The organism is Bradyrhizobium australiense, assembly GCF_013114825.1.
Taxonomy (GTDB): domain Bacteria; phylum Pseudomonadota; class Alphaproteobacteria; order Rhizobiales; family Xanthobacteraceae; genus Bradyrhizobium; species Bradyrhizobium australiense.
The window spans coordinates 443,919-498,406 of sequence record NZ_JAAVLX010000004.1 but is presented as its reverse complement, the minus strand read 5'-3'; the positions used below and the strand labels follow the sequence as shown (position 1 = coordinate 498,406).

Here is a 54,488-nt window from a genome sequence, read left to right as displayed (position 1 = left end):
CAAATATTACGGGCTGATGTTTCACCCCGAAGTGGTGCATACGCCCGACGGCGCCAAGCTGATCCGCAACTTCGTCCGCAAGGTGGCTGGGCTGACCGGCGATTGGACCATGCGCGCCTTCCGCGAGGAAGCGATCGAAAAGATCCGCACTCAGGTGGGTAAGGGAAGGGTGATCTGCGGGCTCTCCGGCGGCGTCGATTCCGCCGTCGCGGCGGTGCTGATCCACGAAGCGATCGGCGACCAGCTCACCTGCGTGTTCGTCGACCACGGAATGCTGCGGCTTGACGAGGCGAAGACCGTCGTCGACCTGTTCCGGCATCACTACAACATCCCCTTGGTGCACGTTGACGCGTCGAAGCAATTCCTCGGCGAGCTCGCAGGGGTCACTGACCCCGAGGTGAAGCGCAAGACCATTGGCCGCCTGTTCATCGACGTGTTCGATGCGGAGGCGAAGAAGCTCGGCGGCGCCGATTTCCTGGCTCAGGGCACGCTCTATCCCGACGTGATCGAGAGCGTCTCCTTCACCGGCGGCCCGTCAGTGACCATCAAGTCGCACCACAATGTCGGCGGCTTGCCGGCGCGCATGAACATGAAGCTGGTCGAGCCGTTGCGCGAACTGTTCAAGGACGAGGTCCGCGTGTTGGGGCGCGAACTCGGCCTGCCCGAAATCTTCGTCGGCCGTCACCCGTTCCCGGGCCCCGGCCTCGCCATCCGCTGCCCTGGCGACATCACCAAGGAAAAGCTCGACATCCTCCGCAACGCCGACGCGGTCTATATCGACCAGATCCGCAAAGCCGGCCTCTACGACAAGATCTGGCAGGCTTTTGCCGTGCTGCTGCCGGTAAAGACGGTCGGCGTGATGGGCGACGGCCGCACGTATGAATACGTCGTGGGCCTGCGCGCGGTGACCTCCACCGATGGCATGACCGCCGACTTCTATCCCTTCGACATGAGCTTCCTCGGCGCCACCGCGACGCGGATCATCAACGAGGTGAAGGGCGTGAATAGGGTGGTGTACGACGTGACAAGCAAGCCGCCGGGGACGATTGAGTGGGAGTAGGGGGCCAAGTACCCGCGGCCAACAGCGGTCCTAATGTTTGAGTTTGGAGAATTGGCTAGAGGCTGAAATGCCGTGCCGAGAATGCAATGGGATTTGGGGTATTCATTCATCGCTCAGACTCGATCTACGACGACAGTCCGGCTGAGCAATATCAATTTCCCAGTCAGTATCTGCGTCGTGTGGAGGCCTGCGTCGGTGACTGGATAATCTATTATGAACCGCGCAAGGTCGCGGAGACGCGCGGCTACTTGCAATTGCAAAAGTTCGGCAAGTTATTCCTGATCCCGGCGTTCCCGGGATGTATCTCGCGTTAATTGAGCCGGGAAGCTATCTCGATTTTGCCCATCCGATCGCTTTCAACGGAGCGACGGGACCCATAGAGCAAGGCGTTCTCAATGCACAGGGACGGATTTCCGGACGCGCTCAAGCAGCGGTCCGTCCAATCTCTCCCGAAGATTTCAAAAGAATAGTCGAACTCGGATTCGAGGAAAGGGCGCCTTTGTTGCCTCGACTCGACAACGAAATGCTGTCGCCGGGCTTTGATGAGGAGCAGGCCCCCTTCAGGTTTGAGCAACAGCGCGACCGCATTAGCGTCACGGTATCGAGGATCCTGCGCGACCGAATCTTCCGTCGCGTTGTGCTGCGCGCCTATGACGAGCGCTGCGCTATCACGGGGCTAAAGCTCATCAATGGAAGGGGTCGGGCGGAAGTCGCGGCCGCACATATCCGGCCGGTGGAAGCGAGCGGGCCAGATATTGTCAGCAACGGGATCGCTCTTTCGGGCACCGCGCATTGGATGTTTGATCGTGGCCTTATTAGCTTGGCCGATGACTTGGAGATATTAATCTCTCGACAGACGAACGATCCACAGGGAATAGGATCAATCATCAACAAATCCGGTCGTGCGCTTGCGCCTCGTCGAATGTCTGACCGTCCGCATCCGCATTTCCTAAAATGGCACCGCGAGCATTGTTTCAAGCAATAGCCTCGTAGGGCGATTAGCCGTAGGCGTAATCCACTGCATTATCTCATCGGGATGAACTAGCCTAGCGGCGGATTACTATTTTGCTAACGAAATGCGGCTCGATATCCGACAGCCAAACATATCCGGCTAGTGATCGGCGGGCAGCGCGATCGAGTGGCTACAGGGTGACACCTCCGTTAGCCGCTTCGGGATTCCCTTCTGGTCGAAATCGCGTATGATCTTGTGATGGCACAGAATCGATCTCACGCCGTCATGGCGCAGCGTACCGAGGCGCCGGATAGCCGGGACGATTTTCCGACCCCGCCTTGGGCAACACGCGCACTCGTTGCTCACGTTCTCAAAGACTTCGGCCCCTTTGATCTCCAGTCCGTTTTGGAGCCTGCATGCGGAGCCGGCTACATGGCTCGGCCGCTGGCTGAAAGTTTTGGTCAGGTGTTGACGTCAGACATCTACCCCTATGGATTTGGGTCAGTCAGGGATTACTTGGCCGTCCCCTACGAAGCCAACGCAGTGGACTGGGTCATAACAAATCCACCGTTTCGACTTGCGGAGGAATTCGTCCTACGGTCCCTAATCGTGGCACGAAGGGGCGTCGCCATTCTCGCTCGGACGGTCTTCATCGAGAGTGTCGGTCGCTACCGCAATCTCTTTCTTCAGCACCGGCCATGCCGATTTGCGCAGTTCACGGAAAGGGTGCCCATGATCAAGGGTCGAGTTGACCGAACCGCGACGACGGCCACGGGATACGCTTGGCTGGTTTGGTCGAAGGAGATTAAGACGCAAAATCCAGAGCTATTCTGGATACCGCCATGCCGTAAGGCGCTGGAGCGCGATAGCGATTATTCTGATCGATTGTAGCGATCAACGCCATCGCTCAGCCTCTGAAGAGCGGATGCAGCATCGCCATCCTCGAGCGCCTTGATCGCCTTTTCAACAAACGCATAAAGCCGGCGTCCCTTGATGCCCGGCGGCCCTTTAGGCGGTAGTTCGGCGGCCGGTGCCGCTTCTGTTGTGCCAAATTTTCCTTGAGATGCCTCTACGATGCGCGCCTGGTTTTCCCCAAACCAAGCCGCGGCGTCATGCTGGTTGTCTCCGCGCGCCAACATCCCGATCGCGATTTTCGCGTCGTGAACGGTCATCGCCATGAGTGTCTTTCCTGTTCAATCCCAGGACGACCTTAACCGCAACCGGAAGGCGAGGGCAAGCGTCAACTGCTCGTACTAACAGGGAACGGGGCTTGTTTCCCGCTACAGGGTCGCCGAATATCCTGGGATACCGGAAGGATGGGACCCATGAGCTTCAAGGTCATCGACGGAGGAGGGCCGGACAAGGAAGAGAGAGACCGCGAACGGGAGCGCGATTGGGCGAAACACGAGCTCTCCGGCGCTCTCCGAGAAGTCGCTGCCAATATGGTTAGGATTGTCCGCGGTGCCGGCAAGCCCCACGAATTACTGATCCAGATGAAGGCAGTGATCGATAGTGCGATCAAATTCCGTGATCTTCATGGCTATTGGCCGAACGACGTAATCGCCAACGCGCTCCAACTGACCGACGAGATGCAGGATTGTTTAGATCGCGGTCGCGCCGGCACGCTCGATCAAGCCCACATCGATCGCTGGTGGAAAGATGGAACGTTCGACAAGATGATGGCGGAGCACACGATGTATAAGGGCGTTCTACAAATTGTCGCGTCCGGCCTCATCGGACAGAACACGCAGCAAAGAGCGGGCGAAAGCGAGTTTCACGATGGTCTCCGCCGTTTCGAAAGGATCAGAGAAGAGCAGCTAAGAAGGTTTACGGAGAATCGGTCTACTAGCCGCCCCACGCCAAAGAGGCGCAAGCTGCGTCCACGTAAGCCGCCCGAGGACGTTGTGCTTTAGGGCAATTTGCTCTTTGTCTACAGTCCGAGTTCACAGGCCGACGAATCGCTTCAAGGGCATGGGGCTGCGTGCTGACTTGCCTCCCGTGAAAGCGCGATCTCGTGGCGAGCTGCGGCAAAACTGGCATAGCTGTAAACCACTTCTGATTTTCAGCGAGTAGGGTGGATTAGAAGGCGTAATCCACCGCATTCGACGTCTCCGGGCGGATTGAATGGCGGTTTCCTATCGCGAACTCACTCTACGTGCTGCTTCCACAACTGCTTGCAGTGACGGTTACCCCGGCGCAAAGGCGGGATGTGCGGTGGGTGACCGCATGGTACGACATCGGGATCGCCGCTCGGAGCAGACTTCATGTCCGTCGCGACCGCCTCCAGCCAGACCGCCACCCCGACCGATCCGCAAACGCTGGAATGGATGCAGGGCTTTCCCCCGCCGCCGGATAAAACTATCACTTTCCATAGCGGATCGTTCCGCAGTTTCCCCGAATTGCGTTGGGCGTGGAGCAATATCCGCCAGCTGGTGCCGACGGTGAATGTCTGGCGCGGCGCAGGGCCTGCGTCCGTGTTGCCGCGGGAAGAGCATGATATCGGCGCATCCAGTTCGGTCACCATGGACGGCCGGCCGATGACGTTCGCGCGCATGCTCGAGGAGACCTATGCCGACGGCATCGCTGTGCTGCACCGGGGCAAATTGATCTACGAGCGCTATTTCGGCGCGCTTAAGCCGCACAAGCCGCACATCGCGATGTCGGTGACAAAATCGTTCACCGGCACGCTCGCTGGCATCCTAGTGGCGGAAGGCAAGATCGATCCGCAGGCGCCGATCACGGAATATGTGCCGGAGTTGAAGACCAGCGCATTCGCTGATGCGCGCGTGCACGAGGCGATGGATATGACCACGGGCCTCGAATACACGGAAGTTTATGCCGACAAGAATTCCGGCGTGTTTGGGCTGCGGCGGGCGAACGGCATGGCTCCGATCGAGCCGGGCTACGAGGGTGCGACCAATATTTTCGATTTCCTGTGCGCGCAGAAGAAGCAGGGCGAGCACGGCAAGGCCTTCGCCTACAAGACTGTCAATTCAGACGTGCTGGCCTGGATTTGCCGGCGGGCGAGCGGATTGAGCCTGTCCGATCTGCTATCTGAGCGGATCTGGATTCCGATCGGCGCGGAGGAGGACGCGCATTATCACGTCGACCGCATAGGCACCGAAAGCGGCGGTGGCGGGCTTTCGACGACACTGCGCGATCTGGCCCGCTTCGGCGAGACGATCCGCAATCACGGCCGGTTCAATGGCCGCCAGATCGTGCCGTCTCAAGTGGTCGAGGACATCGCGCGCGGCGGCGATCCCGAGAAGTTCAAGCCCGCCGGCTACACCACATTATCAGGCGCCTCATACCGGAACCAGTGGTGGGTGACGCACAATGCGCACGGCGCCTTCATGGCGCGTGGCGTTCACGGGCAAGGCATCTATATCGATCCGAAGGCCGAGATGGTGATCGCGCGCTATGCCTCACACCCGGCCGCCGGCAACGCCGCCAATGATCCCGTGACGCTGCCGGCCTACATGGCGCTGGCGAAGGACTTAATGGCGGGCGGTTAACGCCCGCCCTACGGGTCGCCGCGCACTGCCGCCTCGATCTTCGCCACGTCGATCTTCCCCATCGGCATCATCGCTTCGAACGCGCGCTTGGCGACATCGCCGCCCTTGGCCATCGCGTCGGTCAGCACGCGCGGCGTGATCTGCCATGACAGGCCCCATTTGTCCTTGCACCAGCCGCAGGCGCTTTCCGTGCCGCCATTGCCGATGATCGCGTTCCAGTAGCGGTCGGTCTCTTCCTGGTTGTCGGTGGCGATCTGGAACGAAAAGGCTTCGCTGTGCTTGAAGATGTCGCCGCCGTTGAGGCCGATGCATGGCACGCCGCACACCGTGAACTGCACGGTCAGGACGTCGCCGGCCCTGCCGCCCGGAAAGTTGGAAGGCGCTTTACACACCGCGCCGACGCTGCTGTCGGGAAAGGTTTTGGCGTAAAACAGCGCGGCCTCTTCGGCGTCATAGTTGTACCACAGGCAGATCGTGTTCTTGTTCATCGTTGTTCTCCTTACATTTTTCCGCAGGCGCGAGGCTTGCCCGCGCCGGTACCGGCAAAGGACGATCGAACAAGTCGCGTTCCGACATCGCTGAACTCTTTTTTCAACGGTGGCTCAAGCCCGCGTCACAAATCGTCATGACGGCAAATCAATTCGGATTTTCAGAAATCGTGTCAAGCCCAGGAAGCAAAAATATTCCGCTTTCGTTCTCACCCAAATCAGCCGCATAACTCCGCCCATCTCACGGCGGATGAGGGGCGTTGGCCATCGTCACGAACGTGCGGTGAGATGCGGTGGACGCTGAATGCGCGCTAGACGATGCGCGAGGTAAGCGTACGGCGAAGTCGTGTGGTTCGGGCGCCGCGGTGCTGGCGCTAAGTTGGCGGGAAGTGTCCCGCCGATGACGGAGGCAAAAGAGCCGTTCTCCGGGAAGAGCACGAAGTAAGCCGTAAAGCCACTGCGCAGGGAAGGCCGGGATGCCCCCGCTGTACCTGTATGCTCGTGTGCGCGTTCTTAGTGCGCAATTGCACACGAGACCTCGGGTGCAGCAAGCACCCGGTCTTCCCTGCGCCCTCTGATGATGCAGAGGGTCTTTAGATGACGCAAAAGCTCGGGCGCTTCTCGCCGCGAGAACGCGGAGCCATACCCTCATGCTGTTTGAAACGTAGATCAGTCAAAGGCGGAACAGGCCTCCCGCCAGGTCGAATGTCGCCGTCGTTAAATAACTGCGCTATTGCGCCTACGCGTTCACAAAACTACTGCCGAGGCGTATTAAACTGCGGGCATCGATGGACGTAATCCCAGGGAATATCGTACACGCACGTGAAGCGGATATCGTCCGATGTTTTGAGTGGCGGAGTCTCCACGACGAGCGGTCGGTCGACATCACTCGGCAGACCGTAGACGACGCCGCCGGCCGGCCAGAAACCGCTTACTCCCCGGTGATGGTGATGATGCCCCGATTTGGGGAATGCCGGGAAAGCCGGACGCGCCGGCGCGACGCCCGGATCGGCAGATGCCGCGCTAGCGGCAAGGACAAGCGCGACTGCACTGAGAGACGCGATAAACGTCGTTCTATAGGTCATGGCACTCACCCAATCCTAGGTTACTGACCAGCGTTCCTAACGCTATGCCGTGCGTTTCGTGCCAGCAAAGACATAATTAACTATTGGTTAAAGCGTAATCTTAATGGAGGGACGCTCGCTTCGCCCGGGGGGCGATGGCGTGGACGCCCGGGCGCTACCCTGGAAAGCCAGTCGGCGGCGCGCGTTTTTGAAAGGAGATTGCGATGGCAGAGCTTGTAACATGCCTGTGGTTCGATCAGGGCAGAGCGCGTGAGGCGGCGAAGTTTTACGCCGCGACCTTTCCTGACAGCCGTGTCGTTGCAGGCCATGCATCCCCTAAGCCGGCCGTGGGGCAGGGCGAGGAACTGACGGTCGAGTTCACCGTGCTCGGCCGGCGCTTCGTGGGGCTGAACGGCGGACCCAACTACACGCCGAACGAGGCGGTGAGCTTCATGGTCCAGACCGATAGCCAGGAGGATACCGACCGCTATTGGAATGCCATCATCGCCAATGGAGGCGAGGAAGGGCCTTGCGGATGGTGCAAGGACCGTTGGGGCTTTTCCTGGCAGATCACGCCCAAGCGGTTGCTCGAGATTATCAACGGATCCGATCGTGATGCCGCCAGGCGCGCGATGGACAAAATGATGACGATGAAGAAGATCGACATAGCCGAGATCGAACGAGCGGCGACGGGATGATGGCGGGTTAGCTGCTCAAAACCCTCATCCTGAGGAGCCCGCAGAGCGGGCGTCTCGAAGGATGTAGGCCACAGACGGGCCTCATGGTTCGAGGCGCGCTTCGCGTTCCTAGCCATGAGGAACTTGTGACGCAGTAGAACTAACTCGCCCACGGTCTAATTCCGCGACATCTTTTCAAACCGCTTGATCAGCCGCTCGCGCTTGAGGCGGGACAGCCGCTTGATCCAGAACACGCCGTTCAACTGGTCGATCTCATGCTGGTGGCAGACGGCGCGCAGCCCCTCCGATTCCTCGGTCTGCAGGTTGCCGTCGACGTCTTGATAGCTGATCCGGACGCGCGCGTGGCGGCTCACCTCGTCGTTGACCCCCGGCATCGAGACGCTGCCTTCCCGATGCAGGATCATCTCAGGCGATGCCCAGATGATCTCCGGATTGACATAGGTTCGCGCGCCCTCGACGGGGTCCAGATCGAGCACCACGACCCGCAGGGAGACGCCGATATGCGGGGCGGTGATCCCGATACCGGGTGCGGCATGTATCGTCTCGAGCAGATCGGCGGCGAGAGCGCGCAGCGCGTAGTCAAATACGGTCACCGGCTGCGCCGGGAGCACAAGCCGAGGGTCGGGATAGCGGACGATCGGGCGGATGGTCACGATCTGGTGAATTCTGCAAAACAGTTGCCGGTGATCGGAAGACGCAAGTTGGAAACCGTAGCCTATTCCGCCGATCGAGTAAGCCCACGTGGCCTCGCAATTGCGCTGAGCAACCTAACAACTGATTCATGGACCGCACCGAAAAAATGATCAGGTGTGTCCCCGAACCTGTCGGTTCCGGCCCGTCCCATTCGTCTTCCAGACAAAGGGAACTGTAGGGAGACCAGGAATGACCAATTCTCACTACCGCTGGGTAATCGTCGCCGCCGGCGGCTTGCTTGGCTGTGTCGCGATCGGGGGCATGTTTTCGCTGCCGGTGTTTTTGCAGCCGATCGCGCGGGATACCGGTTGGTCGGTGACCGGCGTATCCAGCGCGATGACGATCGGCTTTCTCGCGATGGCCTTCACCAGCATGATCTGGGGCACCTTGTCCGACCGGCTGGGGCCGCTGCCGGTGGTGCTGACCGGCTCGGCCGTGCTCGCGGCCAGCCTGGGGCTTGCGAGCCTCGCGACCTCGTTGGTCGTCTTTCAGTTTGTCTTCGGGCTGATGGTCGGCGGCGCTTGCGCCGCGATCTTCGCGCCGATGATGGCCTGTGTTACCGGCTGGTTCGATACCCATCGCAGCCTGGCGGTGTCGCTGGTTTCAGCCGGCATGGGGATGGCGCCGATGACGATGTCGCCGCTGGCCGCCTGGCTGGTCTCGAACCATGACTGGCGGACTTCAATGCAGATCGTGGCGCTCGTCGTCGCCGCGATCATGATCCCGGTTTCGCTCCTAGTGCGCCGCGCGCCGGCGCTCGAGAGTGGCACTGCCGCTGCAACGAACGCGCCGGCGGAACCGGAGATGTCACTCGCGCAGGCGCTGCGCTCCCCGCAATTCATCATCCTGTTGCTGACGAATTTCTTCTGTTGCGCCACGCATTCGGGCCCGATCATCCATACCGTGAGCTACGCCATCAGTTGCGGCATTCCGATGATTGCCGCGGTCACCATCTACAGCGTCGAGGGCTTCGCGGGGATGGGCGGCCGTATCGCCTTCGGCCTGCTCGGCGATCGTTTTGGCGCCAAGCGCGTGCTGGTCTTCGGCTTGCTGGCGCAGGCGTTCGGCGCGCTCGGCTACGTCTTCGTGCGCGAACTCGCCGCGTTCTATGCCGTCGCCGCGCTGTTCGGCTTTCTCTATGCAGGTACGATGCCGCTCTATGCCGTCCTCGTACGCGAAAACTTTCCGCTGCGCATGATGGGCACCGTAATCGGCGGCACCGCCATGGCCGGCAGCCTCGGCATGGCGACCGGTCCGCTCGCCGGAGGTTTGATCTACGACACCTTTGCGAACTACGCCTGGCTCTATGTTGGCTCGTGGATCATGGGACTCGGCGCGTTCCTGATCATGATGACGTTCCGGCCGATGATGGTGGCGCGGCCCGCGCCGATGCCGGCATGATCTCGCCGTCATTCCAGGGCGCGCGAAGCGCGAGCTATCGCGCGCCCTGTCTTCCCTGTGCCCTCTCCGATATGAGGGTGACAAATGACGCAAACTCGGGCGCGCTTCCGCCGAGAAAATGCGAAGCCATGCCTTCACGCCCAGACCCGAACCATTGTCGTATTCGCGGGTTTTATGACCGGACCAGGGGGCCGATCTCTCGGGAGGAACAGATGGAGCTCGTCACCCACAAGAAGATGAAGAGCGGCAAATTGATGCCATGGGGAAAAGGCACGGTCGTCACCGGCGCAAAGGGCTATTTCTTTCTGGCCGGCAACACGGCCAGGACCCAAAATTATGATCCCAACAACGTCAAGGGTGGCGCGGCCGGTGACGCCGCAATGCAGTGGCGCTCCATTCTCACCAATATCAAAGCGGATCTGGAAGAGCTCGGCAACTCGCTCGATCACCTCGTCAAGATCACCCAGTACGTCAAAGGACCGTTTCCGAACGGCGGCGTCCTCAGCTCCCCGAATTTCCGCCTCGACGTCATGGATGAATTCTTCGCCGAGCATTGTCCGAAACATTGCAGTTATAACAACCCGCCGCCGTCGGAGGTGATCGGAGTCGCGGCGCTGGCGCATCCCGATCTCGTCGTCGAGATCGTGGCCATCGCCGCGCTGCCGGACTGAGCGTGCGATGTTCGAGGGTTTTCAATCCGTCGAGATCGACACGGGTGCGACGCAGATTTTCGCGCGCCGGGCGGGGTCCGGGCCGCCGGTTCTTCTGCTGCACGGCTTTCCCGAGACGCATCTGATGTGGCGCGACGTCGCTCCGCGTCTGGCCGAGACATATACGGTCGTCTGTGCCGACCTGCGCGGCTATGGGCGAAGCGGCTGTCCAGAAAGCACGCCGGACCATGCACCTTATTCGAAGCGCGCGCTCGCGGCGGACATGCTGGCGCTGATGGACCGGTTCGGCTTCCCGCACTTTTCGGTCGCGGGTCATGACAGGGGAGGCCGGGTTGCGCAGCGCATGGCGCTCGACGCGCCCGATCAAGTCGATGCGCTGGCCGTGCTCGACGTCATCCCGGTCTCCGAGGCGTGGGATCGCGCCGATGACCGGCTCGCGCTGGCGTTCTGGCCATGGTCACTGCTGGCGCAGCCGTTGCCGCTTCCGGAGACGATCCTCACCCGTTGCGGCGATGCCATTGTCGCGGACGCTGCTGCTAACTGGGGTTCCGGGCGGGCCATCGCAGAGGAGGTGCAGCGGGAATATGCCGACATGTTGCAGGACGCGGCGCGCGCACACGCCATTTGCGAGGAGTACCGCGCCGCCGCCGCAATCGATCGCGATCACGACCGGCAGGATCGAGAGGCCGGGCGGAAAATTGTCTGTCCGACGCTTGCGCTATGGAGCGAGGCGGGACCGCTGTCGGCGTGGTACGAAGCCGAGGGAGGACCACTCGCAATCTGGCGGAGCTGGTGTGAGAACGTACACGGGCGGCCGGTCGACGGCGGCCACTTCTTTCCGGAAGAAAGACCGTCCGAGACGGCCAAGGCGCTGTCCTTCTTTCTTGGTGAGGCAGACGGATGAGCTGCGGTCAAGGCACAACCGGATGTTCTACCATGTGGTGCGCAGGCCGCTTCGCAGACGATTGGCTCGGAGCAGGGCGAGGCTGCGCGTCCGGCAACCCCGGCCCATCCCTGCCTCAATGTGCAGTCTTATCGGCGTGCTGCTTCACGAACGAGACCAGTGGTTTGCCTTTTTCGACGATGTAGGTGGCGAGCTCGCTGCCGGTGACGCTGCCAGGATTCCTGGCCGAATGGGGTGTGCCGGCTGGAATGAAGAGAACGTCGCCGGCTTTGAGTGTGAGCGGCGGTTTGTCCCCGACCTGGTACTCGAGCTGGCCCTCGAGGACATAGATGATCTCTTCGCCGGGATGCGTGTGCTTGCCGAACGCCACGCCGGGGGCGAGATCGACGCGGACCTGAATGGCCTCGCGTCCGGGCGCGCTGAGATCGTGCCGCTGCAGGTCGGTTCGGGTATCTCCGCTCTGCTGCGCCTGCGCGTCAAACGGCGCCAGAACGGCTCCGGCGACGATCGCCACCGTCGCCATGATTTGCATCTGCTTCATGATGGTCATGTTGATCTCCTTGATTTTGAGAATTTCATCGAAGTTCCGCGTAGCCGGTGCCGAAAGCTTCAGATCGATTTGCGCAAGGCGCGGAAGCCTGCACGAACCTCTTCTGAAAAGAGTTGTGGCGCTTCACGCTGCAAATCACGCGTGACCGCCATGGCCGGATAAGCAAGAAAAAAAGACCAGCGACCGCCGCCGCGGCTACCCCCATCGCCGCGGTGCTCAAGAGTTGGCGCCGGTCCGGGATGACTTCGGAAGCTGATGGGGTACGCATGGTGAATCTCCCTGGTCGGGCAGGTGTCGGTCACCGGCAGCGGGCTCGCGATCCGCTGCCGCCGATGATCACTTCGCCTGCTCATGCCGCCTGCTGCTGGCCGGCCTGTTCGCGGACGATGTATTCGGCGTACCAGTCCGGCCAGTCCGCATCATGCTGACCGCCGTTGCGCTTCTCGTACTCGCCATGCGCGGCAGCCGCACGGCGCAGCGCACTAGCGAGATCAGCCGACGAGCTGAAGGTGGTGGCGTCAGCGTCGACGCGGCCGGGCAATCGCGCGGTGACTTCCTGCAGCAGCCAGCCATTGCCGTCGGGATCGCTGAACGAGGCATAGGAGCGATAGCTGCCGCGTTCCGGATCCGGGCCGCTCAGCCGGAGACGCCCGAACAGATAGGGCTCATCCGAACCGACATGCACGTTGCCGCCGGCATGAAAAGCTTCACTGATCTGCACGCCGCGGCCGAGCAACTCGTTGCGGGCAGCCTCGATATCCGAGACGACCAAATAAAGACCCTGCGCGGAGCCGGGCGCAGCAGGGGTGACGTTCTTGCCGAAGATGACCGAGGCCTTGGAGCCGGGCGGGGTGAACTGGATCACGCGGTAATCGTCGGGGCCGGCAAAGTCGGCGTCGAGCCGCCAGCCGAGCTTGGCATAAAACTGCTTGGCACGTTCGACGTCGGAGACTGGGATGACGATGACTTCGAGCTTCAGGTCGACCCCAAGCGCGGTCTTGGTTTCAGTGGACGTGGTGCTGGTGGGTTCCTTGAGGTCTGACATGGCTCTCTCCTTGATGTTGTGGTGGCAGGGATGTCTCCCGCGCACCGTGTTTCTCGTCTTTGACGGGTGGAGAGGTAGATTGCTTCGACCTCCGCGCGAATACCCGCTGTTCGGCAGACACTCTTCCGCCGCGCGAGTGAATGCCGGTGAAATCTTGGGGCGGGGTGGCTATGGCGGCCATCGTTCTATTCTCTATATACATCGTGTACGATCTAATCGGATACGACGTATATGCGGCTTAGCCGGCAGTGTCGATCCTTCCGATTAAATCGGATACGATATGTAGGGATGCGAAGCTTCACATGTTCGTGTCGGAAAGGACGCCCTCCATGAAACTGAACGACGGGCCCCAGACCGGTTCCAGGGTCACTTCGAGAGGCAATTCAAAGGCCAGCCAGAAGCCGAAGCCGTCCGCAGGCGAACGGCGGCTTGGCGATTTCCTGTGCTTTGCGATCTATTCGGCCAATCTCGCCTTCGGGCGGGCTTACAAAAAGGGCCTCGATGAACTCGGCCTGACCTACCCGCAATGGATCGCGATCGTGGCATTGTGGGAGCAGGATGGCCAGACCGTGAGTGAGCTTGGCCAGAAGATGTTCCTGGAATCCAACACGTTGACGCCGATCCTGAAAAAGCTCGAGCAGATGGGCTATCTGCGTCGCCAGCGCGATCCCGCAGACGAACGGCAGGTGCGTATCAGCCTGACCGAGGCCGGCCGTCGGCTGCGCGAGAAGGGCATGCACATGAATCTCATGGCCTCCACCGGACTGAAGCCGGACGAGTTCGCGCGGCTGCAGCAAAACGTCGTCGCGCTCCGTGACAATCTGATCAAGGCGACAGCAGAGAAAGCGAAATGATGGCGCAGTCGGCGCTTCGATCCGATCGGACGGCAGTGGCGCGTGAAGGTGAGGATAGTTCTACTGCGTCAGTAGCTGCCCGAACCTCTCATCCCTGAGGAGCCTGCAACTCTAGTTTTGTCGTGCTATGGAGTGAGAACGAAAGTAATCTGATGTCCGTTCACGACAGCTCCAGCCACCCTCTCGATGACCCGATCTGGACGGCGCTCACGACCACGCAGCGGGCGTTGGCGGAAGGCGCTGCCCGCGCGCGGCGCTATCCGACTGAGATCACGCCCTTCGCAGCGTTAGCGGACACGTCGCCCGAAAGCTTTGCTGCGCTTGCCGGGCTGATGTCGCCGCAGGATATCGCCGTGCTGTTTACGCCCGATGCCGTGAGGCCGCCTGCCGAATTCAGAATCGCGCTGGCGGACACCGGCGAGCAGATGATTGTTGGAACGCAGGTTGAAACACCAGCGCAAGGCGTCGATATCGTCACCCTCGGTGTCAACGACGTTCCAGCGATGATCGAACTGACCGCGCTTACCAAGCCGGGACCGTTCAACGCGCGGACCCATGAGCTCGGCACCTTTCTCGGCATCCGCATCGACGGCCAGCTTGTTGCGATGGCGGGCGAGCGGATGAAGCCCGCTCAATACACCGAGATCACCGCCGTCTGCGTGCATCCATCCCATCGCGGCCGCCGCTACGGGCAGATGCTGCTGTCAGCCATCTCGCGCCAGATTGTATCGCGCGGTGAGATTCCGTTCCTGCACGTCTTCACCAACAATCACTCGGCGATCGCGCTCTACCGCAGGCAGGGAATGGAAATCCGTCGCCGTCTTCACGTGACGGTGTTGAAGAAACAGGACTGATCGTCCAGCAATAGATGCCTTGACGGGATTCTTACGCGTTGCGCGTGCCCCTCGGGCCCCGGTCCGGTCCGGGGTCCTGGCCGGCGGCTACCTTGGTCAACCTATCGAGATAATGCGCCCAGCCTGTGTTGTGGCTGTCGCGGGTTGCCTCGGTGGGGAGGCCGCTATGGGTCATACGCAACAGCGTGCCACCATCCTGCTCGATCAGATCGATCTCGATCAGGCCCGATCCCGGCGGCACCTCCTCGTTGCCTTCCCAGCCAAAGCTGTAGGCGAGGCGATGTACCGGCACGACCTCGCGGAATGCCCCGCGTCCCGTGGCGCTGCCGACGCCTTTCAGGAGGTACATGCCGCCCGGATGCATCTCCGTCACTGCCTCGCTGCCCATCCATTGCACGATCTTCTGAGGGTCCGTCAGGAAGGCGAACACGCTGGCGCGGGGTGCGGCGATGTGGGTCTCGCGCTGGAGCACAAACGATTTAGTCATCGAAAACCTCGTGGGTGTGGTGAGGGCGCGCTGATACAACCAGCGAGTGCCTAAGTTAGGTGTGATGGGTGACAATGCAACATCGCTGTCGCATGATCGATCCCATGCAACTGAGTTCGACCCTGACATGGCTGGTCGATGCGGCCAGCGCTTCGCCGGGCGCCGACCGGTTCCTGGCCGAATTCGGCACGCGCCTGATCGCCGACGGCATTCCGCTTGCCGGCGGGGCGCTGACGCTCGCCGTGCCGCATCCGATCGTCGCCCGCCGGACCTGGCTATGGCGGGCCGAAAACGGCGAGGTGATCGAGGCGGTGGGATTCGCTCCGGCGGGATTCGGCGGCGCAGGGGATTCGTCGGGCGATGCCGGGCGGCGCTGGTTGAGCGGGCTCGCGGGTGGCGCGGTGCATGAAGACACCGTCGGTGCGGTAGAAGGCGGGCCAGTGCTCGGCTGGATCGGGCCACGCCGGTTCACGGAAACGGAAGCAAATCGATTGCGCGAAGCCGCCCGCTTTGCCGCTGCACCACTCGCCGCACTTTCGGCGCGCGCGACGCTGTCGGCCGCGCTCGAGGCTTATCTCGGCAGGCGCAGCGCCGCGCGCGTGCTGGCAGGGCCGCTGCGGCGCGAAGTCGGCGAGACCATTCGAGCGGTGTTGCTCTATGCCGATCTGCGCGGCTTCACCGCGCTGTCCGAGGCCGAGCCTCCCGCTGCCGTCATCGACGCCCTTGGCGGCTGGTTCGACTGCATCGGCGGCGCTGTCCACGCTTTTGGCGGCGAGGTGTTGAAATTCATCGGCGACGGCGTGCTCGCAATCTTTCCGGTTGGCGAGAAGCCTCGCGAAGCCTGCGACGCGGCGCTGCGCGCCGTCGCTTCCGCGAAGGCCGGAATGGCGCATCTCGATGCGACACGGCGGGAGCAGGGATTGCCGCCGCTGTCGTTTGGCGTGGCCTTGCACCTTGGCGAGGTTCTGTGGGGCAATGTCGGCGCGGCCGACCGGCTGGATTTCACCGCGATTGGGCCCGCGGTGAATCTGGTCAGCCGGCTGGAAGGGCTCTGCCGGCCGCTCGGCCGAACGGTCCTGATCTCCGGCGCGGTCGCTGCCGAAACAAGCGCGACGCTGATCCCGCTGGGAACGCATGCGCTCCGCGGCATTGAATCCGCCTGCGCCGTTCACACCGTGCCTGACGGCTAAGGGCAATTCGGAACCCGTCGGCTCATCACGAAAACGTTAAACCGATCGGTTGACTATCGGCGTCGTGCGACTATAGTAAACCACATGGTTGAACGATCCGCCCATCTCGACGCCGTTTTTCATGCCCTCGCGGACCCGACGCGCCGGGCGATGCTTGGACAATTGGCGGAACGCGAACTCACGATCGGGGAACTGGCGACGCCGTTTCACATGAGCTTCGCCGGCGCCTCGAAGCACGTGCGGGTGCTGGAGAATGCCGGGCTGGTGAAGCGCACGATCCGCGGCCGCACCCATCTGTGCCGCCTCGAGGCGGCGCGGCTCGCGGAAGCCGATGCATGGCTGAAACGTTACGAGCGCTTTTGGAACACCAATCTCGACAGATTGGAAGCGCTGTTGCGTGCGGAAGACGAGGCAAAGGCAAGGAAGTGAAGGGAGTAGAAGCATGAATTCAACGACGAAGCCTGAAGCCTATGGCGAATTGCCCGAGCCTATGACGCTGAAAATCCAGCGCCTGCTGCCCGGCCCGATCGAGCGCATCTGGGCCTATCTCACCGACAGCGAGTTGCGCCGCAAATGGCTGGCGGCAGGCGACATGGACGCGAAGGCCGGCGCCTCCTTCGAGCTCGTCTGGCGCAACGATGAACTGACGGACCCGCCCGGCGAGCCCCCGGCCGGCTTCGGTGGCGAGCATCGCATGCAGAGCCGGATTACCGAATTCGATCCGCCCCGAAAATTGTCGATCACCTGGAACAGCACCGGTGACGTGACGTTCGAACTGGAGCCCAAAGGCAAGGGCGTGCTGCTCACGATCATCCATCGGCGCTTCCCCGACCGCGCCACGCTGCTCAAGCACATGGCCGGCTGGCACATGCATCTCGATGTCCTGGTCGCCCGTGCGAACGGCGAAGAGCCGGCGCCGTTCTGGGATGGCTGGAGCGGCCTCATGAAGGAATACGACGCGCGTCTGCCGGCCTGACGCTGCAAGTCGAGGCACCCGAGTAACAAACGTCCCAACAACAGGAGATTAGCCATGCAGATTCACACCGTTTCGGCACAGGAATGGGAAGCGGCCCGCCAGCAATTGCTCGTGAAGGAAAAGGCGATGACCCGCGCCCGTGATGCGCTCGCCGCCGAGCGTCGTCGGATGCCGTGGCTGGCCGTGGAGAAGGAGTACAGGTTCGAGGGGCCCAACGGCGAGGCGAGCTTGCGCGACTTGTTCGAAGGCCGTCACCAGTTGATCCTCTACCGCGCCTTCTTCGAGCCCGGCGTATTCGGCTGGCCCGACCATGCCTGCCGCGGCTGCTCGATGGTGGCCGACCAGGTCGCCCACGTCGCCCATCTCAACGCCCGCGATACAACTCTCGTGTTCGCCTCGCGCGCACCGCAGCCGGACATCGCGCGCCTGAAGAAGCGAATGGGATGGGAGCTGATCCCCTGGTACACCATCACGGACAGCTTCGACGCCGATTTCGACGTCAGCGAATGGCACGGCACCAACGTGTTCTTCCGCGACAGCAACAAGATCTACCGCACCTACTTCATCAACAACCGCGGCGACGAGCAGATGGGAGGCACCTGGAATTACCTCGATATCACGCCGCTCGGCCGCCAGGAGGTCTGGGAGGATTCGCCCGAGGGCTACCCGCAGACTCCGACCTACAAGTGGTGGAATTGGCACGACAGCTATGTCGAAGGCGCAGCGCCCGACAAGAGGTGGGTCGAGGTGTCGGACGCCGGCGAGGCCGCGTTCCGCCAGCAGAGCGCGAGTGCGAAGTCGTGAGCCAGGCTCGTCACAGCAACTCGATCGGCGGTGCGAGCTGTGATGACGAGGGCGGTACGGCCGCGATCGGCATAGCCAGATGGCTATCGCTCGCGGCCGCGCCAACTTTTGCGATCATGGCGCTGCTCACCGCTGTCGTTGGCGGCGGCCCGCTGGATGCGCTTTGCTCGGCTGCAAACGCATCTCCGGTCGGCGGCATGGTCCCGATGTACTTGCTGATGACCGCGTTCCATTCGGCGCCGTGGCTGAAGCTGATCGTGCGCCGATGAAGCCTGGCGCCGCGACCTGATCCGGCGTTCCAAATTCCTGCGAGCCCTAACATTCCATTGAAAGCGATCCGCCAAGATGCTGCCGGGTTGAACCCCCGGAGCGCAAATATTCAACTTGGCTGGACTTGCCGTCCGCGTGTACCACGCCGATGTTAGCGGACAGTATCTGTCACTAACGAACGCGTAATGCCGGAAGTCAGGTTGATTCAATCCATCGAGCGCGCGGCTGCAATCCTCGAGATTATCGCAGAGGAGGGCGGTGCCGCACGGCTGCAGCACATTGCCGAGCAGGCGAAGCTCGGCAAGACGACCGCGCACAATCTTCTTAAGACGTTGGACGAGCTTGGTTACGTGCACCGCCGTGTCGGGGATTCGCGCTATCATCTCGGCGGCCGCATTCTCAATCTGGCGCGGATCGCCGGAGACGATGGCGCGCTTCGCGGCCGACTGCGCCCTGTGCTCGAATCGGTGGCAAAGCGCACGGGCGAGATGGTTTATCTGGCCGTGCCGAGCGGAGATGAAGTCTATTATCTCGACGCGATCGAACCGTCCCACGCCTTGAAGGCGGGCGCATGTCCCATCGGCGTGCGCGAGCCCCTGGAAGGATCGGCGGTCGGGCTCGTATTCCTCGCCTTCATGCCTGGGCTGGGCAAGCGCGTCCTCGCCAGCCGTGCCGACGCGCTCGGTCCTCATATTCTGTCCGAGATCAAAACGGTCGCCACGCGGGGCTTCGCGCTCGATCTGGAGAATTACCAGCCGGGCGTCCACTGCGTCGCAATTCCCTGGCGCGAAGGTGGCGAGGTTCGTGCGAGCATCGGGCTGAGTGGGCCGGCGACTCGTTTGCCGCCGCAAAAGTTGACGGACATGGCCTGGATGATGATGAAGGAGGTCCAGCGCGCCTGAGTTCAGCATTGCTGAACATGTTTCGTTTCCAGGGTTCGATCATTCGCTTTTGTGATTTTGCCCACCATGTTGAGACGCGTCGCGCTACGCGCGCGCCGAGGCATCAACAGGAGAACGTCTTTGAGTAACGTCCTTATTGTTCACGCGCATCCGGAACCGAAATCGCTCACTAGCGCTCTGAAGGATCTCGCGGTCGAAACTCTCATCGCGCAGGGCCATGCGGTGCAAGTTTCCGATCTCTATGCGGCCAACTGGAAGGCAGTCGCCGACCGCGGGGATTTCCTCGAGCAGGCGCAGCCCGGCCGCCTCAGCTACGTCGCGGAGTCGCGTCACGCTTTCGCCAGCGGCACCCAATCACCCGACGTAGCGGCCGAACAGCAGAAGCTGCTGTGGGCTGACGCCGTTCTCCTGAGTTTTCCGATGTGGTGGTTCGGCATGCCGGCCATTTTGAAGGGCTGGGTCGACCGCGTCTTCGCCTATGGATTTGCATATGGCGTCGGCGCCCATGGGGGCGAAAGATGGGGCGACCGCTACGGCGAAGGTAAGTTAAGCGGGCGTCGCGCGATGCTGTCCGTCACCATCGGCGGCCGCGCGCCGCATTATAGCGAGCGCGGCGTGAATGGGCGGCTCGATGACCTGCTCTGGCCGATCCAGCACGGGATACTCTTCTACCCAGGCATGCAGATCGTGCCGCCCTTCGCCGTCTATCAGAGCGACCGGCTGACCGAGGCCGAGTGGCCCGCCATGGCCGAGGCCTATCGGCATCGTATCAGGGGCCTCTTCATCGACCGGCCGATCGCGTACCGCACTCAGAACGGCGGGCATTATGACGGTCAGCAGGTCTTGAAACCGGGCTTGGGCGCAGGCGAGCGCGGCACGCGCATCCACCTCGTCGAGCCGGGCGATCCGAAGGAAGTGCTCGATCGGAATGGCGCGGATAGCATTGCCGCTGCAGCGCGCGAAATGGAGGCCTGCTCGGGCCAATGACAGCGCGTCGCCGGTCGGTCAGTTCGGCAGGGTGCGCTTGTCGATCGGCGCAACGTGGTGGGGGTGCTCCGGGCACCCGGCGTTCTCTGGGCCCGCTATGCTCTGAGAGGCAGCGATCCGAACACCTCGGACGAAATCCGCGCCGCGCATGTCTGCAGCGCACTTTGCGCCGTGACTTGACGAAGCGGACGCAAGCGACGATTGAGAGAGCGTGCCCCTTGCCGATTGATTTCCAGTGCGCCAATGACAAGAGAGAGCTCCATCGCACGCTGCATCGGCAACCGAGAGATGAGATGCGTCTGAAAAACTGCCACAATTTCCACGATTTTCGCCGGATGGCCAAGCAGCGCCTTCCTGGACCGATCTTCAACTACATCGACGGTGCAGCCGACGACGAAGTCACGCATCGCCGCAATACCCGAGCCTTCGAAGATTGCGATCTGGTACCGAACGTGCTGCGCGGCGTTTCCGAAGTGGACATGTCGGTAACGATCATGGGGCAGAAGCTGGCCATGCCGGTCTATTGCTCGCCGACGGCGTTGCAGCGATTGTTCCATCCCCAAGGCGAGCGCGCGGTCGCGGCAGCCGCCGGCAAATATGGCACCATGTTCGGTGTTTCCTCGCTTGGCACCGTGAGCCTCGAAGAAGCGCGCAAAATCAGCAGCGGTCCACAAGTCTATCAGTTCTATTTCCACAGGGATCGCGGCCTGAACCGCGAGATGATGAATCGCGCAAAGCAGGCCGGTGTAGAGGTAATGATGCTGACCGTCGACAGCATCACGGGTGGCAACAGGGAGCGCGACAAGCGCACCGGCTTCGCCATCCCGTTCAAGCTGAATCTAGCGGGCATCGCGCAGTTCGCGATCAAACCGGCTTGGGCGGTCAACTATTTCATGCATGAAAGCTTCAAGCTGCCGCAGTTGGACACCCATGTCGAAATGGGCACTGGCACCATGTCCATCAGTCGCTACTTCACCGAGATGCTCGATCCGTCGATGAATTGGGACGACGTGGCCGAGATGGTGCAGCACTGGGGCGGGCAGTTCTGTCTCAAGGGTGTCATGTCGGCAGCAGATGCCAGACACGCAGTGGAGATCGGCTGCACGGGCATCGTGCTTTCCAACCACGGCGGTCGGCAGCTTGATGGTTCGCGCAGCGCCTTTGACCAACTGGCGGAGATTGTCGACGCGGTAGGCGACAGGATTGACGTCATCATGGACGGCGGGGTGCAGCGTGGCAACCATGTGCTCAAGGCACTATCGCTCGGCGCCAAGGCAGTAGGTCTCGGCCGCTATTATCTCTTTCCGCTGGCTGCTGCCGGCCAGGCCGGCGTGGAACGTGCGCTCGAGCAGATGCGGCTCGAGATCGAACGCGGCATGAAGCTGATGGGCGCTACATCTGTCCATCAGCTATCGCGCGACAATCTGCGCTTCCATGGTGGCAGCTTCACTTCTTCGCGCTACTCGTCGTAAATTGACGATCTGAGGCCAACGCCTCGTTGGTCGTTCGCGTGAGTTGCGAGCGGCTGAAGCCTCTCACCAACGATAAGGAAACCAATGGCACGCGTTCGCTGTATTACCGAAATGGGCATGGGCGTCGACGTTCACGGACGCGACGCCACTAAGGCCGCCAAGCGTGCGGTGTCGGACGCCATCCGTCACTCCAGCCTCGGCTTCTTCCGCATGCTGGGCAAAACCGCAAACGACATGTTCGTGGAGGTTACCGTCGCAGTGCCGGACCCGAGCGGGGTAGATACGGCCGCGGTCGCGAAGGAGCTACCGTACGGCACGGTGAAGGTGACGGCGGTCAATGGCGGGCTGGAGATTCCTGCCGAGAGCGGAAACGACTCCATCATCATTGCCAACGCTGCCGTGATTGTCAGTTTTGACGACGGCAAGACGGGCTAAATTCGTTTCAGTGCCAATCAGGCCGGACCCTGACGTCCGTGCGATCAATCAGAAGACCTGGAGCACCCGATGACAGCGCAAGACAGCAGCACCTATTGGAAGCAGTCTCGTGTCGAACTGCGCGCCGCCGGATTCGATCCGGATCGCGCCGCGGAGACCAGCGCGGTGGTGACCATCGCCAGCGCCTGGACCAACGCCCATCGCTGCAATAACCGCGTGCGCACCATCACCGATCTGCTGGTGGAAATCCTTGCCGAGCGCGGTGGGCAGGGGCTGGTCGTCGGCGCGCCGGCAGTGTCGGATGCGCTGACGCAGGGCACGCCAACGGCGGGCTATAGCCTCGTCTCCCGCGACGTCGTCGCTGACTGTTTCGAGGTCGGCCACTACGCGCATCATGGCGACGCCATGATCGTGATCTCCGGCTGCGACAAGACGGGAGCTGCCGCGCTGATGCCGCTGGCGCGGACGAATGCCTTCGGCCTCGTGCTCTATCCCGGCACCAGCACGCCCGGCCGTGTCTCGTTCGGGGCATGGGCGGGGAAGGGCAACAATCTGACGATCATGGATTACGCCGAGGCGCGAGCCGCGAATGAGTCTGGCCGGTTGTCCAGCGAGGAGCTGTTGGAAGTCGAGCGCAATGTCATGCCCGGCAGCGGCACCTGCGGCGCCATGTTCACGGCCAACACCATGAGTACGATCGCGGAATCAATCGGCATGATGCTGCCGCGGGGTGCCTCGCATCCCGCTGACTACAACGCCGGCAGCGATATTCATGCCGATGTCCGCGCGCAGGCCCGCGCGTCGGTCGACGCGCTGTATCGACTGATGCAAGCCGGGATCCGGCCACACGATATCATGACCGAACGTGCGTTCGAAAATGCGATTACCACCGTCTATGCGATGGGCGGCTCGACCAACATGTATCTGCATCTGCTCGCGATCGCGCGCGAGGCGCAGGTGCCGATCACGATCGAAAGCATCCAGCGGGTCGGCGAGCGCGTCCCGCTGCTCGCCAATCTGCAGCCGCACGGCCCGTTCGCGATGGGTAGCCTGCATGCGATCGGCGGCGTGCCCGTAGTCATGAAGGAACTGCTGCGCGCCGGACTGCTGCATGGCGATGTCATGACGGTGACGGGCAAGACGCTGGCAGAAAATCTCGCCGATGTTCCGACGCTGGAGCAGAAGCCGCCGCAGGAGATTGTTTTCCCGGTGTCGAAACCGATCGCGCCGGCAAACAATCACATCAGCGTCTTGAAGGGCAACCTCGCGCCAGAAAGCTGCTTGCTCAAATTATCGGGCAAGACGCTCGAGAAGGGTCAGTTTCGCGGCACTGCGCGCGTATTCGAGTCGGAAGCCGATACGATGGCCGCGATCCGAGCCGGCGAGATCGTGCCGGGCAACGTCATTGTCGTGCGCAATGTCGGTCCGGTCGGCGGTCCCGGCATGCCCGAAATGGTGATGCTGACGATCCAGTTGCAGGGGCGCGGGCTCGGCGAGGATGTCGCGCTGATCACCGACGGCCGCTTCTCCGGCGTCTCGCACGGTATCCTGATCGGCCACGTCTCGCCGGAGGCCGCGCGCGGCGGTCCGATCGCCGCGGTGCGCGACGGCGACACTATCGTCATCGATCCAGGCGCCCGCACCGTGCAGCTGGCCGTTTCAGCGGAAGAGATCGCGCGGCGTATGGCCGACTGGCGTGTGCCGGCATCAGTCGCCAAGGTGCGGCCAGGCTCGGTCCACGACAAGTACATCCGTCTGGTCTCGTCAGCGCACTATGGGTGCGTGCTGTGAGGCTGCGGGAGCGGCAAACGATAGTTGTATTCAGGCCTTGCTACAATCTTATGTTCATGGTCTGTTCTGCGCTATTATGGACAGGTTTGCAAGCTTTGGTAGTGCCCGATTATTCCTCGCGACCGTTCCTGACGCGGCCACAGCGGAACGAATTTACCGGCTGGCAAGTGTGCTCAAGCGCGCCCATTGCTTCAACGGCAAGCTCATAGCGCCGGAACGGTTGCACGTTTCGCTTTTTTCGCTGGGTGGGTTGCCGGATCGCCAGCTTTGCGCCGCTTGCGAGGCGGCCACGGAGTTGCGTACCCAGCCGTTCGAAGTCTCGTTCGATCGCACGGCAAGTTTTCGCGGGCAGCCGGGCAATCGTCCGTTTGTCCTGATTGGCGAGAAGGGATTGCGTTGGTTGCAGTCGTTTCGGCAAATGCTTGGTGTTGCGATGGCGCGCAGAGGATTAAGGCGGCTCGCCAACACGAATTTCACGCCGCACGTGACGCTGCTCTATGATGCGCGCGGCGTGGACGAGTATCCGATCGAACCGGTTGGCTGGACCGTGACCGAGTTCGTGCTCGTGCACAGCCAGAGGGGCCATCAGCATCTCGCGCGATGGTGCCTGCGCGGATGACAGCCCACCGGCGGCGAAAACAGCAGAAGCTCTCAGCGGCGTTATTTCGCCGCAGCAAGCCTCTGCGTCATCTCCTCGATCGAGTTAAAGAAATGCGTTGGCCCTGCCGCTTGCAGCGCGGCGGGCAGGGCATAGCCCCATGCCACCGCACCCGAATCCATCCCGGCGGCTTGCGCGGCTTCGATGTCGCGGATCTCGTCACCGATGCAGATCGTCTCCGAAGGCGTTACGCTGAGCCTTCGTGCGACACGTCGAAATTTCCAGTGCTTGCCGAACATCGCGGCGCCGCAGTCGAAGCGGGTGATCAGGGTCGTGGCGGCTCCGAGCACTTTCCGGACGGATGCTTCGCTGTCGGAACTGACGATAGCGACCTTGATACCAAGGTGTTGCAATTCGGTCAGCATGGCTGGGATGTCGTTGAACAGCGAAATTTCGCTCGCGGCGGCGAGCTTGCGCTTTCGCATGTCGCTGACGATGTCCGGCAGTTGCCACTTGGATACGTTGAGCCGCGCCATGATTTCGCGTGCGGACAGGCCGCGCAGTCCCTCCATTTCCTCGGCGGGAACGGGAGTAAGATTGAACCGCGCGACCATGTCGTCAAAGGACGAGCGAAACCAGGGAAGCGAGTCGGCCAGCGTGCCGTCGAAATCGAAGATGGCGAGGCGATAGCGCGTGGCGGGCAGGCGTGTCATGGACAATCGGCTTTCAGCGTATCACTTGTCGTCGCCGCCAAAGTAGGCGGGTTTGCCGGTCGTCCAGGTTTCGCCCCAGAGCTGACCGCCGCCGTCTACGGTCAGCGTTTCGCCGGTCACGAATTTCGCGGTTGGTCCGGCGAGGAAAACGGTGGCTTCGGCGACGTCCCAGGGTGAGCCGACGCGCATCATCGGGTTCGAGCGCGGGTAGGCGGCGCGGGCCTCCGGCGTGTAGACGTTCCAGCCTTCGGTCTCGATCGCGCCGGGCGCCACGCAGTTCACTCGGATGTTCAGCGGCGCCCATTCGACCGCGACGGCGCGCGATAGCCCGATGACGCCACTCCGTGCCGCAATCGTGTGCGCGATGCCGTAGAGGCCGTGCGTCGTCACGACCACGATGTTGACGATGCTGCCGGGATGCCTGTGGTCGCGCCAGCGCTGCGCGGCGGCCTGCATCATGTACCAGGTGCCGTTCAAATTGGTGTTGATGACGGCATTCCAGCCCTTTGCAGAAAAATCGATCGCGGCTTGCGGAAATTGCCCGCCGGCACTGTTGATGAGGCAGTCGAGGCGGCCTTGCGCGGCCCAGATCGCGTCGAACAGGGCGTGGACCGCGTCGGGCTCTCTGATGTCGGCGACATGCGCGGATGCCTTGAGGCCTCGGCCCGTCAATTGGGCGACGAGCGCATCGAGCTTGCCTCCGTCGCGCCCGACCACGGCGACATGCGCGCCCAGCCGCGCGAACAGCCAGGCGATCGCCCGGCCGATGCCGCCGGCGCCGCCCGTTACGATAGCGGCCTGATCCTTCAGTGCATCGGCCGCGAACATGGTCGGATGAGCCGCAAGCTCCTCATCAGTGAGGCCGAGCTTCGCCGGAGACGGTTGATCGGTCATGAACGGTGCGGACCCTTGTTATACGCGGCATCGGCCGTACATTAGCCACGCAACAACAGCCATGCAAAACGAGTTTTGATGTCCGATCTTTCCGCCTTCCCGATCACCAAACGCTGGCCCGCCAAACATCCTGATCGCCTTCAGCTCTATTCGCTGCCGACGCCAAACGGCGTCAAGGTCTCGATCATGCTCGAAGAGATCGGATTGCCCTACGAGGTGCATCTGGTCGACTTTAACAAGGACGACCAGAAGACGCCGGAATTCCTGTCGCTGAATCCGAACGGCAAGATTCCCGCAATTCTCGATCCCGATGGGCCGGGAGGAAAACCGCTGCCGCTGTTCGAATCCGGGGCGATCCTGCAATACCTCGCCGACAAAACCGGAAAGCTTCTGCCGGCCGATCCGGCGCGGCGATACCAGACCATCCAGTGGCTTCATTTCCAGAAGGGTGGGATCGGACCGATGTTCGGGCAGGTCGGCTTTTTCCACAAATTCGCCGGCAAGGATTTTGCCGACAAGCGGCCGCTCGAGCGTTATGTCGCCGAGTCGAAGCGCCTGCTGGATGTGGTGGAGGCGCATCTCGCCGGACGGCAATGGATCATGGACGACGAATATACCATCGCCGACATTTCCATGCTCGGCTGGGTGCGCAACCTGATCGGCTTCTACGGTGCGCGCGATCTCGTTGCGTTCGATACACTGAAGCAGGTGCCGGCATGGCTGCAACGCGGGCTCGCCCGGCCGGCGGTGCAGCGCGGGCTGGACATACCCAAGCGGCCTTAGGCGGCGTGCTTGAGCAGTTCGTACCCAACAGGATTATCGGCGCAGGCGCCGAAGCCGCATTCGAGCAGCGTGGTTACCACATTGGCCGCCGTGAGCGCGATCACGAGCCATACCGCGATTTGCGCGAAGGCGCCGCCGGTGGCCGGCAGCACGACGCCGTCTTCCTCGAACTGGCGGTCCAACAGCAGGATCGCCGCAAGCAGGACGATGGCCGTCATGAAGCCGATGAGCGCCCAGGTATAGTAGTGATAGCCGAGCAGCGCCGAACCGTAGCCGGCGTCGCCGGGCAGGATATGCAGCAGCACCTGCCGGGTCGACGCGACGGCGCCTGCGACCGCCGCCAGCAGCGACATCGCATAATGGCTGGGGCAGGGACCAAAGCGGACATTGAGGATCGGCCCGACGGCCAGTGCCGCGAACAGGATGCGCTGCAGCAGGCAAAGCGGGCAGGGCAGCTCGTGAAGAATAAACTGCGCCGCATAGGCCGCCGCCAGTACTAGCGCCACCGCATAGAGGCTGAGTGCATTCAGCGTAATGGCACGCGCCTGGGTCATGCGTCCCTCAGAACGACAGCGTATCGGTCGCGTGATGCAGATAGGTGGCGATGCACGCGATCAGCACGACCCCGAACAGGCCGAGCGCCAGCGGACGCCGGCCGCGCCAGGCGATCAGCATCACGATGGCTGTGGCCAGAAACAATACGGTGAATTCCATCGGCTGGTCCCGGCACGGAATGATGCGTCACTCTATGATAGATTCGCCGATCTGCTTAACTCTAATCCGGTCCAGCAGGACCAATAACGAATCCCGGAATGCACCGACCATGCCCATCACCATCTACGGCATCAAGAACTGCGACACCATGAAGAAGGCACGCGCCTGGCTTGACGATCATGGCGTGGCTTACGACTTTCACGATTACAAGCTTGCCGGAATCGGCAAGGACAAGCTCAAGCAATGGTCCGACGAACTCGGCTGGGAGACGCTGCTCAATCGCGCCGGCACGACGTTCAAGAAGCTGCCGGACAGCGACAGGGAAGGCCTGAACGAACGCAAGGCGTTGGCCCTGATGCTGGCGCAGCCCTCGATGATCAAGCGGCCGGTGCTCGATCTCGGCGGCAAATTGCTGGTCGGGTTCAAGCCGGATATCTACGCGAAGGAAGTGACGTCGAAATCGCGCGGCCGCAAAGTCTAACCGAATTCAAGTCCATCGCCAGACGGAATACGGCCGGGGGCGCGATGAAATAGATCGCGGTCGATAATGGTGCGCAGCTTCGACACCGGCAGCTTGTCGTTTCCGCGCATCAGATTCTTGATCTCGAAACTGCCATCCTCGCTGATGGTTTTCAGCGAAGCGATAATGTGAGTCACGCTGCCGTCATCCGAGAACGGCAGCAACAGCCGCTCATAGGCGACGACTCGCCCGTAGATGTCATCGATATTGGCGATGGTGTAGGCAGGAAGGCGGCGTGCGATGCATTCATGGTAGACCGGCATCACGATCGGAGCGAGCCTTGCGCCGAGATACTCGTCGAGATAGCGGCCCTTGCCGGTATTCCCATAAGCAGTCGACATCCGCGTGCCGTCGCTCTGGATGATCAGACGCGGCGGCTGCGTGCTGGTATCGACGGTGTAGAGTACCAGGTCGGGAAGTTCGTCCTCGATCCGCGCCGGCTGGTACTCCGACATGCGCGGTATCGATCGGTCGCGGGCGTATAGCCGCAGCCAGGTGTTCAGCAGGTCGCGCTGCTTAATAGATTTGACGACCGACGGTCCGGTGCTTTCAAATTCCAAGGCGGCAATTCCTACGCGATCTAAATCGCGAGATGATGCGCCCGAGAGGAAAATATTGTGTAAAAGCGCACCCGATTGCAGCAAAACACCATCAATCATGACTTGCTGGCGCGAGAGTCGCGGTTGAGCGTACCTCGTAGGCCGGCCAGACCGGCCAGCGGCGCATTCGACTTATTGCGCATCCGGAACCGACACCCGCCTTTGTCCGCGGCAGCATTCCACCTTGCCTAATCCATCGCGTTGACGGCATATTCCGGCCCGGAGGCGGCGGGCTCGGGACGGTTTCCAAGGACGTCCAGGCGAGCCTGCCCGAACAGGGAAAATTGGCCGCGCGCGAGCGACTTCGTGGAGACGGCTGACGGGGGAAATTTGTTTGGCTGATGAGTTCATTCTCGAAACCCACGGATTGACCAAGGAATTCGCGGGTTTCTTCGCCGTTCGCGATGTCGCCCTCAAGGTACGCCGCGGCAGCATTCATGCGTTGATCGGGCCGAACGGCGCCGGCAAGACGACCTGCTTCAACTTGTTGACCAAGTTTCTGAGGCCGTCTGCAGGGCAGATCCTGTACAAGGGGCAGGACATCACCGCGATGGCGCCGGCCGATGTGGCCCGTCTCGGGCTGGTGCGTTCGTTCCAGATTTCGGCGGTGTTTCCGCACCTGACCGCGCTGGAAAACGTTCGCGTCGCGTTACAGCGCCAGCATGGAAGCTCGTTCGATTTCTGGCGCTCCAAGCGTGTGCTCGATCGATTCAACGGCCGCGCCCTCGAACTGCTGAATGACGTGGGCTTGAGCGAGTTCGCCAACACGCCGGCGGTCGAGATGCCCTATGGACGCAAGCGCGCGCTGGAGATCGCGACGACGCTGGCGCTCGACCCGGAAATGATGCTGCTCGACGAGCCTATGGCAGGCATGGGTCATGAAGACATCGACAAGATCGCAGCCCTGATCAAGCGCATCTCGGCGAAGTACACCATCCTGATGGTCGAACATAATCTCTCGGTGGTCGCCAACCTGTCCGACATCATCACGGTGCTGACGCGCGGTCAGGTGCTGGCGCAGGGCAATTATGCCGAATTGTCCAAGGACGAGCGCGTCAAGGAAGCCTATCTGGGGGCCGGTCATGCCTGAGTTGAAAATGGCCGAAGCCGCCGCCAGACCGGCGGGCGCGGAAATTCTTTCCGTTTCCGACCTGCAGGCCTGGTACGGCGAATCCCATATCCTTCACGGCATCAACTTCAATGTGAAGGCGGGCGAGGTGGTCACGCTGCTCGGCCGCAACGGCGCCGGCAAGACCACGACGCTGAAGTCGGTGATGGGAATTATCGGCAAGCGTACCGGTTCGATCCGTTTCAACGGTCAGGACATTACGCGCGCCTCGTCCGACAGGATCGCGCGCCTGGGCATCGCATTCTGTCCCGAGGAGCGGGGCATTTTCGCAAGCCTTGACGTGCGCGAAAACCTGCTGCTGCCGCCGATCGTGCGCAGTGGCGGGCTGTCGCTCGACCAGATCTTCGAATTGTTTCCGAACCTGAGGGAGCGCCTCAACAGCCAGGGCACCAAGCTTTCGGGCGGCGAGCAGCAAATGCTCGCGATCGCGAGAATCTTGCGCACCGGCGCGCGCTTTCTGATGCTGGACGAGCCGACCGAGGGTCTGGCGCCCGTCATAATCCAGCAGATCGGGCATACCATCGCGCGGCTGAAGTCGGAAGGTTTTACCATCCTGCTTGTCGAGCAGAATTTCCGCTTCGCCTCGACGGTGGCTGACCGCTACTACATCGTCGAGCACGGCAAGGTCATCGACGGTTTTGCGAATTCGGAGCTGTCGGCCAATATGGACAAGCTCCACACCTATCTCGGCGTTTAATCGGTACTTTGCTGCACTCTGGATTAATGGAGATATTATGAAACATCGGATTTCCTCGCTCGTCCTCGGCACCGCTCTGGCGCTTGCAGCAGGCAACGCCGTGGCGCAGGACAAGACCGTCAAGATCGGCGTGCTCACCGACAATTCCGGACTTTACTCCGACCTTGGTGGCGCCGGCTCGACGCTCGCAGCCCAGATGGCGGTCGAGGATTCCGGCCTTGCAGCCAAGGGCTGGAAGATCGACATCGTCTCAGCCGACCACCAGAACAAGCCCGACATCGCCACTACCATTGCGCGGCAGTGGATCGACGTCGAGAAGGTCGACATCTTCATGGATGTGCTGAACTCCGGCGTTGCGCTGGCGGTCAACAATCTGGTGAAGGAAAAGAACTCCGTCATGATCAATACCGGCGCGGCGACGTCGGATCTCACCAATGCGCAGTGCTCGCCCAATACGATCCATTGGGTTTACGACACCTACATGCTCGCCAACTCTACCGGGCAGGCGCTGGTGAAGGCCGGCGGCGATACCTGGTACTTCCTGACCGCGGACTATGCATTCGGACACGCGCTGGAGCGCGATACCACGGCGGTTGTCGTGAAGTCGGGCGGCAAGGTGATCGGCGGCGTCAAGCATCCGCTGAATTCCTCGGACTTCTCATCCTTCCTGCTGCAGGCGCAGGCATCCAAGGCCAAGATCATCGGCATGGCCAATGCAGGCGGCGACACCACGAACACGATCAAGCAGGCGTCGGAATTCGGCATCGTCGCCGGTGGCCAAAAGCTCGCCGGCCTTCTGCTGTTCATCACCGACGTGCATTCGCTCGGCCTGAAGGTGGCGCAGGGCCTGAACTTCACGGAGACCTTCTACTGGGATCTGAACGACGGCACCCGCGCATTTTCGAAGCGCTTCTCCGAGCGCACGAAGAACAAGGCGATGCCTTCGATGGTGCAGGCCGGCGTGTATTCGGGCCTGGTTCACTATTTCAAGACGCTCGATGCGATGGGCGGCAACCCGCATGACGGCGTCAAGGTGGTGGCGAAAATGAAGGAACTGCCGACCGACGATGCGCTGTTCGGCAAGGGCACGATCCGCGCCGACGGCCGCAAGATCCATCCGGCTTACCTGTTCGAGGTCAAGAAACCCTCCGAATCCAAGGGACCGTGGGACTATTACAAGCTGATCGGCACCACTCCCGGCGAGCAGGCCTTCCGGCCGCTTTCGGAAAGCGCCTGTCCGCTGGTAAAGAAGTAACAACGATGGCTCGTCGGCGTCGTGCCGGCGGGGCTTTTTTCGCGGCCCAACGCTAACCCGCGTCATTACGAGATTGAGTGCGAAACCGATGCAAGCTCTCTACGCCCAGCTCCTGGTGGGATTGATCAACGGATCGTTCTACGCGCTGCTCAGTCTCGGGCTCGCCGTGATCTTCGGCATGCTCAACATCATCAATTTCGCCCATGGCGCGCTCTACATGATGGGGGCGTTCTGCGCGTATTTTCTGTTGCACCTCACAGGGATTGGATACTGGTGGGCGCTGATCATCGCGCCGATTGTCGTCGGCATCTTTGGCATGATCCTCGAACGGACCATGCTGCAATGGTTGGCCGGCCTCGACCACCTCTACGGACTGTTGTTAACGTTCGGCATCGCGCTGATCGTGCAGGGCGTGTTCCAGAATTACTTCGGCTCATCCGGCCTGCCGTACGCGATTCCTGATTATCCGGAGATCGGTGGGTTCCGCGGATTACAGGGCGGCATGAATCTCGGCTTCATGTTCCTGCCGGTCTATCGCGGCTGGGTGGTCGTGTTCTCGCTTGTGGTTTGCATCGCCACCTGGTTCCTGATCGAAAAGACGAGGCTCGGCGCCTATCTGCGCGCCGCGACCGAAAACCCGACGCTGGTGCGCGCATTCGGCATCAACGTGCCCCGGATGATCACGCTGACCTATGGGCTCGGCGTCGGCCTGGCGGCGCTGGCCGGTGTATTATCGGCGCCGATCAACCAGGTGCGCCCGCTGATGGGCGCGGACCTGATCATCGTCGTGTTCGCGGTGGTGGTGATCGGCGGCATGGGATCGATCATGGGATCGATCATCACCGGATTTGCGCTAGGGGTGATCGAGGGACTGACCAAGTATTTCTATCCTGAAGCTTCCAACACCGTGGTGTTCGTCCTGATGGTGCTGGTGTTGCTGGTGAAGCCAACGGGACTGACGGGACGGGCGGCCTGACATGAGCGCATTGACTGACGACACACTGCCGGTAACTCCGCGCGCGATGCGCGACGAGATGATGGTGTTCGCCGCGATGGCGGTGCTGCTGGGTCTGGTTCCGACGACCGGCATCTATCCGTTCTTCGTGATGCAGGCGCTGTGCTTCGCGCTGCTTGCTTGCGCGTTCAACCTCCTGATCGGCTATGGCGGCCTGCTGTCGTTCGGCCACGCCATGTTCCTGGGGACCGCGGGCTACTGCTCGGCGCATGCGTTGAAGGTCTGGGGGTTATCGCCCGAACTCGGAATTCTGGTTGGCGTCGCGGGCGCCGCTGCGCTTTCCGTCATCACCGGCTTCATCTCGATTCGCCGACAGGGCATCTACTTTTCGATGATCACGCTGGCGCTGTCGCAGCTCCTGTATTTCATCTACCTGCAGGCGCCGTTCACCCATGGCGAGGACGGCATCCAGGGCATTCCGCAAGGCCACCTGTTCGGGATTTTCAATCTCGCCCAGCCGACGGTGCTTTACTACGTGGTGCTTGCCGGATTTCTCGGCGGCTTCCTGCTGATCTACCGCACCATCAACTCGCCGTTCGGCGAAGTATTGAAAGCCATTCGCGAAAACGAGCCGCGTGCGATCTCGCTCGGCTATAAGACCGACCAGTACAAGCTGCTCGCTTTTATCCTCTCCGGCACGATCGCCGGCTTTGCAGGTTCGCTGAAGGTATTTGTGGCGCAGAACGCTTCGCTCACTGACGTACACTGGACGATGTCTGGTGAAATCGTCCTGATGACGCTGGTCGGCGGCCTCGGCACAGTGTTCGGTCCGGTCGTCGGAGCCTTCGTTATCATCGCTATGCAGCAATATCTGGCCGGTTTTGGCCAATGGGTGACGGTGATCCAGGGCGTCATCTTCGTGGCCTGCGTGCTGACGTTCCGCCGCGGCATCATCGGCGAAATCGCGCATTATTTCCGCCGATCCCTGTAAAACGGCGGGTTTTGGCGCAGTTTTCGGTCCCACAAAGCGGTGGATGACCGGGTTCCCAGGGCCCGCCGTCGCGCGTTTTTCCCTCGAATGGTCTATGACAGCTTTGTGACAAGTCGCTCCGCGGCTGTTTCTGAACGACGGAAAAATACCATGCTGCGCTGGTTTCGTGCCTTTTTGCCCAAGGAGGAGCGGTTTTTTGACCTGTTTGCCCGCCACGCCCAGACGGTCGTGCAGGGCGCGCTGGCATTGCAGGACATGCTGCGGGGCGGCGAGGAGACGCCGGTATTCTGCCAGCGCGTCAATCAGTTCGAAAACGACGCCGATGGCATTACCCGCGAGGTACTGACCGCGGTCCGCCGCACCTTCATTACCCCGTTCGACCGCGGCGACATCAAGAACCTGATCACGGCGATGGACGACGCCATCGACCAGATGCAGCAGACCGCGAAGGCGGTGGTGTTGTTCGAAGTCCGGACGTTCGAACCCCCGATGCGTGAAATAGCCACGCTATTGGTCGAATGCGCCAATCTGGTCAGCCGCGCGCTCCCGCTGATGCAGTCAATCGGCAATAACGTTGCGATGCTGTCCGCCATCACCGAGGAAATCGGCAAGCTGGAGGGCCGTATCGACGACCTCCACGATATCGGGTTGAAGGAGCTGTTTCTCAAGCACCGCCACGGCAATTCGATGGATTTCGTCGTCGGCGCCGAGATCTACAAGCATCTCGAAAAAGTGTCCGACCGCTTCGATGACGTCGCCAACGAAATCAACTCGATCGTGATCGAACAGGTATAGGGCAGGGCCAATTCAGTGGACGCCACGCTTGGTCTTCCTATTCTGATCTTCCTGATCGCGGTTGCGCTGCTGTTCGATTTCCTCAACGGATTGCACGACGCCGCCAATTCGATCGCCACGATCGTTTCGACCCGTGTGCTGCGTCCGCAATATGCGGTGATCTGGGCGGCCTTTTTCAATTTCATTGCTTTCCTGGTGTTCGGGCTGCACGTCGCCAACACGATCGGCAAGGGAATCATCGAACCCGATGTTGTCGATGCGGCCGTGATCTTCGCTGCGCTGATCGGCGCGATCGTCTGGAACTTGATCACCTGGGCGCTCGGCATTCCATCGTCCAGTTCGCACGCGCTGATTGGCGGCTTGGTCGGCGCCGGCATGGCCAAGGCCGGCATTTCCGCGGCGGTCTGGAGTGGCCTGTCCAAGACGCTGGTGGCGATCGTGCTGTCGCCGCTGGTCGGATTTCTGCTGGCGCTGGTGCTGGTTGCGATCGTGTCCTGGCTGTCGGTGCGCTCGACGCCATTTGCGGTCGACCGCGCCTTCCGCATTCTGCAATTCGTCTCGGCGTCGCTTTATTCGCTCGGCCATGGCGGCAACGATGCGCAAAAGACGATGGGCATCATCGCGGTGCTCCTGTATTCGCAGGGCCACGTCGGGACGGATTTCGTCATCCCGTTCTGGGTGGTGCTGTCCTGCCAGGCCGCGATGGGGCTCGGCACGTTGATGGGGGGCTGGCGCATCGTTCGCACCATGGGATTGCGGATCACCAAGCTGACGCCGATGCAGGGCTTTTGCGCCGAAACCGGTGGTGCTGCGACCCTGTTCATGGCGACGTATCTCGGGGTGCCCGTCTCCACGACCCACACCATTACCGGCTCCATTGTCGGCGTCGGCGCGGCGCGGCGGGTCTCGGCGGTGCGCTGGAACGTGGCGAGCTCGATCGTCTATGCCTGGGTGATCACCATTCCAGCGTCCGCGATCGTGGCGGCGCTGACCTATTGGGCCGTGCTGCTGCTACGCTGATCCGGTGACGAGCTTGAGCCCGACGATGCCGGCCACGATCAGTCCGATGCAGGCAAGGCGAGCGGCGGTCGCAGGCTCGCCGAACAGAGCGATACCTAGAATTGCCGTGCCAACTGCACCGATACCGGTCCAAACCGCGTAGGCGGTTCCTATCGGCAATGCTTTCAAGGCGAGACCGAGCAGGAGGATGCTGCCTGCCATGCAGGCCAGCGTCAGGACGGATGGAACAAACCGCGTGAAACCTTCGGTATATTTGAGGCCGATCGCCCAGCCCACTTCCATGAGCCCGGCGACGAACAACACGATCCAGGCCATGACAACCCTCCGAACCAGGCAGGGTCGTCCCCGCGGATGAGCCTGCGAATTGGAAGGCCGTCCTTCCGCGGCCGATATGGGACTGGCCAGCAGCGTCCGCAACCACCAAATGAGGCTTGATCAGCCCGGTTTTCCCTGCCAAACGCTCGAGCCGATGTCCGACATTGCCGTCACTGCCGAATCGCCCTCCCGCTCGCCCCTATCAGATGAAGTGGCGCGGCGGCGCACGTTTGCGATCATCTCCCACCCGGACGCCGGCAAGACGACGCTGACCGAAAAGCTCCTGCTGTTCGGCGGCGCCATCAACCTGGCAGGCCAGGTCAAGGCCAAGGGCGAGCGACGCAATACCCGCTCCGACTGGATGAAGATCGAGCGCGAGCGCGGCATCTCGGTCGTGACCTCGGTGATGACCTTCGAGTTCGAAGGCCTCGTCTTCAACCTGCTGGATACCCCGGGCCACGAAGACTTCTCCGAAGACACCTACCGCACGCTGACGGCGGTCGATTCCGCTGTCATGGTGATCGACGCAGCAAAGGGCATCGAGGCGCGCACCCGAAAGCTGTTCGAGGTATGCCGGCTGCGCGATATTCCGATCATCACCTTCATCAACAAGATGGACCGCGAGAGCCGCGACACGTTCGAACTGCTGGATGAAATCGAGAAGACGCTGGCGCTCGACACCACGCCGATGACCTGGCCGGTCGGCCGCGGCCGCGACTTCCTCGGCACCTATGACGTCGTCAATGGCGGCGTGCGGCTGCTTGAAGGCGGCGGCGCCAAGACCGGCGCGACCGAGCAGATCGATATCGCCGATCTCGCCGGCCGCAACCCCAATCTCGAAGTTGCCGAGATCAAGGACGAACTCGCACTGGTGTCGGAAGCCTGCAAGCCGTTCGAGCTGGAGGCGTTTCGCGAGGGCCACCTGACGCCGGTTTATTTCGGCAGCGCGTTGCGCAATTTTGGTGTGGGCGATCTACTTGAAGGTCTTGGCAAGTTTGCGCCGGCGCCGCGTGCGCAGGACAGCAACGTGCGGAAGGTTGAGGCGGCCGAGCCGCGCATGAGCGCTTTCGTGTTCAAGATCCAGGCCAATATGGATCCCAACCACCGCGACCGCATCGCGTTCGCGCGGCTGTGCTCCGGTAAGCTCAGCCGCGGCATGAAGGCGAAGCTGGTGCGGACCGGCAAGAACATGAGCCTATCGAGCCCGCAGTTCTTCTTCGCGCAGGACCGCTCGGTGGCGGATGAAGCCTTTGCCGGCGACGTCGTCGGCATTCCGAACCATGGTACATTGCGGATCGGCGATACGCTGACTGAAGGCGAGGACATCACCTTCGTCGGTGTCCCGAGTTTTGCGCCGGAAATCGTCCGCCGCGTGCGCCTGACCGATGCAATGAAGGCGAAGAAGCTGAAAGAGGCGCTGCAGCAGATGTCGGAAGAGGGCGTGGTGCAGGTGTTCCGGCCGCGCGACGGCGCACCGGCGCTGGTCGGCGTCGTCGGTCCGCTGCAGCTCGACGTGCTGAAGGCGCGGCTAGATGCGGAATATTCGCTGCCGGTAGAATTCGAGGTTTCGGAATTCCAGTTGGCGCGCTGGGTCTCGTCCGATGACCGCAAGAAGCTCGACGCCTTCATCGCCGCCAACGGCTCCGGCATTGCTGATGACGTCGACGGTGACCCCGTGTTCATGGCCAAGAACGAGTTTTATCTAGGCTATACCCGCGAAAGGGCCGAGGGGATCACCTTCTCCAACGTCAAGGACGTGAAAAAGAAGGCGTAGGGCCAGGGCACGCCGCCATGCCAACCGCCGCTGTCGTCCCCCGCGAAAGCGGGGGATCCAGTACGCCGGCGGCCTCTCCGTAAATCGCTACCGTCTCTGGAATACTGAGTCCCCCGGTCAAGCCGGGCGATGACAGCCGGATGGGGGCCGGTCGCTTTCTACTCATGCATCCAGTGGATGCCTTCATGCGTTCCTGGCTCCGGCAAGTCTCTTGCGCCGCTCCGCCATGTCGGGAAGTATCCACTGGATGCTTTTGAAAGAGGGGAGTCCGCTCATGACTGATTTTGCGACCTATTCCCGTTCCGGCCCGGTCGGCACCATTGTGATCGACGATGGCAAGGCCAATGTGATGTCGCTTGGCATGCTCAACGCCCTGCATGCGGCGTTCGACCAGGCGGAAAAAGACAAGTCCGTCGTGATCCTGAAGGCCCGCGGCAAGCATTTTTCAGGGGGATTCGACCTCAACGTCTTCGCCAAGGGCAGCGCCGAGGACCAATATCTAATGGTGAAAGCGGGCGCGGAGCTGGCCTTGCGCATCCTCTCATTCCCGACGCCGGTGGTGACGGCCTGCCAGGGCAACGCCTACCCGATGGGAGCCTTCCTCATTATGTCCAGCGACCACCGTATCGCCGCCGAGGGCGACTACCGGATCGGCATGAACGAGGTCGCGATCGGGCTCACCGTGCCGCGTTTTGCGATCGAGATCGCGCGGCAGCGGCTGACGCCGGCCTATTTCAGCAGGGCGGTGATGACCGGGGAGATGTTCGGCCCCACGGAGGCCGTCACCGCCGGCTTCTTTGACCGCGTCGTTCCGGTGGCTGCGCTGGAGCGCAGGGCAGAGGAAACCGCGCAGGCGCTTGCCACCCTCAACATGGCCGCTCACGCCGCCACCAAGGCCCGGGCGCGCGGGGCTGCCATCAAGATGATCCGCGCCATGATCGACGAGGACATTACGCCGCAATATGGCGAGGACCGTGTTGCCGGGCGGGCATCCGCCTGACGGAGAACTTCGGGCGTCCGGCAGTGGCGTTGCGTCGCATGCGTTTGTATGAAGGGCGCATGACCGCAAAGCCGCGCCGGGCGACCTATCGCCACGGCAACCTGAAATCCGCAGCGCTGAAGGCCGCAACCCGCCTGGTTGCCGCGGCCGGCCATGAGCAACTGAGCCTGCGCGAGGTCGCAGATGCCGTCGGCGTCGCGCACCGCTCGCTGTACAATCATTTCGCCGACCGAGAAGCGCTGCTGGATGCGGTCGCAACGGAAGCCTATACGCGGCTCGCCGCCATCCTCGTCAAGTCGGAGACGCCGCAGGACTACACCGCGAGATACGTCCGCTTCGCGCTCACCAATCGCGCGCTCTACGCCCTGATGACCAGCCGCCCACACGCCACCATGAAGCACAATCCGCCGTTGCAGGCGGCAGTCCACAAGGTCATCGCCCAGGCCATGCGGATATTCTGCCAGGACATCGAAAGCCCGGCCAAGCGTCGCCGCGCCGTGATGAAGGTCTACATCACGCTTTATGGCGGCATCTCGCTCTATACGGCCGGCGTCCTCGACCAGCCCAGCGAGAAGGCCCTGATTGCGGAACTGTCCGCCATGAACGCAGGGATGTGAACACCGTCCGCCTTGATACCGGCCGAAGCGCGCATCAGCTTAATTGTGTCGCCTTTAGGGTTTAGGGACGCATGTTCCGGTGCATCATCATCTCTCTGATCACCACATTCGTCGGGATGTGCGCCGCCGACGCCCAGTCGCGGCGCCAGATCGACGCCACGCCGTTTTCGCATTCGCCCTGCAGCGTGCTCGACGGCCAGCCGTGCACGCCGTCATATTGCAGTGTGTTCAACGACGGCCCATGCATTCCCGAAATCGACTATCCGTACGGCCAAAATCTGCAACTCACGATCGAAAGCGCGCCGCCACAGGATCAGGCCGCGAAATACCGCAAGCCGGACCATGATCTCGATACGATCGGCGACCTCTTTGCGGCGTTGCGCTCCTGCTGGTCGCCACCGCCAGCCGACACCGCGCGCCAGGGCATGCAGATGTCGGTGCGTTTCAGCTTCAAGCGCTCGGGCGAGATCATTGCCGCGCCACGGGTGACGTATGCCACGGCTGGCGTTCCGGCGGATACCCGCGCCGCCTATCTGAAAGCGATCAATGCGTCGCTTGCGGCCTGTGTACCGCTGAAGTTTAGCGGGGGGCTTGGCGGCGCGCTCGCGGGGCGGCCGATCGCGATCCGCTACGTCGACAACCGCGAGTTGGGCAAACAGGCGGAGAAGCCGTGAGTTGAGCGGCCGCGTGGCGCATTGCGCACCAAGCCAATAAAATGATACGCGGATAATCCGGAAAACCAGCCGCGACGGGAGGACATCATGGGACTGCTGGTGATGATCCTGGGGTTGGCCCTGTTCTTCGGCGTCCACACGCTCACCATCCAGCGCAAGCTGCGCGCGCAGGTCATCGCGGCGACCGGCGAAGGCGGCTACAAGATCGGTTATGCACTGGCTTCGTTCGCGGGGCTTGCGCTGATCATCTGGGGCTTTGCCAAATATCGCGCCACGGGCTGGATCGACGTCTGGTATCCGCCAACGGCGCTCAAGCACATCACCGTGGCGCTGATGCTGCCCGCCGTCATCATGGTGGTCGCGTCCTACATCCGGGGCCGGATCTATACGACGCTGAAACATCCGATGCTGACGGGCATCAAGCTGTGGGCGGCGGCGCATCTGCTCGCCAATGGCGACCTCGGCTCGATCATCCTGTTCGGCTCGTTTCTCGCTTGGGCGGTGTACGACCGTATTTCGTTGAAATATCGTTCCGACGCCGGCGCGCCGCCGATCCCCGTCGGTGGTCCCGGCAACGATTTGATCGCGATCGCGGTCGGTCTCGTCGCCTATCTGGCGCTCGCCTTCGCGTTCCATCCGGTCGTGATCGGCGTCCCCGTGGTTGGAGCCTAACATGTCCGTGCAATCTGCCATCAAGCGAAAAACGGCGCCGGACATTCGCGCACGCAAGAACGGCGATCCGATCGTGATGCTGACCTCCTACCACGCGCATACCGCCGCGCTGGTCGATCGCCACTGCGACGTCATCCTGGTCGGCGATTCCCTCGGCAATGTCATGCACGGGTTCGAGACCACCGTGCCGGTGACGCTCGACATGATGATCCTGCAGGGCCATGCGGTGATGCGCGGCTCGAAGCATGCCTTGGTCGTGGTGGATATGCCGTTCGGATCCTATGAGGCCTCCAAGGAGCAGGCGTTTCATTCGGCGGTGCGGATATTGAAGGAGACCCATTGCGGCGCGGTGAAGCTCGAAGGCGGCGCCCGGATGGCGGAAACCGTCGCTTTCCTGTCCGAGCGCGGCGTGCCGGTCATGGGCCATATCGGACTGACGCCGCAATCGATCAACACGCTTGGCTCGTTTCGCGCGCAGGGCCGCGACGAGGGTAGTTGGGATCCGATCCTGAAAGACGCCCAGGCGATCTCGGACGCCGGGGCGTTTTCGGTCGTGGTCGAGGCGGTCGCCGAGCCGCTGGCGCGAAAGATCACGGAAACCATCGCTATTCCGACCATCGGCATCGGTGCCAGCGCGGCCTGCGACGGCCAGGTACTGGTGCTCGAGGATATGCTGGGCTTGTCGCCGCGGACGCCGAAATTCGTGCGCCGCTATGGCAATCTCGGCCCCGCGATCGAAGCGGCGATCCAGGGCTACGCCAGCGACGTACGCTCGCGCGCTTTCCCGGGACCCGAGCACGTGTATGAGATGAAGAGAAGCTGACGAGGGCGCGCGCCATGGACTGGTCGCAGCACTCCGTTCCGGCGATGCGGCTCGAGCCACGCTTCGGTGATCGCGTCGTTCCGGTCTTTTGTGAACGGCCCAAGAGTATTCCGGCGATGGTCGCCGAGGCCGTTGCAACCAATCCGGATGGCGAGGCGCTGGTCTGCGGCGCCACGCGAATGACATGGCGCGAAGTCGCGCTGCAATCGGCGCAAATCGCGGCGGGTTTTCAAAAACTCGGTCTGCAGCGCGGCGACCGCGTCGCGCTGCTGCTCGGCAACAGAATCGAATTCGTGCTGACAATGCTGGGCGCGGCGCATGCCGGGCTGGTGACGGTGCTGCTTTCGACACGCCAGCAAAAGCCCGAGATCGCTTACGTGCTCACCGATTGCGGCGCAAAGCTCCTGATCCACGAGGCCATGTTGGCCGACCGCGTGCCCGATGCCGGAGAGATCCCTGATGTGATGCACTGGATCGCGATCGATGACGATCCGCGGATCTCGCGCTTTGCCGAACTCGCCGACAACACGCCGCTGGCCGCACCAATCGAGGTCGGCGAAGAGGATACTGCCATGATCCTCTATACATCGGGCACCACGGGACGGCCAAAGGGCGCGATGCTCGCCCATTGCACCATCATTCATTCGGCCATGGTGTTCGTATCGTGCCTGAAGCTGACAGCTGCGGATCGGTCGATCGCCGCAGTGCCGCTCGGCCACGTGACGGGTGTGGTCGCCAACCTCATGACCATGGTGCGCTGTGCCGGCGCCTTGATCATCATGGCAGAGTTCAAGGCGGCGGAATATCTGAAGATGGCGGCGCGCGAGCGCGTCACCTACACCGTGATGGTACCGGCGATGTACAATCTCTGCCTGCTGCAGCCGGATTTCGACCGCTACGATCTGTCGAGTTGGCGGATCGGCGGCTTTGGCGGCGCGCCGATGCCGATCGCCACCATCGAAAAGTTAGATGCTAAAATTCCCGGCTTGAAGCTGATGAATTGCTACGGCGCGACCGAAACGACATCGCCATCGACGATGATGCCCGGGGAATTGACAGCGAGTCACATTGACAGCGTCGGCTTGCCCTGTCCCGGCGCACAGATCGTCGTGATGGATGCCGACGGCCGCGAACTGCCGCGCGGCGAGATCGGCGAAATCTGGATTCACGGCGGCTCCGTCATCAAGGGCTACTGGAACAATCCGACGGCGACGGCGGAGAGTTTTACCGCCGGTTTCTGGCATTCCGGTGATCTCGGCTCGATTGACGAAGAGAATTTCGTCCGCGTGTTCGATCGGCAGAAGGACATGATCAACCGCGGAGGGCTCAAGATCTATTCCGCTGAGGTCGAGTCGGTGCTGGCCGGTCACCCCGACGTGGTCGAGAGCGCGATCATCGCAAAGCCGTGCCCGGTGCTGGGCGAGCGTGTGCACGCCGTCGTCGTGACGCGCAATGCCGTCAGCGGCGAGGTGCTGCGCGCTTGGTGCGCCGAGCGGTTGTCATACTACAAGGTGCCGGAAACCATGGATCTGCGGACGGACCCATTGCCGCGCAATGCCAACGGCAAGGTGATGAAGCGGCAACTCCGTGAGGCGGCCTCAGCCATCTCGGCTGCGGCGCAGGCATCGGCTAGCCGCTAATCAACCGACACGGCTGCCTACAAAATCTTCCAGATAGTCCGGAACCTTATGCCCTTCGATGTCGCAGCGGCACTGGATTTCGCGTGCGACATCTCTCGATAAGTCTTCGCTCCAATGTTCAAGCGTGTTGAAGGCGACGACCTCGATCGGGTCGCGGAATTGGCCCGACAAAAGGTCGGCAATGATCGTCTCGAAATCAGTCCGCTCGACCTTCTGGACGATGGCGTCCGGCCCGGCTTCCAGGACCAGATAGATCGTTTGATCGGCGCCATACGGCACAATGGGCGGAAATCCGCGCATTGCCTGATCTCCATGTAACGGAGATTCAATTGCAGCGCAGGGGAAAGGTTCCGGTTACGCCGCGACCTTTCAAAAATGCCTGTCTGGCAACGATAAGCGCGCTAACCGTCGTCCCAAGCCTGCCGCGCGTCGGCGCGACAGGCTTAGAGCTTCGGCGCGCTACCTTTGGGCATCGCGCTCTCGCTCTGCCCGGTGGCGAGTGCGGCGCCGTCGATCGCGGCGGCGCTGACGAGTTGCTTGACGTCCAGCAGAGTGAATTGCGCGATGCCGACACGGTCGGCCGGCGTGCCCGGAACGAGCTGCACGCTCAATACGCCATCGCAGTTTGCGCCTTTGGCCTCGGTCAGCATGGCGCTCGGTTCCTTGGCTTTGGCCTGCGCGCGCTTGACGACCGCGACGCAACTGCCGCGGACGGTGTCGCCGTTGAGCTTGACGGCGGCCCTCGGATCGAGCGGCTTGTCGATGGCTTCGAGCGCAGTCGCTTCCTTGTACTTGCCGCCGACCGATATGATCGAGCCCTTGCGGTAGATGTAATACAGATGCTGGTCACCGACGATGGTCGGCACGCCGTATTTGCCCATGATCTCCTTGATCATGTCCGATTTCGACGGCTGCTGGTCCGGCGCAAAGGTCATGTTGCGGGCGACGAAATAGGCGCGGTTGGCGCTCGCAGGGGAGGAGAAGCTGGTCGAGAGCATCTCGCCGTTCTGTTTCGAACCGGCGGGGAGACTGAAATTCAGCGCGGCGACGTAGTTGGCACCGCCGTTGCCGAACTTCTGCTGCTGGATGTCGGTCTTGGTGTCGGTATGGCCCTTGAACAGCGAGTCAAAGATGGCGCGCGCGGATTCGGCGTTCGATTCGGTCGAGATGCCCAGAATATCCGGGCGCAACTTGCCCGAGAACGCCGTCTCGGGCGCTTTCGGCTTGACGTCGTCGGCCAGTGACGCTGCGGCTAGGGATAACAGGCCGATGGCAAGCAGCATCGAAACCAGCGCATGGCGAGGCATGAAACACCTGAAAAATGGGGGGCGAGTCGACAATGGAGGCGGCCGGGATTACGCCAAACTTTGAACCGCGATGTCAACATTGCCAGCCGATTTCGGCGGCTGGGAGCCGCTGTTAACGCTTTGATCCGCCTCGCTTTGCCTTGCCACCGCCATATCGATAGGTTACGCCCCGGCCATGCGGGGATCGGGCGCGCGATACTGCCGCCGAAGTTGCGGTTCCTCGGGGATGGGATACCTTTAAGTGTCTGAATTATTTGATGAAGTAGACGAGGAGGTCCGTCGCGAGCAGCTCAAAAAGCTGTGGGACCGGTATTCGCTTCTGATCATCGCCGGCGTGATTTTGATCATCGCCGCCGTGGGCGGCTGGCGCGGCTACCAGTATCTGGAGGCCAAGAAGGCGGCCGAGGCGGGGGCGGCGTTCGACAAGGCGGTCGAGCTTTCGGAAGCCAACAAGCACCCTGAGGCCGAAGCGGCCTTCGCCGATCTCGTTGCGAGAGCGCCGTTCGGCTACCGCGTGCTGGCACGCTTGCGCATGGCGGCGGAAGTCGCCAACCGCGATCCGCAGGCCGCGGCAAAGATGTTCGACGAGATCGCGGCTGATCGCAGCGTCGGCGTCGCCGAGCAGGATCTCGCGCGGATTCGCGCGGCCCAGTTGCTGCTGGAAAGCATCAGCTATCCCAATATGAAAGACCGACTGGAAGCCGCCACTGCGCCAGGGGCCACTTTTCGTCACACCGCGCGCGAATTGCTGGCGCTGTCGGCCTGGCGTGCCAATGATGCCGCAGCGACGCGGCAATGGCTGGACCTGATCGCCAATGACGGCGAAACGCCGCCCAGCCTGCGTTCGCGTGCCGAAGCGCTGCAGGCCTTGCTGCCGCCGGTCGCCAAGAGCTGACGCCGGCAAAACGAGTTGGGAAATCCAATATGCGCCGCCCGCAACGTTTGATCGCAACCGCCGTCCTCATCGCGCTTTCGGGGGCGCTGGCGGGCTGCGGCAGCATGGGCAATTTCGATCCGAGCGATCTGCTCGACTTCCTCGATACCAAGAAGAAGCTGCCCGGTGAGCGCAAGCCGGTTTTCCCCGAAGGCGTGCCGGGCCTTGAGCAGGGCGTGCCGAAGGATCTCTACAAGGGCACCCGCCAGGAGCAGGTTGAAGACCCGAACGCGCAGGCTGCCGCTGCGGCTCCTCCGCCGGAGGAACCGAAATCGAAGCGTGGCGTGAAATCCAGGGGCAAGCAGGCTGCCGCACCCGCCGCTGCGGCTGCGGATCCGGACGCCGCTCCCGAGGATGAGGCCAGCACCGCCGCTGCGCCGCCGGCGCCCAAGCCGGCCAAGATCGTGCGCAAGCGCACCACGGCTCCACCGCCCGATCAATCGGCCGCGCCCGCGCAATCTTCGCAACAATCGGCTTTCCCGGCTCCAATGCCGAGCGGCAGTTTCTCGCGCTGATTTGTTGTTTTCGTTCGATTGACACGCTCTTCAAAAAAGGGCGTTTGGATCATTTATGTTCTTTACGATCGCCATCATCGGCCGGCCTAACGTCGGCAAGTCGACGCTGTTCAACCGGCTGGTCGGGCAGAAGCTCGCGCTGGTGGATGACGAGCCCGGCGTCACCCGCGACCGCCGCGAGGGAAGCGCACGTCTCGGCGATCTCGAATTCACCGTGATCGACACCGCAGGCCTCGACGAGGGCGCCAAGGGCTCGCTCACGGCGCGGATGCAGGAGCAGACCGAAGCCGCGATCGGCCTGGCCGATGCGCTGATGTTCGTGATCGACGCCCGTGCGGGCCTGACGCCGAACGATCGCGCCTTTGCCGATTTCGCGCGCCGCGCCAACAAGCCGGTGGTGCTGGTCGCCAACAAGAGCGAGGGCAAGCACGGCGAAATCGGCGCGATGGAATCCTACGCGCTGGGGCTCGGCGATCCCGTGCAGATTTCGGCCGAGCATGGCGAGGGCATGAGCGATCTCTACGACGCGCTTGCCGCACTGATGCCGGAGCCAGCGGAAGAGCGGGAAGAGTTCGACGACGACGACATCATATCCGACGAGGATATCGCCCAGCGTCCGATCCGCGTCGCCATCGTCGGCCGTCCCAATGCCGGCAAGTCAACTCTGATCAATCATTTGCTGGGCGAGGAGCGGCTGCTGACCAGTGCGGAGGCGGGTACCACGCGCGACTCCATTGCCGTAGAGATCACCTGGCAGGGACGCGGCTTTCGCGTGTTCGACACCGCTGGCTTAAGGCGGCGGTCGCGGATCGAGGAGAAGCTGGAAAAATTGTCGGTGGCGGACGCGCTACGCGCGGTGCGCTTTGCCGAAGTCGTCGTGATGATGATGGATGCGCAGAACCGGTTCGAGGAACAGGATCTGCGTATTGCCGATTTGATCGAGCGGGAGGGGCGGGCGATCGTGCTCGCGGTCAACAAATGGGATTTGATGGAGCGCAAGCCCCACCTGATTTCGGCGCTGCGCAGCGATGCCGATCACTGGCTGCCGCAGGTGAAGGGTGCCCCCATCGTCGCCGTGTCCGGCTTGATGGGCGAGGGCATCGATCGCCTGATGACTGCAATCCAGGACGCCTACGCAGTCTGGAATAAGCGCGTGCCGACGGCCGCGCTCAATCGCTGGTTCGAGCAGGCAGTCGACGCCAATCCGCCGCCCGCGGTGTCCGGCCGCCGGCTGAAGCTGAATTACATAACCCAGACCAAGGGGCGTCCGCCGAGTTTCGTGCTGTTCTGCTCGCGCGCGGACGCCGTGCCGCAATCCTACTTGCGCTATCTCACCAACAGCCTGCGCGAGGCTTTTGATCTGCCGGGCACGCCGATACGCATCACGCTGCGCGAAAAGGCCAACCCGTTCGCGCACAAGCGCAAGCGCCCGTCATGAGCGAACAGGCGTCCGCCGCCGTTGCCGACGATAGGCCGCCGGTGCGCAGCGGCGCAGCGGCCTTTATCTTCGTCACCATTTTGCTCGACATGCTCGCGCTCGGCCTGATCCTGCCGATCCTGCCCAAGCTCGTGGAGAGCTTTGTCGATAACGACACGGCTACGGCCGCGCGGATCTTTGGCTTGTTCGGTACCGCCTGGGCGCTGATGCAGTTTTTGTTCTCGCCGATCCTCGGGGCGCTCTCGGACCGGTTCGGCCGGCGGCCGGTGGTACTGCTGTCGAATTTCGGGCTGGCGCTGGATTACGTGTTGATGGCGCTGGCGCCGTCGCTGACCTGGCTGTTCATCGGGCGGGTGATCTCGGGCATCACCTCGGCGAGCATTTCCACGGCCTTTGCCTATATCGCCGACGTGACGCCGCCGGAACGGCGCGCCGCGGTGTTCGGCAAGATCGGCGCGGCGTTCGGCGCCGGCTTCATTCTGGGCCCCGCCATCGGCGGCCTGCTTGGCGGCATGGATCCACGCTTGCCATTCTGGGTCGCTGCGGGTTTGAGCTTTGCGAACGCGCTGTACGGCTGGCTGATTCTGCCCGAGTCGTTGCCGCGGGAGCGGCGCGCACCGTTTCACTGGAAAAGCGCCAGCCCGATCGGCGCATTGCATCTGTTGCGCTCGAACCGGATTCTCGCTGGCCTGTCGCTGGCGAATTTCTTCGGCCAGGTCGCGCATGTGGTGCTGCCGTCCACCTTCGTGCTCTACGCCACCTACCGCTATGGTTGGGATACGAAGACGGTAGGTCTCACGCTGGCGTTGGTCGGCGTCTGCGCCATGGTGGTACAGGGTGCCGGCGTCGGGCCGATCGTCACGCGCCTCGGCGAGCGCCGGGCGCTGCTGCTCGGGCTCGCCTGCGGAGCGCTGGGATTCTTCATCTATGGTGCGGCTCCGACCGGACCACTGTTCTGGATCGGCATTCCCGTGATGGCGCTGTGGGGCGTGGCGGGGGCGGCGGTCCAGGCACTGACGACGCAACTAGTTGCGCCGGATCAGCAGGGCCAGTTGCAGGGCGCGACCAACAGCGTCAACAGCATCGCCCAGATGGCGGGACCATTTCTATTTACGCTGACGTTCGCCTATTTCATCAGCGATCAGGCGCCGGTGAAAATGCCGGGCGCACCGTTTCTGTTGGCGGCAGCGTTGCTGGGATTGGGGCTGGTGATTGCGTGGCGGACGCTGGCGGGCAAGAAGCGCTGAATTGTAGGGTGGGCAAACGTAAGCGTGCCCACCACTGGAGTTATAACCGGGATAGATGGTGGACACGGCGCGAGAGCGCCTCTGCCCACCCTACGGCGCGACTACGCCGTCACTTCTTCACCAGCGGACACTCGCTGGCTTCCAGCGGCTTGGCGGCGTCTTCTGCCGAAATCGTGGCGATCTGTTTGTAATAATCCCACGGTCCCTTCGACTCTTCCGGCTTCTTCACCTCGAACAGATAGGCCGGAATGAGGCGGCGTCCGTCGGCACGCAGCGGGCCTTTGCCGAACAGCGGATCGTCGGTCGGCAATTCCTTCATCTTGGCGACCACCTTGGCGCCGTCATGCGGATTGCCGCCGAGCGCTTCCATCGCCTTCAGATAATGCAGCACCATGGCGTAGTTGCCGGCCTGCGTCATCGAGGGCATCGCGTTCTTATTGGCAAGTGCTGAAAACCGCTTCGACCAGGCGCGCGTCTGGTCGTTCATGTCCCAGTAGAAGGATTCCGTGAACGTCAGGCCCTGCGCGGTTTTCAGCCCGAGCGAGTGCACGTCGTTGATGAACAGGAGGAGCGCGGCGAGCTTCTGGCCGGCCGCGACGATGCCGAATTCGGAGGCCTGCTTGATCGAGTTGGTGGTGTCGCCACCGGCATTGGCAAGGCCGACGACCTTGGCCTTGGACGCCTGCGCCTGCAGCAGAAAGGACGAGAAGTCCGACGTGTTCAGCGGATGCTTCACGCCGCCGAGCACCTTGCCGCCGTTGGCGGTCACGACAGCCGACGTGTCGCGCTCGAGCGCGTGACCGAAGGCATAGTCGGCGGTCAGGAAGAACCAGCTATCGCCGCCCGCCTTGGTCAGCGCCTTGCCGGTGCCGGTCGCCAGCATGTAGGTATCATAGGTGAAGGAGATCGTGTTCGGCGTGCAGGCCTTGCCGGTGAGATCGGCGGTCGCCGCACCGGAGTTCAGCAGCACTGCGTTCTTTTCCTTGACGAGATTGCTGACGGCGAGAGCGACACCGGAATTCGGCGTATCCGCGATCGCATCGACCTTATCGTTGTCGATCCATTGCCGCGCGAGGTTCACGCCGACATCGGGCTTGTTCTGGTGATCGCCGCTCACGACGTCGATCTTCCAGCCCTTTTTGGTGAGGCCGGAATCCTCGACCGCCATCTTGACCGCAACCACCGAGTTTGGTCCGCCGATGTCGGCATAGAGACTCGACATGTCGTTGAGCACGCCGATCTTGACGGTCTTGTCCTGGGCGAAGGCAGGGCCTGCGAGACACAAGCTCGCAAGCACGATCAACGCGGCGGAATTCCGCACAAGTTTAGTTTTCATTTGTTTCCTCCATCGGTTGATGCCGGGCGGATTTCTGCGTCATCCGGCCCGGCATTTCCCGGCGATCTTCCCAGCCCGGGATGGTTTTGCAATGCGCCTATCGTAGCGCGTTCGAAGTCAATTTGAACTTCTGGATCCGCTTTCCGGTATCAACTTCGGCCGTATAGACGTTGCCCTTGGCATCCACCGCCATCGCGTGAACCCAGTGGAACTGCCCCGCATTGCGGCCGCTGCGGCCAAAACTGCCGACCACGGTACCGTCGTCGCGTTTCAGCACCCGTATTTCGTTGTTCTCGCCGTCGGCGCTCAACAAATAAGTCTGCTTCGGGTCGGGCCAGATCGCGATGTCCCAGACCGCGCCGTTGCCCCGCGTATTCTTTTCGTAGAACCATTCCTTAACGAAGGTTCCATCTTTCCTGAACACCTGGATGCGGTTGTTGATGCGATCGCAGACATAGAGCAACCCGTCGTTGGCGAGCTTCACGCAATGCACGGGGTTGGCGAATTGCTGCGGGGCCGGTCCGTTGGGATCGTAGAGCGGTTGCTTTTCGTCGCTCGGCGGCTTGCCGTAGGCGCCCCAGTGCCGCTTGTAGGCGCCGGTCGTGGTATCGAACACGATGATGCGGCGATTGCCATAGCCGTCGGCAACGAAGATTTCGTTGGCGTCCTTGTCGATCGCGGTCTCGGCGGGCTTGCCAAGCTGTGTCGTATCGTTGGACCCCTTGCTCGGCGCGATCTTGCCGATCTGCATCACGAACTTGCCGTCTAGGGTGAATTTCAGGATCGCATTGTCGTTGTCGGCGTTGCCGCCGACCCACACAAAGCCTTTCTCGTCCACTTCGATGCCATGCTCGCGGCCGACCCATTCGTAGCCGTCGCCGGGGCCGCCCCAGGAGCGCAAGAGATTGCCCTCGGCGTCAAACTCGAGCACCGGCGGCGCCGGGACGCAGCATTTCGACCGCGGCGGGTTCAGCGTCGCGCCTTTTTCGTCGTCAGTCAGCGAGCGCGGGCGATGGATCACCCAGATGTGGCCCTGCGCATCGACGGTGATGCCGCCGACCTGGCCGAGGATCCAGTTGTTCGGCAGCGGCTTTGGCCAGGATGCATCGACTGCGAAGGTGCGAATGTCGCCGGCCCGCGAGGAATCCGGCGCCGCAATTAGCACTACGGCGGTGAAGCAGACAGCAATGGCTTTGGAGAGATTTCGGCGGGCGCGTTTGCGCGTCGGCGTCATGAAGGCCTCCCGATGATTTTTCTTGGCGGGTTTCTCCCGCTTGGGAAAGCAGTCAATCGTGCAGCGGTCGGGGAGTCAACGGTTTGACGCCGTCATTGCGAGAAGCGAAAGCGACGAAGCGATCCATGTCTCAACAAGCGGCAAAATGGATTGCTTCGCTGCGCTCGCACGGTTCGTAGGATGCTCAAGCCGGCGGATGAAAGCTCATCAGCGTGCGGGCCTTGTAGTCATAGAGTTTGCCCGTCTCGGTCCATTCCGGCGTGCACATCGGCACGATGAATTCCGCCGCCTGCTCCGGCGTATCCAGCGTCATCGGGTCTTCGCCGGGAAATACGCTGGCGCGCATGCGGGTGCGGATCGGGCCGGGGCTGAACAGATTGACGCGCAGTTTCGTGCTCACGGTTTCGTTGGCCCACGAGCGCACCAGCGTGTCCAGCGCGGCCTTCGAGGCCGCGTAGGGGGCCTGATAGGCATTCGCCTTGCTGGCAACGCCCGATGTCACGAACACGGCGCGGCCTGCGTCCGAGACCTTGAGCAACGGGTCCATGCAGCGGATGAGCTGGAAGTTCGCGGTGACGTTCACCGCGAACACATCATTCCACGGTTTCAGCTCGATATGCCCAAGCGGCGAGGAGGGACCGGCGACGCCGGCATTGCCGACGAGAATGTCGAGCTTGCCGTGACGCTCATGCAGCGCTGCGCCGAGCCGCGCGATGCCGTCGAAATCGGTTAGGTTGAGTGGCACCAACGTGGCGCTGCCGCCGTCCTTCCTGATCTCGTCGTCGAGCTCCTCAAGGCCGCCTTGCGTGCGTGCGACAGCAACGATGTGCGCGCCGGCGCGGGCGAGCGCGCGCGCCGTGGCGTAGCCGATGCCGCGCGAGGCGCCAGTCACGAGCGCGATGCGTGAGGCGAGGGGTTTGGTCATTGAATGGACTCTAGCAAATCGTCGTCCTACATACGCCATGAAGGTTATAATGGCGGCAGGTGCTCGTAGCTATTGGTCTTCGAAAAACGAAGGCCGGTGGCTATGCGTCCCTGCTTTCGCAGGGACGACAAACTCAGCTCGCTTCCGCCAGCAGCGACAATTGCCGCGGCTGCGGCTCGACCTGGGTCTGGTCGGTAAGGTGGGTCGGATAGGCACCCGTGAAGCAATGGTCGGAGAATTTCGGATTGGCGGGATCGCGGCCCGGTTCGCCCATCGCGCGGTACATGCCGTCGATCGACAGGAACGCCAGCGAATCCGCGCCGATGATGTCGCGCATCTCTTCCAGCGTATGGGTGGCGGCGAGAAGTCCGCCGCGGTCCGGCAGATCGATGCCGTAATAATCGGGATACAGGATCGGCGGCGAAGCGAGCCTGAAGTGGACTTCGCGCGCGCCGGCATCGCGCATCATGCGCACGATCTTCTTCGATGTGGTGCCGCGCACCAGCGAGTCGTCGATCAGGATGATCCGCTTGCCTTCGATCGCGGCGCGGTTGGCAGAATGCTTCATGCGGACGCCGAGTTCGCGCACGCTTTGCGTCGGCTGGATGAAGGTGCGGCCGACATAGTGGTTGCGGATGATGCCGAGTTCGAACGGCACGCCGGAATGCTGGCTGTAACCGACGGCGGCAGGCACGCCAGAGTCCGGCACCGGCACCACGACGTCGACTTCGACATGGCTTTCGCGGGCAAGCTGCGCGCCGAAGGCCTTTCGGACCTCATAGACAGAACGGCCGCCGACGATCGAATCCGGCCGTGAGAAGTAGATGTACTCGAAGATGCAGGGCCGCGGCGGTTTTGGCGGAAACGGCTTGTGGCTATGGGCGCCTTCCTCGTCGAACACGACGATCTCGCCGGGCTCGACGTCGCGCACATATTTGGCGCCGATCATGTCGAGCGCGCAGGTTTCCGAAGTCAGGATCGGACAGCCATCGAGATCGCCGAGCACCAGCGGTCGGATGCCGAGCGGATCGCGGGCGCCAACCAGCTTCTTGTTGGTGAGCGACACCAGCGAATAGGCGCCCTCGATCGCGCGCAACGCCTCGATGAAACGGTCGATGAAACGGCTGCGTTTGGACTGTGCGACCAGATGCAGGATCACTTCGGTGTCGGTGGTCGACTGCATCATGGCGCCGTTCTTCACCAGTTCGCGGCGCAGCGTCAGTCCGTTGGTGAGATTGCCGTTATGGCCGACCGCGAAACCGCCTGCATTGAGCTCGGCGAACAGCGGCTGCACGTTGCGCAGGATGGTGGCGCCGGTCGTGGAATAGCGGACATGGCCGACCGCCATAATGCCGGGCAGGCGCTCGATCACTTCGCGGCGGGAGAAAGTATCGCCGACAAGGCCGAGGCGGCGTTCGGAATGGAAACGGCTGCCGTCAAAGGAGACGATCCCGGCGGCTTCCTGGCCGCGATGCTGGAGGGCGTGTAGTCCCAGCGCCGTGATGGCGGAGGCCTCGGGGTGGCCGAAGATGCCGAACACGCCGCATTCCTCGCGTAGCGTGTCGCCTTCGAGATCGTCCTGCAACTCGATGCCAAGATTTACATCGAGTTGGCCGGCGGGATCGGAAGGGTTTTGCATCGCGTCCATCGCCTCTCTTTTTTGGCCAGAAATTAGCGGCCCGCGGGTTTCTCGATCAGCTTTTTAAGGCTGTCGCGGGCAGGTTTACTGTAGCCATCGCCGGACGCAGGCGCTGCCTGGTCGGCGTCAGTTTGATCGTCTTCCGGTTTATTCTTCTTGAATCTCTTTAAGATGGTGTTCTCGGGATCGTCAGGCAAGAGCGACATTAGCCAATCCCCGGTTCCCTGCAGCACCACCCGGGATTTTGCACCGGTGATCCAGTCCGGCCTCTGCTTGTCCGGGACCAGCCAGCTAAAGAACAGGAAGGCGACCACTACGATCAAAAGGCCACGACCCAACCCAAACAGGAATCCAAGCGTGCGATCCAGCGCGCCGATCCGGGAATCCAGGATCATGTCCGAAATCCGCACTGTGATCACGGAAACCACGATCAGAGTGCCGATGAAGGTGCCGGCCACCACCACCACGGAGGCCACAGTATCATTGTTGAAATAGGCCTTGGCGGTCGGCAGCAGCTTCGAGAAGGCATACAGCGTCACCAGCGCCGCCGCGCCCCAGGCTGCGATCGACAGGATTTCGCGCATGAAGCCGCGCACCATGGCGAGCAGGCCCGAAATCAGCATCACTCCGAGCAGGACGAGATCGAGTATCGTTATCGGCATCGGCTGGTCA

Annotated in this window: 62 protein-coding genes and 1 pseudogene (1 of these 63 only partly in view); 41 read left to right on the top strand and 22 right to left on the bottom strand. The window is 62.2% G+C overall.

Translation table 11 applies throughout. The features are described 5' to 3' along the window. Both guaA and HCN58_RS14510 read left to right on the top strand, forming a co-directional pair. On the top strand, window positions 1–1,060 hold the 3' portion of the coding sequence (gene guaA / locus HCN58_RS14515; protein WP_171580036.1) for a glutamine-hydrolyzing GMP synthase. It extends 536 nt beyond the left edge of the window; 1,060 of the gene's 1,596 nt are visible here — the last part of the coding sequence; the start codon falls outside the window, past its left edge; the stop codon is at window positions 1,058–1,060. Between the two features lie 86 nt (window positions 1,061–1,146). Continuing rightward, window positions 1,147–2,045: pseudogene (locus tag HCN58_RS14510) on the top strand (HNH endonuclease). A gap of 839 nt (window positions 2,046–2,884) precedes the next feature. Here HCN58_RS14510 and HCN58_RS14505 read toward each other — a convergent pair. After that, a complete protein-coding gene (locus HCN58_RS14505; protein ID WP_171580035.1) occupies window positions 2,885–3,190 on the bottom strand; it encodes a hypothetical protein in 306 nt (101 codons plus the stop codon). A gap of 147 nt (window positions 3,191–3,337) precedes the next feature. Here HCN58_RS14505 and HCN58_RS14500 point away from each other — a divergent pair, with 147 nt between their 5' ends. After that, window positions 3,338–3,925: a hypothetical protein gene (locus HCN58_RS14500; protein WP_171580034.1), complete on the top strand. Its 588-nt coding sequence runs from the start codon at window positions 3,338–3,340 to the stop codon at window positions 3,923–3,925. A gap of 351 nt (window positions 3,926–4,276) precedes the next feature. After that, entirely contained in the window at window positions 4,277–5,527 is a 1,251-nt protein-coding gene (locus HCN58_RS14495) for a serine hydrolase domain-containing protein (protein ID WP_171580033.1), read from the top strand. Between the two features lie 8 nt (window positions 5,528–5,535). Here HCN58_RS14495 and HCN58_RS14490 read toward each other — a convergent pair whose 3' ends face one another. Both HCN58_RS14490 and HCN58_RS14485 read right to left on the bottom strand, forming a co-directional pair. After that, window positions 5,536–6,015 (bottom strand): VOC family protein, encoded by a 480-nt coding sequence (locus HCN58_RS14490; RefSeq protein ID WP_171580032.1) that lies wholly within the window; start codon window positions 6,013–6,015, stop codon window positions 5,536–5,538. A gap of 755 nt (window positions 6,016–6,770) precedes the next feature. Next, the gene (locus HCN58_RS14485) at window positions 6,771–7,100 is read right to left on the bottom strand and encodes a hypothetical protein (protein ID WP_171580031.1); all 330 of its coding nucleotides are present in this window, start codon (window positions 7,098–7,100) and stop codon (window positions 6,771–6,773) included. Window positions 7,101–7,303: 203 nt separating this feature from the next. On the opposite strand from HCN58_RS14485, the gene HCN58_RS14480 reads away from it, so the two are divergent. Next, window positions 7,304–7,777 carry a VOC family protein gene (locus tag HCN58_RS14480; RefSeq protein WP_171580030.1) on the top strand — a complete coding sequence of 158 codons (474 nt, stop codon included), beginning with the start codon at window positions 7,304–7,306 and terminating at the stop codon, window positions 7,775–7,777. Window positions 7,778–7,932: 155 nt separating this feature from the next. Here HCN58_RS14480 and HCN58_RS14475 read toward each other — a convergent pair whose 3' ends face one another. Beyond that, entirely contained in the window at window positions 7,933–8,430 is a 498-nt protein-coding gene (locus HCN58_RS14475) for a peptide deformylase (protein ID WP_171580029.1), read from the bottom strand. Window positions 8,431–8,659: 229 nt separating this feature from the next. Between HCN58_RS14475 and HCN58_RS14470 the strand changes: the two genes are divergently transcribed. From HCN58_RS14470 to HCN58_RS14460, 3 genes are all read left to right on the top strand, one after another. Beyond that, a complete protein-coding gene (locus HCN58_RS14470) occupies window positions 8,660–9,871 on the top strand; it encodes an MFS transporter (RefSeq protein WP_171580028.1) in 1,212 nt (403 codons plus the stop codon). Window positions 9,872–10,083: 212 nt separating this feature from the next. Next, complete coding sequence (locus HCN58_RS14465; protein WP_171580027.1) at window positions 10,084–10,542, top strand: RidA family protein; 459 nt, start codon at window positions 10,084–10,086, stop codon at window positions 10,540–10,542. Window positions 10,543–10,549: 7 nt separating this feature from the next. Next, window positions 10,550–11,446, top strand: a complete 897-nt coding sequence (locus HCN58_RS14460; protein ID WP_171580026.1) for an alpha/beta fold hydrolase — start codon at window positions 10,550–10,552, stop codon at window positions 11,444–11,446. A gap of 115 nt (window positions 11,447–11,561) precedes the next feature. On the opposite strand, the gene HCN58_RS14455 is transcribed toward HCN58_RS14460, so the two are convergent. The 3 genes from HCN58_RS14455 to HCN58_RS14445 form a co-directional block, all read right to left on the bottom strand. Further along, entirely contained in the window at window positions 11,562–11,987 is a 426-nt protein-coding gene (locus HCN58_RS14455) for a cupin domain-containing protein (protein ID WP_171580384.1), read from the bottom strand. Window positions 11,988–12,055: 68 nt separating this feature from the next. Next, the gene (locus HCN58_RS14450) at window positions 12,056–12,349 is read right to left on the bottom strand and encodes a hypothetical protein (RefSeq protein WP_171580025.1); all 294 of its coding nucleotides are present in this window, start codon (window positions 12,347–12,349) and stop codon (window positions 12,056–12,058) included. Further along, window positions 12,346–13,041, bottom strand: coding sequence for a VOC family protein (locus tag HCN58_RS14445; protein WP_171580024.1), 696 nt, complete (start codon window positions 13,039–13,041; stop codon window positions 12,346–12,348). The genes HCN58_RS14450 and HCN58_RS14445 overlap by 4 nt, the downstream gene beginning before the upstream one ends. 329 nt (window positions 13,042–13,370) lie before the next feature. On the opposite strand from HCN58_RS14445, the gene HCN58_RS14440 reads away from it, so the two are divergent. Next, entirely contained in the window at window positions 13,371–13,895 is a 525-nt protein-coding gene (locus tag HCN58_RS14440; RefSeq protein WP_171580023.1) for a MarR family winged helix-turn-helix transcriptional regulator, read from the top strand. 152 nt (window positions 13,896–14,047) lie between these two features. Continuing rightward, the gene (locus HCN58_RS14435; RefSeq protein ID WP_171580022.1) at window positions 14,048–14,749 is read left to right on the top strand and encodes a GNAT family N-acetyltransferase; all 702 of its coding nucleotides are present in this window, start codon (window positions 14,048–14,050) and stop codon (window positions 14,747–14,749) included. Window positions 14,750–14,780: 31 nt separating this feature from the next. On the opposite strand, the gene HCN58_RS14430 is transcribed toward HCN58_RS14435, so the two are convergent. After that, window positions 14,781–15,236 carry an SRPBCC family protein gene (locus tag HCN58_RS14430; protein WP_171580021.1) on the bottom strand — a complete coding sequence of 152 codons (456 nt, stop codon included), beginning with the start codon at window positions 15,234–15,236 and terminating at the stop codon, window positions 14,781–14,783. A gap of 104 nt (window positions 15,237–15,340) precedes the next feature. Here HCN58_RS14430 and HCN58_RS14425 point away from each other — a divergent pair, with 104 nt between their 5' ends. From HCN58_RS14425 to HCN58_RS14395, 7 genes are all read left to right on the top strand, one after another. Then, a complete protein-coding gene (locus tag HCN58_RS14425) occupies window positions 15,341–16,426 on the top strand; it encodes an adenylate/guanylate cyclase domain-containing protein (RefSeq protein ID WP_171580020.1) in 1,086 nt (361 codons plus the stop codon). 84 nt (window positions 16,427–16,510) lie between these two features. Beyond that, entirely contained in the window at window positions 16,511–16,855 is a 345-nt protein-coding gene (locus HCN58_RS14420; RefSeq protein WP_171580019.1) for an ArsR/SmtB family transcription factor, read from the top strand. Window positions 16,856–16,868: 13 nt separating this feature from the next. Continuing rightward, on the top strand, window positions 16,869–17,402 hold the full coding sequence (locus HCN58_RS14415; RefSeq protein WP_171580018.1) for an SRPBCC family protein: 534 nt from the start codon (window positions 16,869–16,871) through the stop codon (window positions 17,400–17,402). Between the two features lie 54 nt (window positions 17,403–17,456). After that, window positions 17,457–18,206: a DUF899 domain-containing protein gene (locus HCN58_RS14410; RefSeq protein ID WP_171580017.1), complete on the top strand. Its 750-nt coding sequence runs from the start codon at window positions 17,457–17,459 to the stop codon at window positions 18,204–18,206. Continuing rightward, on the top strand, window positions 18,203–18,475 hold the full coding sequence (locus tag HCN58_RS14405) for a hypothetical protein (protein WP_376701174.1): 273 nt from the start codon (window positions 18,203–18,205) through the stop codon (window positions 18,473–18,475). Before HCN58_RS14410 ends, HCN58_RS14405 begins: the two co-directional genes overlap by 4 nt. 201 nt (window positions 18,476–18,676) lie before the next feature. Beyond that, window positions 18,677–19,378, top strand: coding sequence for an IclR family transcriptional regulator (locus HCN58_RS14400; RefSeq protein ID WP_235983612.1), 702 nt, complete (start codon window positions 18,677–18,679; stop codon window positions 19,376–19,378). 120 nt (window positions 19,379–19,498) lie between these two features. Next, window positions 19,499–20,365, top strand: a complete 867-nt coding sequence (locus tag HCN58_RS14395) for an NAD(P)H-dependent oxidoreductase (RefSeq protein ID WP_235983611.1) — start codon at window positions 19,499–19,501, stop codon at window positions 20,363–20,365. A gap of 95 nt (window positions 20,366–20,460) precedes the next feature. Here the strand turns inward: HCN58_RS14395 and HCN58_RS14390 are convergent, their stop codons facing one another. Next, window positions 20,461–20,772 carry a hypothetical protein gene (locus tag HCN58_RS14390; protein WP_171579588.1) on the bottom strand — a complete coding sequence of 104 codons (312 nt, stop codon included), beginning with the start codon at window positions 20,770–20,772 and terminating at the stop codon, window positions 20,461–20,463. Here HCN58_RS14390 and HCN58_RS14385 point away from each other — a divergent pair. The 4 genes from HCN58_RS14385 (at window position 20,659) to HCN58_RS14370 (ending at window position 24,682) form a co-directional block, all read left to right on the top strand. Next, the gene (locus HCN58_RS14385) at window positions 20,659–21,837 is read left to right on the top strand and encodes an alpha-hydroxy acid oxidase (protein ID WP_171580382.1); all 1,179 of its coding nucleotides are present in this window, start codon (window positions 20,659–20,661) and stop codon (window positions 21,835–21,837) included. The genes HCN58_RS14390 and HCN58_RS14385 overlap by 114 nt on opposite strands. An 84-nt stretch (window positions 21,838–21,921) precedes the next feature. Continuing rightward, on the top strand, window positions 21,922–22,272 hold the full coding sequence (locus HCN58_RS14380) for a Lin0512 family protein (RefSeq protein WP_171580014.1): 351 nt from the start codon (window positions 21,922–21,924) through the stop codon (window positions 22,270–22,272). A gap of 69 nt (window positions 22,273–22,341) precedes the next feature. Then, window positions 22,342–24,063, top strand: coding sequence for a dihydroxy-acid dehydratase (gene ilvD / locus HCN58_RS14375; protein WP_171580013.1), 1,722 nt, complete (start codon window positions 22,342–22,344; stop codon window positions 24,061–24,063). Then, window positions 24,047–24,682, top strand: a complete 636-nt coding sequence (locus tag HCN58_RS14370) for a 2'-5' RNA ligase family protein (RefSeq protein WP_210265992.1) — start codon at window positions 24,047–24,049, stop codon at window positions 24,680–24,682. The genes ilvD and HCN58_RS14370 overlap by 17 nt, the downstream gene beginning before the upstream one ends. Window positions 24,683–24,723: 41 nt before the next feature. Here HCN58_RS14370 and HCN58_RS14365 read toward each other — a convergent pair whose 3' ends face one another. Beyond that, on the bottom strand, window positions 24,724–25,374 hold the full coding sequence (locus HCN58_RS14365) for an HAD-IA family hydrolase (RefSeq protein ID WP_171580012.1): 651 nt from the start codon (window positions 25,372–25,374) through the stop codon (window positions 24,724–24,726). A gap of 21 nt (window positions 25,375–25,395) precedes the next feature. After that, window positions 25,396–26,268, bottom strand: coding sequence for an SDR family oxidoreductase (locus HCN58_RS14360; protein ID WP_171580011.1), 873 nt, complete (start codon window positions 26,266–26,268; stop codon window positions 25,396–25,398). A 78-nt stretch (window positions 26,269–26,346) separates the two neighbouring features. Between HCN58_RS14360 and HCN58_RS14355 the strand changes: the two genes are divergently transcribed. Further along, window positions 26,347–27,051: a glutathione S-transferase family protein gene (locus HCN58_RS14355; RefSeq protein ID WP_171580010.1), complete on the top strand. Its 705-nt coding sequence runs from the start codon at window positions 26,347–26,349 to the stop codon at window positions 27,049–27,051. Here HCN58_RS14355 and HCN58_RS14350 read toward each other — a convergent pair. Both HCN58_RS14350 and HCN58_RS14345 read right to left on the bottom strand, forming a co-directional pair. After that, complete coding sequence (locus HCN58_RS14350) at window positions 27,048–27,605, bottom strand: disulfide bond formation protein B (RefSeq protein WP_171580009.1); 558 nt, start codon at window positions 27,603–27,605, stop codon at window positions 27,048–27,050. The genes HCN58_RS14355 and HCN58_RS14350 overlap by 4 nt on opposite strands. Before the next feature lie 7 nt (window positions 27,606–27,612). After that, entirely contained in the window at window positions 27,613–27,765 is a 153-nt protein-coding gene (locus HCN58_RS14345) for a DUF5993 family protein (protein ID WP_171580008.1), read from the bottom strand. 109 nt (window positions 27,766–27,874) lie between these two features. On the opposite strand from HCN58_RS14345, the gene HCN58_RS14340 reads away from it, so the two are divergent. Beyond that, window positions 27,875–28,246: an ArsC family reductase gene (locus HCN58_RS14340; RefSeq protein ID WP_171580007.1), complete on the top strand. Its 372-nt coding sequence runs from the start codon at window positions 27,875–27,877 to the stop codon at window positions 28,244–28,246. Here HCN58_RS14340 and HCN58_RS14335 read toward each other — a convergent pair. Beyond that, window positions 28,243–28,845 carry a PAS domain-containing protein gene (locus HCN58_RS14335; protein WP_235983610.1) on the bottom strand — a complete coding sequence of 201 codons (603 nt, stop codon included), beginning with the start codon at window positions 28,843–28,845 and terminating at the stop codon, window positions 28,243–28,245. The two genes, HCN58_RS14340 and HCN58_RS14335, sit on opposite strands and share 4 nt — an antisense overlap. A 373-nt stretch (window positions 28,846–29,218) precedes the next feature. On the opposite strand from HCN58_RS14335, the gene HCN58_RS14330 reads away from it, so the two are divergent. The 7 genes from HCN58_RS14330 (at window position 29,219) to HCN58_RS14300 (ending at window position 35,726) form a co-directional block, all read left to right on the top strand. Beyond that, window positions 29,219–29,974, top strand: a complete 756-nt coding sequence (locus HCN58_RS14330) for an ABC transporter ATP-binding protein (RefSeq protein ID WP_171580005.1) — start codon at window positions 29,219–29,221, stop codon at window positions 29,972–29,974. Further along, entirely contained in the window at window positions 29,967–30,710 is a 744-nt protein-coding gene (locus HCN58_RS14325) for an ABC transporter ATP-binding protein (protein WP_171580004.1), read from the top strand. The genes HCN58_RS14330 and HCN58_RS14325 overlap by 8 nt, the downstream gene beginning before the upstream one ends. Window positions 30,711–30,747: 37 nt before the next feature. Continuing rightward, window positions 30,748–31,965, top strand: a complete 1,218-nt coding sequence (locus tag HCN58_RS14320) for an ABC transporter substrate-binding protein (protein WP_171580003.1) — start codon at window positions 30,748–30,750, stop codon at window positions 31,963–31,965. A gap of 88 nt (window positions 31,966–32,053) precedes the next feature. Beyond that, a complete protein-coding gene (locus HCN58_RS14315; RefSeq protein ID WP_171580002.1) occupies window positions 32,054–32,941 on the top strand; it encodes a branched-chain amino acid ABC transporter permease in 888 nt (295 codons plus the stop codon). Window position 32,942: 1 nt separating this feature from the next. Further along, window positions 32,943–33,911, top strand: a complete 969-nt coding sequence (locus HCN58_RS14310) for a branched-chain amino acid ABC transporter permease (RefSeq protein WP_171580001.1) — start codon at window positions 32,943–32,945, stop codon at window positions 33,909–33,911. A gap of 150 nt (window positions 33,912–34,061) precedes the next feature. Next, a complete protein-coding gene (locus HCN58_RS14305; protein ID WP_171580000.1) occupies window positions 34,062–34,706 on the top strand; it encodes a DUF47 domain-containing protein in 645 nt (214 codons plus the stop codon). A gap of 15 nt (window positions 34,707–34,721) precedes the next feature. Next, window positions 34,722–35,726 carry an inorganic phosphate transporter gene (locus HCN58_RS14300; protein WP_171579999.1) on the top strand — a complete coding sequence of 335 codons (1,005 nt, stop codon included), beginning with the start codon at window positions 34,722–34,724 and terminating at the stop codon, window positions 35,724–35,726. On the opposite strand, the gene sugE is transcribed toward HCN58_RS14300, so the two are convergent. Further along, complete coding sequence (gene sugE, locus HCN58_RS14295; RefSeq protein ID WP_171579998.1) at window positions 35,718–36,041, bottom strand: quaternary ammonium compound efflux SMR transporter SugE; 324 nt, start codon at window positions 36,039–36,041, stop codon at window positions 35,718–35,720. The genes HCN58_RS14300 and sugE overlap by 9 nt on opposite strands. Before the next feature lie 154 nt (window positions 36,042–36,195). Here sugE and HCN58_RS14290 point away from each other — a divergent pair, with 154 nt between their 5' ends. The 7 genes from HCN58_RS14290 to HCN58_RS14260 all read left to right on the top strand — a co-directional run bounded on the left by HCN58_RS14290 (window position 36,196) and on the right by HCN58_RS14260 (window position 43,241). Further along, complete coding sequence (locus HCN58_RS14290; RefSeq protein WP_171580380.1) at window positions 36,196–37,815, top strand: peptide chain release factor 3; 1,620 nt, start codon at window positions 36,196–36,198, stop codon at window positions 37,813–37,815. 274 nt (window positions 37,816–38,089) lie between these two features. After that, window positions 38,090–38,815, top strand: coding sequence for a crotonase/enoyl-CoA hydratase family protein (locus HCN58_RS14285; RefSeq protein ID WP_171579997.1), 726 nt, complete (start codon window positions 38,090–38,092; stop codon window positions 38,813–38,815). Window positions 38,816–38,874: 59 nt separating this feature from the next. Next, window positions 38,875–39,432: a TetR/AcrR family transcriptional regulator gene (locus HCN58_RS14280; protein ID WP_171579996.1), complete on the top strand. Its 558-nt coding sequence runs from the start codon at window positions 38,875–38,877 to the stop codon at window positions 39,430–39,432. Window positions 39,433–39,503: 71 nt separating this feature from the next. Continuing rightward, window positions 39,504–40,106 (top strand): UCP034077 family protein, encoded by a 603-nt coding sequence (locus tag HCN58_RS14275; protein WP_171579995.1) that lies wholly within the window; start codon window positions 39,504–39,506, stop codon window positions 40,104–40,106. 87 nt (window positions 40,107–40,193) lie between these two features. Then, window positions 40,194–40,778, top strand: coding sequence for an NnrU family protein (locus HCN58_RS14270; protein ID WP_171579994.1), 585 nt, complete (start codon window positions 40,194–40,196; stop codon window positions 40,776–40,778). 1 nt (window position 40,779) lies between these two features. After that, on the top strand, window positions 40,780–41,601 hold the full coding sequence (gene panB, locus HCN58_RS14265) for a 3-methyl-2-oxobutanoate hydroxymethyltransferase (protein WP_171579993.1): 822 nt from the start codon (window positions 40,780–40,782) through the stop codon (window positions 41,599–41,601). A 14-nt stretch (window positions 41,602–41,615) separates the two neighbouring features. Next, a complete protein-coding gene (locus tag HCN58_RS14260; protein ID WP_171579992.1) occupies window positions 41,616–43,241 on the top strand; it encodes a class I adenylate-forming enzyme family protein in 1,626 nt (541 codons plus the stop codon). Here the strand turns inward: HCN58_RS14260 and HCN58_RS14255 are convergent, their stop codons facing one another. Both HCN58_RS14255 and HCN58_RS14250 read right to left on the bottom strand, forming a co-directional pair. After that, entirely contained in the window at window positions 43,242–43,541 is a 300-nt protein-coding gene (locus HCN58_RS14255) for a hypothetical protein (protein ID WP_171579991.1), read from the bottom strand. A 143-nt stretch (window positions 43,542–43,684) separates the two neighbouring features. Further along, window positions 43,685–44,548: a hypothetical protein gene (locus HCN58_RS14250; protein ID WP_171579990.1), complete on the bottom strand. Its 864-nt coding sequence runs from the start codon at window positions 44,546–44,548 to the stop codon at window positions 43,685–43,687. 241 nt (window positions 44,549–44,789) lie between these two features. Between HCN58_RS14250 and HCN58_RS14245 the strand changes: the two genes are divergently transcribed. Genes HCN58_RS14245 through HCN58_RS14230 form a run of 4 tightly spaced genes read left to right on the top strand, consistent with a single transcriptional unit; the run spans window position 44,790 to window position 48,682 of the window. Next, a complete protein-coding gene (locus tag HCN58_RS14245) occupies window positions 44,790–45,443 on the top strand; it encodes a tetratricopeptide repeat protein (RefSeq protein WP_171579989.1) in 654 nt (217 codons plus the stop codon). 29 nt (window positions 45,444–45,472) lie between these two features. Continuing rightward, a complete protein-coding gene (locus HCN58_RS14240; protein WP_171579988.1) occupies window positions 45,473–45,997 on the top strand; it encodes a hypothetical protein in 525 nt (174 codons plus the stop codon). Window positions 45,998–46,052: 55 nt separating this feature from the next. After that, entirely contained in the window at window positions 46,053–47,435 is a 1,383-nt protein-coding gene (der, locus tag HCN58_RS14235; RefSeq protein WP_171579987.1) for a ribosome biogenesis GTPase Der, read from the top strand. Continuing rightward, on the top strand, window positions 47,432–48,682 hold the full coding sequence (locus HCN58_RS14230; protein WP_171579986.1) for a TCR/Tet family MFS transporter: 1,251 nt from the start codon (window positions 47,432–47,434) through the stop codon (window positions 48,680–48,682). The genes der and HCN58_RS14230 overlap by 4 nt, the downstream gene beginning before the upstream one ends. Before the next feature lie 109 nt (window positions 48,683–48,791). Here HCN58_RS14230 and HCN58_RS14225 read toward each other — a convergent pair whose 3' ends face one another. The 5 genes from HCN58_RS14225 to HCN58_RS14205 all read right to left on the bottom strand — a co-directional run bounded on the left by HCN58_RS14225 (window position 48,792) and on the right by HCN58_RS14205 (window position 54,478). After that, the gene (locus tag HCN58_RS14225) at window positions 48,792–50,018 is read right to left on the bottom strand and encodes an ABC transporter substrate-binding protein (RefSeq protein ID WP_171579985.1); all 1,227 of its coding nucleotides are present in this window, start codon (window positions 50,016–50,018) and stop codon (window positions 48,792–48,794) included. 97 nt (window positions 50,019–50,115) lie between these two features. Beyond that, the gene (locus tag HCN58_RS14220; RefSeq protein ID WP_171579984.1) at window positions 50,116–51,252 is read right to left on the bottom strand and encodes an NHL repeat-containing protein; all 1,137 of its coding nucleotides are present in this window, start codon (window positions 51,250–51,252) and stop codon (window positions 50,116–50,118) included. A gap of 184 nt (window positions 51,253–51,436) precedes the next feature. Beyond that, on the bottom strand, window positions 51,437–52,177 hold the full coding sequence (locus HCN58_RS14215) for an SDR family NAD(P)-dependent oxidoreductase (RefSeq protein WP_171579983.1): 741 nt from the start codon (window positions 52,175–52,177) through the stop codon (window positions 51,437–51,439). A 133-nt stretch (window positions 52,178–52,310) separates the two neighbouring features. After that, entirely contained in the window at window positions 52,311–53,816 is a 1,506-nt protein-coding gene (purF, locus tag HCN58_RS14210; protein ID WP_376701180.1) for an amidophosphoribosyltransferase, read from the bottom strand. 32 nt (window positions 53,817–53,848) lie between these two features. Then, window positions 53,849–54,478, bottom strand: coding sequence for a CvpA family protein (locus tag HCN58_RS14205; RefSeq protein ID WP_171579981.1), 630 nt, complete (start codon window positions 54,476–54,478; stop codon window positions 53,849–53,851). Window positions 54,479–54,488 lie beyond the last annotated feature (10 nt).

Coding starts and splice junctions, on each gene's coding strand:
- HCN58_RS14505 (WP_171580035.1), bottom strand. CDS start 3,190: ATGGCGATGACCGTTCACGACGCGAAAATCGCGATCGGGATGTTGGCG.
- HCN58_RS14500 (WP_171580034.1), top strand. CDS start 3,338: ATGAGCTTCAAGGTCATCGACGGAGGAGGGCCGGACAAGGAAGAGAGA.
- HCN58_RS14495 (WP_171580033.1), top strand. CDS start 4,277: ATGTCCGTCGCGACCGCCTCCAGCCAGACCGCCACCCCGACCGATCCG.
- HCN58_RS14490 (WP_171580032.1), bottom strand. CDS start 6,015: ATGAACAAGAACACGATCTGCCTGTGGTACAACTATGACGCCGAAGAG.
- HCN58_RS14485 (WP_171580031.1), bottom strand. CDS start 7,100: ATGACCTATAGAACGACGTTTATCGCGTCTCTCAGTGCAGTCGCGCTT.
- HCN58_RS14480 (WP_171580030.1), top strand. CDS start 7,304: ATGGCAGAGCTTGTAACATGCCTGTGGTTCGATCAGGGCAGAGCGCGT.
- HCN58_RS14470 (WP_171580028.1), top strand. CDS start 8,660: ATGACCAATTCTCACTACCGCTGGGTAATCGTCGCCGCCGGCGGCTTG.
- HCN58_RS14465 (WP_171580027.1), top strand. CDS start 10,084: ATGGAGCTCGTCACCCACAAGAAGATGAAGAGCGGCAAATTGATGCCA.
- HCN58_RS14460 (WP_171580026.1), top strand. CDS start 10,550: ATGTTCGAGGGTTTTCAATCCGTCGAGATCGACACGGGTGCGACGCAG.
- HCN58_RS14455 (WP_171580384.1), bottom strand. CDS start 11,987: ATGAAGCAGATGCAAATCATGGCGACGGTGGCGATCGTCGCCGGAGCC.
- HCN58_RS14450 (WP_171580025.1), bottom strand. CDS start 12,349: ATGAGCAGGCGAAGTGATCATCGGCGGCAGCGGATCGCGAGCCCGCTG.
- HCN58_RS14445 (WP_171580024.1), bottom strand. CDS start 13,041: ATGTCAGACCTCAAGGAACCCACCAGCACCACGTCCACTGAAACCAAG.
- HCN58_RS14440 (WP_171580023.1), top strand. CDS start 13,371: ATGAAACTGAACGACGGGCCCCAGACCGGTTCCAGGGTCACTTCGAGA.
- HCN58_RS14435 (WP_171580022.1), top strand. CDS start 14,048: ATGTCCGTTCACGACAGCTCCAGCCACCCTCTCGATGACCCGATCTGG.
- HCN58_RS14430 (WP_171580021.1), bottom strand. CDS start 15,236: ATGACTAAATCGTTTGTGCTCCAGCGCGAGACCCACATCGCCGCACCC.
- HCN58_RS14425 (WP_171580020.1), top strand. CDS start 15,341: ATGCAACTGAGTTCGACCCTGACATGGCTGGTCGATGCGGCCAGCGCT.
- HCN58_RS14420 (WP_171580019.1), top strand. CDS start 16,511: ATGGTTGAACGATCCGCCCATCTCGACGCCGTTTTTCATGCCCTCGCG.
- HCN58_RS14415 (WP_171580018.1), top strand. CDS start 16,869: ATGAATTCAACGACGAAGCCTGAAGCCTATGGCGAATTGCCCGAGCCT.
- HCN58_RS14410 (WP_171580017.1), top strand. CDS start 17,457: ATGCAGATTCACACCGTTTCGGCACAGGAATGGGAAGCGGCCCGCCAG.
- HCN58_RS14385 (WP_171580382.1), top strand. CDS start 20,659: ATGCGTCTGAAAAACTGCCACAATTTCCACGATTTTCGCCGGATGGCC.
- HCN58_RS14390 (WP_171579588.1), bottom strand. CDS start 20,772: ATGCGTGACTTCGTCGTCGGCTGCACCGTCGATGTAGTTGAAGATCGG.
- HCN58_RS14380 (WP_171580014.1), top strand. CDS start 21,922: ATGGCACGCGTTCGCTGTATTACCGAAATGGGCATGGGCGTCGACGTT.
- ilvD (WP_171580013.1), top strand. CDS start 22,342: ATGACAGCGCAAGACAGCAGCACCTATTGGAAGCAGTCTCGTGTCGAA.
- HCN58_RS14370 (WP_210265992.1), top strand. CDS start 24,047: ATGGGTGCGTGCTGTGAGGCTGCGGGAGCGGCAAACGATAGTTGTATT.
- HCN58_RS14365 (WP_171580012.1), bottom strand. CDS start 25,374: ATGACACGCCTGCCCGCCACGCGCTATCGCCTCGCCATCTTCGATTTC.
- HCN58_RS14360 (WP_171580011.1), bottom strand. CDS start 26,268: ATGACCGATCAACCGTCTCCGGCGAAGCTCGGCCTCACTGATGAGGAG.
- HCN58_RS14355 (WP_171580010.1), top strand. CDS start 26,347: ATGTCCGATCTTTCCGCCTTCCCGATCACCAAACGCTGGCCCGCCAAA.
- HCN58_RS14350 (WP_171580009.1), bottom strand. CDS start 27,605: ATGACCCAGGCGCGTGCCATTACGCTGAATGCACTCAGCCTCTATGCG.
- HCN58_RS14345 (WP_171580008.1), bottom strand. CDS start 27,765: ATGGAATTCACCGTATTGTTTCTGGCCACAGCCATCGTGATGCTGATC.
- HCN58_RS14340 (WP_171580007.1), top strand. CDS start 27,875: ATGCCCATCACCATCTACGGCATCAAGAACTGCGACACCATGAAGAAG.
- HCN58_RS14325 (WP_171580004.1), top strand. CDS start 29,967: ATGCCTGAGTTGAAAATGGCCGAAGCCGCCGCCAGACCGGCGGGCGCG.
- HCN58_RS14320 (WP_171580003.1), top strand. CDS start 30,748: ATGAAACATCGGATTTCCTCGCTCGTCCTCGGCACCGCTCTGGCGCTT.
- HCN58_RS14315 (WP_171580002.1), top strand. CDS start 32,054: ATGCAAGCTCTCTACGCCCAGCTCCTGGTGGGATTGATCAACGGATCG.
- HCN58_RS14310 (WP_171580001.1), top strand. CDS start 32,943: ATGAGCGCATTGACTGACGACACACTGCCGGTAACTCCGCGCGCGATG.
- HCN58_RS14305 (WP_171580000.1), top strand. CDS start 34,062: ATGCTGCGCTGGTTTCGTGCCTTTTTGCCCAAGGAGGAGCGGTTTTTT.
- sugE (WP_171579998.1), bottom strand. CDS start 36,041: ATGGCCTGGATCGTGTTGTTCGTCGCCGGGCTCATGGAAGTGGGCTGG.
- HCN58_RS14290 (WP_171580380.1), top strand. CDS start 36,196: ATGTCCGACATTGCCGTCACTGCCGAATCGCCCTCCCGCTCGCCCCTA.
- HCN58_RS14285 (WP_171579997.1), top strand. CDS start 38,090: ATGACTGATTTTGCGACCTATTCCCGTTCCGGCCCGGTCGGCACCATT.
- HCN58_RS14280 (WP_171579996.1), top strand. CDS start 38,875: ATGACCGCAAAGCCGCGCCGGGCGACCTATCGCCACGGCAACCTGAAA.
- HCN58_RS14275 (WP_171579995.1), top strand. CDS start 39,504: ATGTTCCGGTGCATCATCATCTCTCTGATCACCACATTCGTCGGGATG.
- HCN58_RS14270 (WP_171579994.1), top strand. CDS start 40,194: ATGGGACTGCTGGTGATGATCCTGGGGTTGGCCCTGTTCTTCGGCGTC.
- panB (WP_171579993.1), top strand. CDS start 40,780: ATGTCCGTGCAATCTGCCATCAAGCGAAAAACGGCGCCGGACATTCGC.
- HCN58_RS14260 (WP_171579992.1), top strand. CDS start 41,616: ATGGACTGGTCGCAGCACTCCGTTCCGGCGATGCGGCTCGAGCCACGC.
- HCN58_RS14255 (WP_171579991.1), bottom strand. CDS start 43,541: ATGCGCGGATTTCCGCCCATTGTGCCGTATGGCGCCGATCAAACGATC.
- HCN58_RS14250 (WP_171579990.1), bottom strand. CDS start 44,548: ATGCCTCGCCATGCGCTGGTTTCGATGCTGCTTGCCATCGGCCTGTTA.
- HCN58_RS14240 (WP_171579988.1), top strand. CDS start 45,473: ATGCGCCGCCCGCAACGTTTGATCGCAACCGCCGTCCTCATCGCGCTT.
- der (WP_171579987.1), top strand. CDS start 46,053: ATGTTCTTTACGATCGCCATCATCGGCCGGCCTAACGTCGGCAAGTCG.
- HCN58_RS14230 (WP_171579986.1), top strand. CDS start 47,432: ATGAGCGAACAGGCGTCCGCCGCCGTTGCCGACGATAGGCCGCCGGTG.
- HCN58_RS14225 (WP_171579985.1), bottom strand. CDS start 50,018: ATGAAAACTAAACTTGTGCGGAATTCCGCCGCGTTGATCGTGCTTGCG.
- HCN58_RS14220 (WP_171579984.1), bottom strand. CDS start 51,252: ATGACGCCGACGCGCAAACGCGCCCGCCGAAATCTCTCCAAAGCCATT.
- HCN58_RS14215 (WP_171579983.1), bottom strand. CDS start 52,177: ATGACCAAACCCCTCGCCTCACGCATCGCGCTCGTGACTGGCGCCTCG.
- purF (WP_376701180.1), bottom strand. CDS start 53,816: ATGCAAAACCCTTCCGATCCCGCCGGCCAACTCGATGTAAATCTTGGC.
- HCN58_RS14205 (WP_171579981.1), bottom strand. CDS start 54,478: ATGCCGATAACGATACTCGATCTCGTCCTGCTCGGAGTGATGCTGATT.